Below are 57305 nucleotides of genomic sequence, written 5' to 3'. Positions count from 1 at the left end.
GCCTCATCAAATGAAACTACAAATTCACCAACAATAATCAAGACAGATAGCTTATTAAGGCATGTAGTTCTTTTTAAGTTCAAAGAAGGAACCACCAAATCACAAATAAAAGAAGTTGAAGATGCTTTTAGCGCCTTACCTTCTAAAATTGAACAAATAAAAGGCTATGAATGGGGATTGAACAATAGCCCTGAAGGATTAGAAAAAGGTTTCACTCATGCCTTTTTTCTAACTTTTGAAAGCGAAGAAGACCGTGCTATTTATTTACCTCACCCAGACCACAAAGCCTTTGGTGCAGTATTAACCCCACATTTAGAAGATGTTTTAGTAATTGATTACTGGACCAATCAATAATTAAAACAACCGTCTGATAATAAAATTTAAAGCCTTTGTACATTTTAGTTGTGCAAAGGCTTTAAATTTATATACGAATTCAAGTTTGTAAATTAACAATCACTCGTTAGTGTTGATCTACTTTTAATTATTTGCTTTTTCCAATAGTGCTTTATTAATTTTCTTCACCAATCCTGGTCCTTCATATACAAATCCTGTCCATAATTGAATTAAGTCTGCACCTGCTTCTAATTTCTCCAACGCATCTTCTGCTGAATGAATACCACCTACGCCAATAATAGGAAACGATTTATTACTTTTTTCTGCTAAAAATCGAATTACCTCGGTACTTCTATCTTTTAAAGGCGCACCACTTAGCCCGCCAGCTTCCTCAGTTAAAAGCGCATGAGATTTTAAATTTTCTCTTGAGATAGTTGTGTTTGTTGCTATAACTCCATCTATCTTAGTTGTATCAACAATTTCAATAATGTCAAACAGTTGGCTATCGGTAAGGTCCGGCGCTATCTTTAATAGAATAGGTTTGCGAATTATATTTTTTCGTTCGCTTAATTTCGAATTTTCTAGTTGCAATTCGTTCAATAATGCCATTAACGGCTCTTTATCTTGCAACTCTCGTAAACCAGGAGTATTCGGTGAACTAACATTTACCACGAAATAATCTACATGGTCGAACAAGGCATCAAAACAGATTAAGTAATCTTTAATCGCTTCGTTATTTGGAGTAACCTTATTCTTACCAATATTACCGCCAATTAATACCCTATGTTCTTTTTTTAGTTTTTCGACTGCCTCAAAAACTCCATTATTATTAAAGCCCATGCGGTTAATAATAGCATGGTCAGCTTTTAGGCGAAATAATCTTTTCTTTGGATTACCTTCTTGAGGTTTAGGAGTCAGTGTACCTATCTCTACAAAACCAAATCCGAAATCTGACAATTCGTTATAGATGATCGCATTTTTATCGAACCCAGCTGCCAACCCTACTGGATTTTTAAATTTTAGACCAAAAAGCTCACGCTCCAAACGTTTATCTTCTATCAGGAATATCGATTTAAAAAGACCAGATAATCCAATCTTTGATAAAAATTTAATAGTCGAAAAACTTATATGGTGAACTCTTTCTGGGTCGAAAAGAAACAAAATAGGTCTAATAAGAAGCCTGTACATTTATATATTTTAGATGCCCAAAAATACAAAAGTGTATTTGAAAAAAGTGTGAAATATGTTATCTGTTTTCGTTGTTGATACTATCAGAGTAAACAGTGGGGATTACAATGAATGGAGAGCGAGAAGCTTCTTTACACAGATTACGATATAATTCATATTGCTTTGAATTAAACAAAGTCAACATTCTTTTATCGATCATTGTTTGAACTATAGCCATACTATCCATCACACTTTTATATTTATCCGCTAATTGGCTCAACTCCTTAACATTACTTTGCGGATGTCTACTCTTTACGTTCTGCAATTCATTATTCAATAGATCGTTCCGATATTTCAGTTCTGCACTGAAACTCACTAATTTTTCATGTTGCATCTCATTTAACTGAAATACATCAGAAATTATCGAATCATTAGTTAAACCTACACCAAGTATACAATCTGCTTGTGCGTAGGTCTTGTTAAGAAGTAAAAAGGAACAGAACACTACCAATAATCTAAATATCTTCATCATCTAATTTGTCAAATCTTACATTTACTAAATTACGATATATAACCCTATTTTTGATAAAATCATTTTACTATGCAGCATATCATTGACCGTTTTATAAGTTATGTAACTATTGACACACAAAGCGATTCATCATCAGAGACCACACCGAGTACTAAAAAACAATGGAATTTGGCAAACAAATTGGTAGTAGAACTCCGTTCAATTGGTTTAGAAGATGTCTCTATTGATAAGAATGCATACATCATGGCAACGTTGCCGTCAAACGTAGAACACGAAGTACCCACAATAGGATTTATTTCTCATTTTGATACTTCTCCGGATTTTTCAGGTACCAATGTAAAACCGAAAATTATTGAAATCTATGATGGCAATGATATCGTCTTGAACGAAGAAAAGAATATAATTTTATCTTCCTCATACTTTCACGATGTATTACAATATATAGGACAAACATTGATTACTACGGATGGGACCACTTTGTTAGGTGCAGATGACAAAGCAGGTATAACTGAAATAGTAACTGCTATGGAATATTTGGTAAAACACCCAGAAATAAAACATGGAACTATTCGTATTGGCTTTACACCGGATGAAGAAATAGGCCGAGGAGCTCATAAATTCGATATAGAAAAATTCGGTGCCCAATGGGCCTACACTATGGATGGAAGCCAAATCGGAGAATTGGAATATGAAAATTTCAATGCAGCCAGTGCAAAAATCACTATTAATGGTAAAAGTGTACACCCGGGTTATGCCAAAAACAAAATGGTGAATGCCATTCTTATTGCAAATCATATAATATCGGAGTTACCACGACATGAAATACCAGAGGAAACTGATGGAAGGGATGGCTTTTTTCATGTACATACTATAAATGGTGAAATTGAAAATGCTTCTATAGAATTAATCATTAGAGATCACGACCTAAAACGATTTAATGAGCGAAAAGAATTATTGAAAGCATTGGTCAAAAAATACAATCACAAATATGATGAGTGCATTTCTTTAGAAATAAAGGACCAGTATTTTAACATGAAAGAGAGAATTGAACCCGTATACCACATTGTAGAAATAGCAAAAAAGGCGATGGAAGATATTGGCATTACCCCTATCATAAAACCCATTAGAGGAGGAACCGATGGTTCGCAATTAAGCTATATGGGTCTACCATGCCCTAATATATTTGCCGGTGGCCATAACTTTCATGGTAAATATGAATATGTGCCTGTTGAGAGTATGCAAAAAGCCGTGGAAGTTATTGTTAGAATTTGTGAATTAACCGCAGAGCAATAATCCTATGGAAAAGTTGGAAAAACTAGAGGAATTCTACAACGAAGCACATCATTTTAAAAGTGGTGTCATAGAGCTTAGGAAACTTGCTTTGGACTGTGGATTAAAAGAAACCTATAAATGGAGCTTTCCAACATACACCTTTGAAGGTAAGAATATTATTGCCATTTGTAAGTTAAAAACTTATTTTGGCGTTTGGTTCTTTAACGGTGTATTTTTAAAAGATTCTAAAAAAGTACTAAAAAATGCACAAGAAGGAAAAACTAAAGCCATGAGGCGATGGAAATTTTCATCTCAGGAAGAAATTGATAAAAAGGGAGTAATAGTATACATAAACGAAGCTATTGAAAATCAAAAAAAGGGACTACAGCTAAAAATTTCAAAAAAGCTTAAGGAGAAGATTATTATTCCAACTCATTTGCTGTCTGAATTCAATAAGAACAAAGTACTAAAAGATTTCTTTTACAAGCTCACCTACTCAAAACAAAAAGAATATATCGAGTATATAGATACCGCTAAACAAGAGAAAACAAAACAATCTCGCCTCAATAAAATTCTACCTTTAATTTTAGAGGGCAAAGGTCTTAACGACTTTTATCAAAAATAAATTTATTTAAGTTTAGAGGGCAGGTATATTCCAACCGTTGTTGTAATGGGCTTTTAGAAATTGATTTGCCTCCTCATTTTTGAATTTGCCTGAAATTTCATCCCAATAGATTCTATCACCCGTTTTAAAGGCCACGTTACCCATATGTGATACTAAAGCAGCATCATACCCCACTTTAATAGGTGCGTTCAATGAAGAATTATCTCTACTCTTAACTGCCTCAATAAAATTTTTGGTATGCAGGTCTAATCCACTTAATCCACCGTTATCATATGAAACAGCCTGCATTTTTGGAATACCTTCCTGTCCCCATCCTTGAAATTCCTTTTCTGGTATAACTTCCCATCCGCCTCTATCTAAGACTAGGGTTCCATTGTTTCCGATGAAGGCAATTCCATGATTTCTACCGTAATTACCACCATCTATACCTGTGGCATGTTCCCAAAGAATTGAGAATCCGTCATATTCATATACGGTTTGTAAGGTATCGGGCGTTTCTGCTGCATCATTGGGATATGCAAATTTACCACCTAAGGCCATCACAGATTTCGGGGTTTCCGCTTTCATCCCATAAAGGGCATAATCCATTAAATGAACACCCCAATCTGTCATTAATCCGCCTGCATAATCCCAAAACCATCTAAAATTAAAATGAAATCTATTGGCATTAAAAGGTCTTTCTGGCGCCGGGCCTAACCACATTTTATAATCTACACCCTTTGGTGCAGCAGAATCTGCTAAAATTGGCACCGGTTTCATCCAACCTTGGTACGCCCAAGCTTTTGCCAATCTTATTTCACCTAAAGCACCCGAGTGCACAAATTTAATGGCGTCTACAAAGTGTGGTTGGCTACGCTGCCATTGCCCAATTTGAACCATTCTATCTCTCGATTGCACAAAATCTAACATTATGTTAGCCTCTTGTACAGAGTTAGCAATGGGCTTTTCACAATAAACATCTTTACCAGCCTGCAAAGCATCGGTCAATTGCAAACAATGCCAATGATCCGGTGTACCAATTATTACAACATCAATATCTTTATTTTCAAGTAGCTTTCGATAATCACCATACCATTTTGGTTTTTTAATGCCCGCTTTTTCTAAATCGGCGGTTCTAGCTTGCAAAACATTTTCGTCTACATCGCATAAAGCAATAACATTGATTTCGCTCATCTTAAGAAAAGAAGATAAATCAGAAAAACCCATTCCATTACACCCTATTAAGCCAACATTAATGGTGTCATTTGCTCCCACTCTTTTCCGCATCATAGATAATAGCTCCATTGGAAAAACAAATGAAGCTCCTGTCATTACTAATCCGGCTGTTCCTTTTCTAATAAAACTTCTTCTATTTTGTAACATGGCAATAATTTAGTTTTACTAAATATACTGCTTTTAAGCAAAAAAAAACACCGATGTGTCCATCGGTGTTTTTATATGAAATGTAAAAATTTATTTTTCTGGAGCGTTTAATTTAGCGCTCATTTCCATGGATATGGCAGATCTATCAAATTTTAATTTCCCTGCCATTGTTTCCAATACACAAGAAGAATCTTTTTCATTTAAATCTACTACCTTTCCGTGCAGACCACTTTTGGTAATTACACGATCACCACGTTTTAACTCTGCCGAAAATTTCTTTTCATCCTTCTGTCTTTTCATTTGAGGTCGAATCATAAAAAAATATGCGACTACAAAAATCAAAATCATCGGAAGAAACTGCCCTATATCACCCATTTTTGGTATATCTGTATTTATATTTATTTAACAGGTCCTAGTGGAGCTGCACCTTTTGGATTAACAAAGGCTTTAATTCTCAAAATTTCAGAACCTTTTTCAGTATTCGCTGTAACCGTAATTGTTTTGGTTACTTGATTTTGACCTGAACCATTGAAGTTCACTTTCAATTCACCAGTCTCACCAGGAGCAATAGGATCTTTTGGTGGGTTAGGTACAGTACAACCACAACTACTTTTTGCATCTGTAATAATAAGTGGTGCATTACCTGTATTTGTAAACGTGAAAACTGTTTCTTGTGGTGTTCCTTGCTCAATTGTACCAAAATCGTGTTCTGCCTTTTCAAAAGACATTACAGGCACTGCTTTTGCAGCCTCATCTCTTACTGCAGCTTCTGCTACGTTATCTGTTTTGATTTTACTTGATGCATTATCCTTACAAGAAGTAAAAGCTACCATTGATACTAGACCAACAATTAGAACTATTTTTTTCATACTATTATGATTTATCAATTAATTGTAAAATTATAAAATATTTTTATAACAGACCCCTACCAATTTTGTTAAGCTTTCCTTCTGCTTTATATTCTTTGGTAAGCTTATCTAAAATACCATTTATAAATATGCTGCTTTTTGGGGTTGAGTACTCTTTTGCTATCTCTAAATACTCATTAATAGTTACTCTTTCTGGTATTGATGGGAAATGCAATAACTCACAAATTGCCATTTTCAATAGAATACTATCTATCTCAGCAATACGATCTTTATCCCAATTTGGTGTTTTACCCTCAATTTCCTTTTCTAAAGCTTCATTTTTCAATAAAGTTCTAGAAAGAAGTTGCAATGCATATTGCATGTCATCATCATCTTTCATTAAACTTGGCAGAAAATATGACTCTGGATGCACCTGTTTTGCTTTTTTCAAATGCTTTAACACAAAGGTATTCACAATAGGAATATCGTCTACCCATGTTAATTTATCGTCTTCAAAATAGTCGTAAATTTTTTCATTAGGCGCAAAAATGGTCTTAAACAAGGTCAACACCAATTCCTTATCAGAAGCATAATCACTTTCTGACTTAGACATATATTCTTGATATGCTTCACTCTCTATGATCTCTTTATAGATAAGTTTCACATATTCTTCATTCAAATACCAATTATCAAGCTTTCTATGGTTAATTTCTTCAGCCAACATTGTATTGTCCACTATTTGCAGCAACAACTTATTTTGAATAAACTTGTTAGGGTTAGGAAATTCTTGTTTCTTATCGCTAATGTATTTATTAGCCGAGAGAGAAATTTGGTCTGCAGCCCTTTTCTGTATTTCTACAAAAAGGCTTAACCATAATAAATAAAGCGTATAGGTATTCTCTATGCTTACTTTTAAAAACTTCTCTTGTTTTTGCAAGGAATCATCCTTAGATTGAATTAGGGCATAAATGCTTTGCATAACTTTAACCCTAATGTGCCTTCTTGTAAGCATTATAAAGAACTTTTTTAAATAAATTAATAATAAAAGCCGCAAAGGTAAGTATCTATTTAAAGGGTAACAATAGCAATCGTATTTATCTTAGCTTATTTATAACATATGGTTTTAGGGCAAAAAACTATCTTTGATCAAAGAATAGATATAATCTTCTTTTTTCGAACAACCTATGAAAGAACTTAAGCACCTTAATAAATACTTCAAGAAATATCGGCTTAAACTTTTTTTAGGAATCATAATCACCGTCATAGCAAGGCTATTTCAATTGGTTATGCCTTCTTATGTCAATAAATCCATATCTGTAGTTGAAAAGTATATTTCTACTGAAATAGCTAAATCGACCGCACAAGAACTTCTTTTAGAATACATTCTTATAATAGTTGGAGCTGCCTTGCTGTCTGGTTTTTTTACTTTCTTAATGCGGCAGACCATTATCAATATTTCGAGATATATTGAGTATGATCTTAAAAATGAAATTTTCGACCACTATCAAAAACTAAGCCTCAATTTTTATAAGAAAAATAGAACAGGTGATTTAATGAACAGAATAAGTGAAGATGTGAACGAGGTACGTATGTATGCTGGCCCAGCAATAATGTATGGTATACAAACACTTACTTTATTCGCATGTTTAATTCCTTTAATGTTTATAAAAGCACCCACTTTAGCTGCTTATACCCTATTACCACTACCTATATTATCAGTTTTAATTTATCAAATAAGTAAGGTTATACATAAAAGAAGCACCGTAGTGCAGCAATATTTATCCACCTTATCTACGTTTACACAAGAAGTATTTTCAGGAGTTTCCGTAATTAAAGCTTATGCACTAGAACCGCAGACAAATGACGAATTAGTAGCTCTAGCCATCGATGGAAAAGAAAAAAGTGTAAATCTTGCAAAAGTAAATGCGTGGTTCTTTCCTCTTATGATTTTGTTGATTGGCATTAGCAATATTTTAGTGATTTATATCGGTGGCAAGCAATATTTAGCTGGTGAAATAAGTGTTGGCCTTATTGCAGAATTCATACTCTATGTGAATATGCTAACTTGGCCAGTAGCTATAGTAGGTTGGCTAACTTCTATTGTTCAGAGGGCTGCAGCGAGTCAAGAAAGAATTAATGAATTTTTGAACGTTGCACCAGAATTGAAAAACACCCCTACTTACGATCATAAGGTTAAAGGAAAAATAGAGTTTAAAAATGTTGGCTTTACCTATGAAGATACAGAAATTACTGCGTTAAGCAATTTATCTTTCACTATCGAAGAAGGAGAAACTACAGCTATTCTTGGTAAAACCGGATCTGGAAAATCGACCATTTTAGATTTAGTTGCTCGACTTTATGACACCACTTCAGGAGAAATTTTAATAGACGATGAACCAATAAAGCACTTTGACCTTACTAAGTTAAGAGAATCGATAGGCGCCGTTCCACAAGATGCTTTTCTGTTTTCTGATAGTATCAAGAACAATATAAAATTTGGCAAAGAGGATGCTACCGATGAGGAAATTATCAATATCGCCGAAGATGCCGTAGTTCATGAAAATATCATAGGGTTCTCAAATAAATATGACACCGTATTGGGCGAGCGAGGAATTACCCTTAGCGGTGGTCAAAAACAACGAGTTTCAATTGCTCGTGCATTAATTAAAAAACCTAAAATATATTTGTTCGATGACTGCCTCTCTGCTGTTGATACTGAAACCGAAGAAGAAATATTGAACAATCTAAAAAAAGCATCCAAGAATAGAACTACACTAATTGTAAGCCACCGAGTCTCATCTGCCAAAAATGCTGACAAAATATTAGTTTTAGAAGATGGAAGACTGATTCAAGAAGGCACCCATGAGGAATTAAATAGCAAGGCTGGCTATTACAAAGAGCTTTACCATAAACAACTTTCAGAGAAAGAAAATTAGAAAATTGTTGTCGGATAGGGTTTTTTTTTCCATTTTTGATAGCATAACGACACTAAACATAAGAAATGAGCGAAAGAGATTTATCAGATCAGGAAGAAATTCACTCCAAAGTTTTACGCGCTGGCAGAAGGACTTATTTTTTTGATGTAAGAAGTACCAAAGCTGGTGATTATTACCTTACGATAACTGAAAGCAAAAAATTCACACACGATGATGGATCTTTCCATTATAAAAAACACAAAATTTATCTATATAAAGAAGATTTTGAAGCCTTTAAGGAAAATGTGGAAGAAATGATGGATTTCATCATTAATGAAAAAGGTTCTGAAGTAATATCCGAAAGACATCAAAAAGATTTCAAAAAAGAAGACACAGAGGTTGAACAAGAAATAGAGAACACTTCAACAGGCACCTCTAGTTTTACTGATGTAAGCTTTGAGGATATCTAATTAAAAGTAATTTTTAAAATAACTAAAACGACCCTTATCACTAAGGGTCGTTTTTTTATTTACTAATTTGGAATAATCCTCTTTTAAGGAAATTGAAACCATATTCTTTTAGCGTAATCCGAATTTCACAAGGAATATATTAAGAATTGTGAGCGACCCTATACTCAAAAGAGCTATTTCAATAGTATTTAAAAACGAAATGGATATAAAAAGAACCAGCAAGTAGATTGGAAAAAAGAACAAACTAAACGCAAACCTAAAAGTCCCCATAAACTCAGCTTCGGGCACTTTTGGTTTTAGCCAAAAACGCCATAGCAAGACAATAGGGAAATTCAATATACTAAACAGCAATTTTGACAGATTTATTTTTTGTCTTTCGCTAGGAGCCTCACTCTTGCTATTTGTTACTGATTTTGAATATGATTGAACTGTTTCGTTTACCAACATAGGATCAAGAAAGCTCACATTTTCATTCGTTAACCTACTAACTATAGCTTCATAATGTTCATCGTTTGGAATATGACTTGTTAGTTTTTTTAAACTCGAAGAAACTATATCTTTTATTGATTGACTAGATTTATTGATATCATTTAAATCAAAGAGGCTTTTGGCAGAAATAGATTTACCATAATGAACTGCAACTTCATCAGGAAAATGAGCTGCATTTTTATAATTTAATCCTACCGGTACTAATTGTATATCCAATTGTGGATAAAGTTCGAAACTTTTTAAAATTATTCTTGTAAAACCTTTACTTAAAGGCCTAACCCTTCGTTGAAGGTTATGATTTGCTTCAGGGAAAATAACCAGCGCATTACCCCTATGCAATATTTCAGAACAGGTGTCGAAAATCAAGTTATTATTCGCCAAAGATTCTCTTCCATCTCTCAATCTGTAAATAGGCAACATTCTGAAGTATGAAAAAATACGATTCAACCAAGAACTTGAGAATACGTCTGCACGAGTTAAAAAGAAAGGCTTTCGTTGACAGTCTGTAGCTATCAGTAAAACATCAATTAAAGCACTTTGATGGTTGGGCAGAAATAAAACTGGTTTATCCGTTGGTATATTGTCAAGTCCTGTGATTTCTATTTTCTTATGATAGGCATAAAGTCCTGTCTTCACCACAAACTTAACTATCGAATATATAATACCGCTCACGCTATAGTTTCTTTAGTAATAGGTTTACCATTCCATAAAGCAGCCAATATAAGTCCTGAAACGATATGCCAAATTCCCCAAAAAGCAGCAAGTAAAGCCATACCTCCTAATCCATCAAAAAATGTAAAAACTAATAATAGGCCTAAGCCCGAATTCTGTATTCCTGTTTCAATAGTAATTGACCTGATACTATCTTCTGGTAATCGGAATAACTTTCCAACACTATAACCTGTTGAAAAAGCAATAAGATTATGGGTTAAAACAATCCAAAAAACATAAACAATATAATCCTTGAAAATATCAAGATTATTATATAATGCGATAAAAACCAAACATATAAAAAAGAGTAACGAAACCACTTTTAATTTTTTTGCTAATTTCAGCGCTATATTAGGATGACGGTGGTTTACATACATACCTAAAACTAGAGGTAAACCTAATAATAGCGATACTAGTTTGAACATTTCAACAGGTGAAATAGAAATCTCTTGAATCAAATTCGAACTTGGCGCATAGAGTATTGACCAGAAATGAAAATTTAATGGCGTCATCACTATAGCTAAAAGCGTTGCCATAGAAGTAAGGCTAACAGATAACGCTATATTTGCTTTAGACAGGTATGAGATAAAATTAGAAATATTACCACCAGGGCAAGCAGCTACCATGAACATACCTAAAGCGATACTTGGTAATGGTTCTATAAAAAGAATTAAAAGATAGGTTACCGCCGGAAGTAAAATAAACTGACTAAAAAGACCTAAAATTATTGCTTTTGGCCTTAACAATAATGGCTTAAATTCTTTAATCGATATCTCTAAAGCGACACCGAACATTACCAAACCTAATACTAGGTTCAATACCCATAGGGAACCTGCATCAAAATTAATATGAACGTTATCTAAAAGGTTTTCAGTCAATAAACTAAGAAATTTTTAATCCGTTAGGCACTTTCATTTGTGGCTTAATCAAAACCACTGAATTATTTTCAACAGCACCCAATATAAGGCATTCACTCATAAAATTGGCTATTTGCTTAACTGGAAAATTAACTACTGCAACAACCTGCATTCCTAAAAGTTCGTTTTTTAAGTATTTATCAGTAATCTGAGCAGAAGTTTTCTTTATACCAATTTCATCTCCAAAATCAATATGTAATTTATAGGAAGCATTTCGAGCTTCAGGAAAGTCAAAAACAGACACAACTGTTCCAATTCTCATATCTATTTTAATAAAATCGTCCCAAGAAATGGTATCGCTCATTTAATGATTTTAAGTTTTTCAATTAAATCTCTTGGTACATTACCTGCATACATACCGTATGCGTCAACCAATAATCCTTTCTCACCAGTAGTAGTTTCAATAACATACAATATAGTATTATCGTCTGGGCTACTCATACCTTCAAACCGATAAAATTTAACTACATTTAATTCAGATGCGCTATAAATACACTTCATATGTTTATGTTCAATACCTGTATTGCATAAGTTAAAATCTGCCGTATACCCTTCCTTTTGTAAATCTTGTATTGCAATAGAAAGAGAGGAATATGAATTTTTCATATAATTTATTTTAAGAGTCTATTGAAATTAGTAATTGTAATAACCAATAACAAGGCTTTTTAATTTCTTAACTTAGTAAGATTAAATTTAAAACAATATGTCAAGAACCGAAAGCAATATGTTGGCTTTAGGCACCACAGCACCAGAATTCAGTTTATTAGATACGGTAAGTCAAAAAACGATGAATCTGCACGCTCTAAATGGAGAGAAAGGAACGGTGATTATGTTTATTTGTAACCATTGTCCTTTTGTAATTCATGTTAATCCTGAGATTACAAAATTAGCAAGTGAATATCAGAAAAGAGGAATAAAGTTTATTGCCATTTCAAGTAACGATGTTGAAAATTATCCGGAGGATGCGCCACATTACATGAGAATTAAGGCAAAAGCCGAAAATTATACATTCCCATATTTATATGATGAAAACCAAGAAGTTGCAAAAAAATATGATGCTGCTTGCACACCGGACTTCTATCTTTTCGATGCTGAATTAAAGCTCGTTTACAGAGGTCAATTAGATGATTCAAGACCGGGTAACGGACTCCCTTTAAATGGCAATGACCTTAGAGATGCTTTAGAAAATTTATTATCTGAAAAGAAAATCAACCCGCTTCAAAAGCCCAGTATAGGTTGTAATATTAAATGGAAAACTCAAGTTTGATTTAAACTTATTTTGCTAAAAAACATATTTCGAATAGAAGAATGAAAAGCACCATTACATTTGAACCATTAGATCCATCACACTACGATGACTACATAAACATTGGCACTAAAGCATACAATCAACATTATAGGCATCTCTGGCCAAATGGTGATACATCGACCTATATTCAAAATAGTTTTACAAAAGAGGTATTGCTAAAAGAAGAGCAAGATGATAATACGGAACTTTATCTACTAAAAATGGATGATATTTATGTTGGACTTTTAAAAATCACTTTAGACATGGCCATTTCCAAATTAAATAAATCAGAAGCTCTTTATTTAGATAAAATTTACATTCAAAAAGAATTTACAGGACTGGGTATCGGAAGGGAAACACTTAAATTCATAGAAACCAAGGCAATAGAGCTTTCTAAAAAAGCGATATTTTTAGGCGCTATGCAAAATGGCCTTGCCCTAACATTCTATTTAGCAAATAATTTTTCTATTATAGACACCTCCAAAGTTCCATTTGAAAATGTCATTGAGGAAGAAAAACCAATGTATATTTTACTTAAGGAAATTTAATTCTTTATAATATTACCAACTGTTTCTTACAGCTAAATTATTAATATGTGCAAAATGGTGGTTACTATGCCAAGCGTATTTACCTAAATTTTCAGCTACCGACACCTTAGTACTACCTTCTGGATGAATATAATATTTTTTGAAATCCTCTGATGATATACCCTTTAATAGATAAACCAACTTTGCGTGTAATGCAGTCAAGTAATTTAATGAAAGTTCTATAGGTGCAGTTTTAGCATCGAACAAGTCACTCCAATCCTTTTCAAAGTATGCTTTAATTAAAGGTCTATTTTCTGTTAAGGCCCATTTAAAACGGGTGTAACTGTGATGGTGACTATCAGCTAAGTGATGAATTACTTGTCTTACTGTCCATCCTTCATCCCTATAAGGTGTTTCCAATTGCGTTTCAGAAAATCCGCTAACAAGTTCCGACAACCTAGATGGCAGCGTTTCCAATACATTAATCCACTCTTTTATATCTTCTTCTGAAATCTCGGTCGGACAATTAAAATGGCCAATCGGATATCTTAACTTTTCTAATTCTTCCATGAACTAAAAGTAAAAATTTTAATAGACTTTTAACCAAAAACCTTTACACAAGGACTAATAATCTAGTAGTTTTATAGGATATAAATTTTTAATTAAAAATAAATACAAATGGCAACAATACGATTAGGGGATAAGGCTCCAAATTTTACTGCAGATAGTTCAATGGGGACCATCAATTTATATGATTATTTAGGAGACAGTTGGGGAATTTTATTCTCGCATCCTGCTGATTTCACACCTGTTTGTACAACAGAATTAGGAACAGCCTCTAAATTCAAAGATGAATTCGATAAAAGAAACGTAAAAATGCTAGCCCTTAGTGTTGATGGTACTGCTTCTCATGCAGAGTGGATCAAGGATATCAATGAAGTTCAAAAAACTACTGTTAATTTTCCTATTATAGCAGATGAGGATAAAAAAGTGTCTCATTTGTATGATATGATTCACCCAAATGCAGACAACAATTTAACGGTACGTTCTGTATTTATCATTGCTCCAGATAAAAGCGTAAAACTTACATTGACCTACCCAGCTTCGACAGGCAGAAATTTTTATGAATTATTGAGAGTTATAGATTCTTTGCAACTTACTGCAAACCATAAAGTTGCTACACCCGCAAACTGGGAACATGGCAAAGATGTTGTGGTTAGCCCCGCGATATCAACTGCAGATGCAAAAGAAATGTTTACTAAAGGTGTAACTGAGGTAAAACCTTACTTGAGAATGACTCCAGATCCTACTGCATAGTCCCAAAAAACGAGTTCATCCTCAACATGTTAGAATCTAATTCTTAACATTAATATAACCTGTAAGAATTTAAGATAGTTAATAAAAAAAAACTATCTTCGCACTTTAATTAATATTTAATTTTTCTATTATGAGTAAAGGAACAGTAAAATTCTTCAATGATTCCAAAGGTTACGGTTTTATCACTGAAGATGGTTCAAACGAAGATCATTTTGTACACATTTCTGGCTTAATCGATGAAGTTCGAGAAGGTGATGTTGTGGAATTTGAACTACAACAAGGTAAAAAAGGATTAAACGCCGTTAATGTGAAAGTAATTGACTAGGTAACGATTTAACTTTTTTATAGTATGAAACCCGAACCAATGTTCGGGTTTTTTTGTGCTTTATTTTAAAAATTGAAATATTTGTTCAACGTCTACGCAACCATTTAGGCTATTCGCTATCTAAAGTTTAAACATATTGAAGTTCCCCAACTTTATATATCTAACCTATGAACACATTTTTTACAGTATTTCTAATTTTAATTATCGTGAATATTGCATTACTATTAGCTGGCTTTACAGCTCGTGAAAAGTAATAATGAAGAATATCAATTAGGAAAGCTAAAATATATTCACAAAAAAACACCCCTATCATTACGATAAAGGTGTTACTCTTTTATTAGAATAAATTACTATTTATCCTACATTCATTAGTTCTACATCAAAAATCAATGTAGCATTTGGTGGAATTACTCCACCAGCACCTGCTGAACCATATGCTAAATCTGATGGAATTACAAAACGTGCTTTATCACCAACTTTTAAAAGTGAAATTCCTTCATCCCAACCTGGTATAACTTGACCAATACCTAATTGAAAATCAATTGGTGAATTACGCTTATAAGAAGAGTCAAATACATCACCTGACAAAAGTGAACCTTCATAGTGAACGGATACTTGTTTACCTTTTTCAGCTTTAGCACCATTACCTTTCTGAATCATCTTATAACGAAGACCAGATGCGGTAGATTCAAAACCAGCAGCAACTTTATCTAATTCAGCATCTTGCTTTGCTTTTTCAGCAGCTAAACGGGCTTCACCAGAAGAATTAAAGTTCTCAAACGCTTTTACTGCATCCCAATTTTTAGCTTCCTGACCTACTCTAACTATTTCTAAAGATTCAATCAAATCCTCTTGTTCTATTTCATCAACAACCTCTTGTCCTGCTACTACATGACCAAAAACGGTATGTTTATTATCTAACCAAGGTGTTGGTACATGAGTAATGAAAAATTGACTCCCATTGGTGCCAGGTCCAGAGTTGGCCATAGAAAGTACACCTGGTGTGTCATGCTTTAATTCAGGATGAAATTCATCATCAAATTTATACCCTGCATCTCCAGTTCCCCTTCCTTGCGGACAACCACCTTGAATCATAAAATCTGGAATTACTCTATGAAATTTCAATCCATTATAAAATGGTTCTCCTTTAGTTTTTGCACTATTCTCTTTATTCCCCTCTGCAAGAGCGACAAAATTACCTACCGTACCAGGAGTTTTTTCATGGGTTAATTTTACTAATATTTCGCCTTTGTTTGTATTGAACTTGGCGTAAATTCCTTCTTCCATTTTACTATTTTTAAATATGTAACAAAGGTAAAGAAATTTAACGATTTGAGCGTTTCACCAATTTTAATATGCTCATAATTACCTACTAAAAAGAGATGAGCCAATTTATAAACATTTCTATCGATTAGAATAATTTATTCTTAGGAATATATCGTTTTTTGTTTACTGACATTAAAGGTTTCAATTTCACATACCCGTTAAACAACAAGTTTACCAAATAGATCTGTTACGATTTGTTGCCGCTGTCGGTATTATTCTAGTTCACTATCTGTATAGAGGATTTAAAGCTGACAACTTAACAAAATTGAGTTTCTTAGAACTTGCAGGTGAATAGGTAAAATATTGTGCTGTTTTTATTGATTTATTTTTCATAATTAGTGGCTTTGTAATTGCACTTTCAGTTTCAAATGAATCCGGTACGTATTTTTTTAAATCTAGAGTAATACGATTATTTTCTGTGTATTGGCTTTGTGCATTCATCACCTATTTGGTTACAGTTTACTAAGGACCCCCTAGATTTCATGTCACTTTGGGTCAGTTTTTATTCAATTTGACCTTGCTACAAGTTTTTTTCGATGTAGAACGTTTGGATGGAGCCTACTGGACCATGTCGGTAGAATTACGATTTTATACACTTCCACTTGGCTATCTTATATTATACCGGTACAAGAAGTTAAAAATAGCTACGATTTCATATATGGCTTGCGTTATCGGTAATTCATCCTTTTCTTCCAGGCAATATCATGGTGAAAGTAATCGACTTGTTCCTTATGTTCGAATGTTCACCTGAATTTATTGCCGGTATGTTAATGGCAGATATTTATAAGAGTAAAACAATTAGCATAAAAAATGGAACCGCCATATTTATCTGTTTTATTCTTTCTACATTTCATCGAATGATCTATGCCAAAATGGGAATGAATATTTATCAAGAAACCTTCTCAAAACCAATAATCGCAGCGGTAATGTTATATATGCGATAATGCTATTAGTTATTTTAGACCGTCTAAAATGGCTGAACAAACCCTATTTTCTTTACTTGGGTATTATGACGTATCCACTGTATTTATTGCATCAAAGAATAGGCTATATAATTTTCGATAATTTAATGGGGCATTATAATAAATACTTGATTTTGGTAGGAACTATTTCGTTAATGATTACAGCATCTTTCATTATTGTAAAATATATTTCTGCACGTTTATCCAATTACTTCGAAAAGTATCCGGGTTTGCTCATTGACTTCTTTTTGGATATACGAACTAAACCAGGATCAATTGAAACTGATAAGGTTAATAATATTCAAAATAGCATGTCCGATAATTAGAACAAGTAACTTGGACTTCTTATGATAACATTTATAACTGTTTATTAAAATCCGTAAGTATCAACCAAATAAATTAAACTTGCCATAGAGGCTGATCCTAACTCAAGCTCACGTTTGTTGACATGGTCGAAAGTATCGTTTTCAGCATGATGATAGTCAAAGTACCTTTGAGAATCTGGTCGCAGACCCGCTAATATTAAACCTTCTTTTTTCAGAGGACCGATATCAGCACCACTTTCACCTTTCTCAAAATAATGAACAAGGTAAGGTTCAAATAACGGTTTCCAACTTTTAATTTTATCAAAGTCTTTATCAGAGCTGTCAAAAGTAAAACCTCTTGGGGTAAAGCCTCCTGAATCACTTTCCAATGCGAATATGTGCCTCTCATTAGTAGCTTTGGTAACTTCTGCATACTTTGTGCCGCCTCTTAAACCATTTTCCTCATTCATAAATAGAACTACCCTAACGGTTCTCTTAGGTTTATACCCAGTCTTCTTAAATAGATTAAGAACTTCCATGCTTTGCACACAACCAGCACCATCATCATGAGAACCATCGCCTAAATCCCAAGAATCTAAATGTCCGCCAACCACTATAATTTCTTCTGGTTTAGAACTACCTCTAATCTCTCCGATTACATTATATGATTCTACATCTTCAAATTGTTTGCAGTTTTGTTTAAAATAAAAATTGATTTCAGGGTTTAACATTAAAGAAGTACTCAACAAATCTGCAGCGTTTGTACTTATTGCCGCGGCAGGTATTCTATTATCAATTGGTTGTTCACCATACCCCATGGAACCCGTATGTGGAAAATCATCTAGTCGTAAATTCAAAGATCTTACAATTACACCTAACGCTCCATATTTAGAAGCTTCTAACGCACCTGAATAACGCTGATCAACACAATTGGAATAAGCATTAAATGTATTAATCTGAGTAGGGTCCATCGGCTTATTGAAGAAAACAATTTTACCTTGAATTTTATCCTTACCCAAAGTAGCCAATTCTTCAATACCGTTTACTTCTATAATATTTGCCTTAATACCATTAGATGGCGTCGCAACCGAGCCACCTAATGCACAAATAGCCACATTAGTAGTTACACCAGGTGTAGTCTCAAAATAAGCAAACTCTGGAGTGCCTCTTACCCATTTTGGCACCATTACGGGCTGCAACCAAACTTTATCAAGACCTAATGAATCTAATTGAGATTTCGTGTAATTTACTGCCTGCTGAGCTTGTACTGACCCTGAAAGCCGACCACCAATTTGGTTTGACAAATAATTTAACCAATCATACCCTTTGCCTTGAGTTAAGGCAGCATCATATAACTTTTTAATTTGTTCTTGATCATTATTTTGAGAAAACCCAAAATAGGTAAAGAAAATAACGACTAATAGTGCTAGTTTATTTTTCACGTTGTAACTGTTCTTCATAGGTGCCTAAATTAGCTAATATTTTATCGCTTAACATAGGCTCTTTAATATCTTTGAATTTTTTTAACGATTGAAGTAATATAGAAGCGATAATTATTCGAGTTGCCTTTTTATTATCTGCAGGTACAACGAACCACGGCGCATGCTCATTTGTAGTTTTTGAAATTGCCTCTTCGTAACAATTCTGATAGGTCTGCCATAATTTACGCTCCTTTAAATCGCCTGGAGAAAATTTCCAATGTTTATCCTTAATAGCTAACCGTCTTAAAAGTCGTTGACGTTGTTCCTCTTTAGATAGATTTAGGAAAAATTTGAATATTAACGTTCCATTTTCAGCAAGATGACGCTCAAAATCATTGATTTGTTCAAACCTTTTATCCCAAAATTCTTGGTCTATATCGTCTACAGTGTGAATACCAGGAATATGTTCATTAAGTATATATTCAGGATGAACCCTGGTAACTAAAACATTCTCGTAATGAGTTCTATTAAAAACGCCAAATTTCCCCTTTGCAGGTAATACTAAATAATGACGCCATAAATAATTATGGCTTAATTCTAATTCAGTAGGAACTTTAAAACTATGCACCTCTACTCCACTTACATTAAAGTCTTTAAATACCTCACGAATTAAACTATCCTTTCCTGAAGTGTCCATTCCTTGCAAACAAACCAAAATACTATACTTACCATGTGCATAAATAGTATCTTGAAACTCCCCAAGTTCTCTTCTTATTACCGATAACTCCTTTTTTAAAATTTTTTCTGATTTACCGAAATCTTCATATGTTTTCGTTTCAGATATCTTAAAGTCATCATATGCCCTATATTGCTGTATTTCTATCTTATTCATATTGAAATATAAATATTAATTCTGATTTTAATAGAATGAGTTACTTATTCTATAAAATTCCGTTTATCGAAATTCAAATGTATTGTATCGAAAATAATATTTTCCACTGAACAAAGCATTTAGATTTATAATTGTAAGATCCCAAATTTTACAATTTAAATAACCTACAAATGAAGAAAGCGACCTACATTTTCTGCACTCTTGCTATATTAGTACTATCATCTTTTCGAACGAATTTAGAATGTGAATACGCGAATTCAAATATGGGATTTGCAAAATCCCAAATAAGCGCTGCACTTCTTACCGATGACATAAACCAAGCTAGGTTCTATGCATACAAGGCTGTAAATGCTTTGGAAAAATCTAAAAACCAATTAGAAGTTTGTGGTTGTACTTTTGCAAAAGCAAGTATGAACGAGAATTTAAATGCACTTGTTCTCGCCACCAAATCCACAACATTAGAAGGCACCAAGACCTTTTTAGACAAATCTATTGAGCTTATCAACAACACCATTTTTGTTCTTAATTCTCATGAGAGCCATAAGAGTGCATACGCTAATGACGTATTATCAATGAACACGAACACTCCTACAAAAACCATAATTAATACCAAGGACAGCAAAAACCTAAGTTTAAATGAAAAAATCGATCTTTCATTAGCAAAGTATACAATTTCACTTGAAAAAGTTGTTGCTACTGTAAATTGTAAAGAAGCAAAAGCATTCGCACAGCGAATATTTGATGAATGTGAAAATCAATTACTGAAACCAAATTTATCTGAAGGCAATAAATATTATAATTTACGAACAAAGGAAATCACCCAAAATGCTTTAAACAAAATAGGAAGCTGCGCAACCAAATAACAAACGCTTTTTTTTAATTACTTGCTGGCAAATAATTTCACATCATCCTCAGAAACATTTTGACCACCAAGTATAATTAAACGCTCAACTACGTTTCTAAGTTCTCTAATATTTCCTGTCCAATCATATGCTTTTAAAAGCTTAATCGCCGAATCTGAAAAAGTCTTAGCCGCCATACCCTGTTCTTCGGTTATTTTATTAGAAAAATGTTCGATCAACAGTGGAATATCATCCCTTCTATCGTTTAAACTAGGTACTTGAATAAGAATTACAGCTAATCGATGATATAAATCTTCTCTAAAGTTACCTTCTTCTATTTCTTTCTTTAAATCTTTGTTAGTCGCTGCAACAACACGAACATCAACTTTTATGTCTTTGTCAGAACCTACTCTTGATATTTTACTTTCTTGTAGTGCACGTAAAACTTTAGCTTGAGCAGAAAGGCTCATATCACCAATTTCATCTAAAAATATTGTACCCTTGTTAGCAGCTTCAAACTTACCTGCCCTATCTTTTACAGCGGATGTAAAAGCACCTTTTACATGCCCGAATAATTCACTTTCAATTAATTCAGACGGTATTGCGGCACAATTTACTTCAATAAACGGTTCTCCACTTCTTGCACTTTTCTCATGAAGCCAATGAGCTACTAATTCTTTCCCTGTACCATTAGAACCCGTTATTAATACTCGAGCATCGGTTGGCGCAACTTTTTCTATCATATCTTTGATAAGGCTTATTTCATTGCTTTCCCCTATCATCTCATAGTTCTTGCTTACCTTCTTTTTAAGGTTCTTATTCTCTACAACCAAAACCTTTCTATCTAAAGCATTTCTTACGGTTGTTAATAATCTATTTAAATCTGGTGGTTTAGAAATGTAGTCAAAGGCACCTAAGCGCATCGTGTTTACGGCAGTATCTAAATCACCATGACCAGAAATCATTATAAATGGTATTTCTGGTTTTATTTTTCGTGCAGCCTCCAGTACTTCTACTCCATCCATTTTAGGCATTTTTATGTCACAGAGAACCAAATCGTAATCATTGTTTTTAATTGTTTCGATTCCTTTTAATCCGTCTTCGGCTTCTTCAACAGAGTATGCATCATTCTCTTCAGATAAGATTTTGACCAATACCCTTCTTATTGCCGCTTCATCTTCTATTACTAATATTTTTGACATAATAACTTTTTAAATTCCTATTCTAAATCCTGTTCTAAAATAAAGTCCCGCTTCATCATTTAGGGTGAAAATATCATTTCGCTCCTCGTCCCTTAATACCCCATTCTGAAATAAGGAGTGACCTCCTATTAAGTAAACGGACATATCCTTTGTTATTTTATATTGATAACCTAAAGTCAATAATAATGCCGTAGAAGACACATCGGTAGATAAATTATTACCAGGGAGTAAGATATTGTTTTGAATATTTACATAATAACCATCCAAAAATAATTCTGTTTGAAAGAAATGTCCTTTTTTAGTAAAATATTTCATTCCAGATTTCGGCGCCCCTAAAACGTAAGACCAATTGGGATGAAATCGCTTTTCATAGTACACAAAAGGCAAAGGAACATCGATAGGAGAGGTGCCATTATATGAAATTCCTAAAACTAAAATAAAAGGTTTCTCTACATCTTTAATATTCTTATAGGCACCCATAGTATAATTCATGTTAAAATCATCTTGCTGTAATTCTTCCACAAAATTGGAAGACCACCTTGGGGTGACCACCCCTATCAAGCGCCATTTCTCACTTAATTTATACATATAAGCCATGTTGACATCTACCACATGAAACTTACTCAAATCATTAGAATTGGGAAAAAGGTCATCAGGCACTTCAAAATTATACCGGTTATATTCCCCCCCTAGAATTAGGTAATCTTTTTTTTCTCGTAACGCAATCGGTACATTTAACACCAGCTTTATACGCGAAGTTTCTACATCGCCACTATTATCTGGCATCAGCATATACTCTACCCTAAATACATCTGGTGTTTGAGCTAAAATTGGATTGATCGCTACGGTGAGTAATAATACCCATAAAAAGAGTCTGTTAGCCTTTTTCATTATTCCCTGCATTTGAAACATCGCTATGTTGAAAAGGTGCCTGTTGAAATAAATGTACATCTCTTTGAGGGAAAGGTATAGTAACATTATTATTCCTAAACTCTGCATCAATTTTGTATCGTAATTCACTTTTTATTCTAGGATCCGAAAAACTATCAGTGATATAAAAATTCAAAGAAAACACTAATGCCGAGTCTCCAAAATCTTCAAAAAGCACAAAAGGCTTAGGGCTTTTTAATACATTTCTATGTGTCTTAATTACGTCCAATAATAGTTTAGTCACAAGCTGTACGTCACTGCCATAAGCGACTCCCAATTTTATAGATTCTCTTGTAGTTTTATGGTTTTGCGTGTAATTATAAACGATATCACTTATAAACTTATGATTAGGGATAATTATAACCTTGTCGTCTCTGGTAATTGCCCTCGTTGTACGAAGTTTTATTTCGAAAACCTTACCGACTCTACCATCGATTTCTACAATATCACCAACTCGTAAAGACTTATCCACTATAATAAAAATACCCCCAATTATATCTTGAAAAATCTCTTGCAAAGCAAGACCAAGACCAACAAACAAAGCGGCAGAAGCTGTTATTAGTATGGTAATATTAATACCCGCAGCACTCATAGTAAATAGAATAACTACAACATAAACTAGATACTTTATAAACTTGAAAATGCTAATAAACTTAAGTTTATCATCTACCTCCATTTTCCTGGTGAAAAATTTTCTTATACCTTGTAAAATTGTACTTGTAAGTAAAAAAGCCAATGTTAGAAGCAGAAGCAAACCTACGGTAATGTGAATAGATTTTTCACCTTCACCAAACTGAAAACCTAGGTCTAAAAATTTCTTAATAGTTCCCCAGACATCATCTTCAATTATTTCTTTAATCTTTTCTGTACTCTCTTGGATCATGATGAATATTTTAGCCACTTGTACAATTCTTTATAACTAGGTTTTTTACCGTACATAAGAATACCGACACGATAAATTTTAGCTGCCACCCAAACAATACCAATAAAAGTAGCTATTAATATCAAAATAGAACTTATCAATTGCCATACCGGCACACCACCTTCGCCAATACCCCAAGGCAAACGCATTAACATTACAATAGGCGATGTTAATGGAAATAGAGAAAAGGCAACAGCAATAGGACCATTAGGATTACTGAATACAGAAAAGAAACCAACATAAATAGCTAACATTAAAGGCAAAATCACCGGAAAAATAAACTGTTGAGTATCAGTTTCATTATCAACAGCGGCCCCAATTGCCGCATAGATTGAACTATATATCAAATATCCCAAAACAAAATAAATGATGAAAAAAATCAGCATTGCAAAAATGGGTATTTCAAAAATTTCTTGAGCATATATTTGAATATTCTGAGTGACCGCATCTACATCTACACTTGCATTACCGGCCATTCCTGGTGCCATACCTCCTTTAGTTAAACTCGCCGGATCAATATCGAAAATAGCTAAACCAATAAATAGCAATATTGCACCAGACACTATCCAAATTGCGAATTGTGTGATACCTGCTAACGAAGTACCTATAATCTTACCCATCATTAAGTGAAAGGGTTTTACAGATGAGATAATAACCTCTATTATTCGACTTGTTTTTTCTTCGATCACACTTCGCATTACGAAACCTCCGTATATAATAATAAACATCATTATGAGATAACCAAAAGCTCCACCAATAATAGCTTTTATCTCATTTATACCCTTTATATTTTGAAGTCCGTCGAAAGTTTCAATATTCATATCATAACTACGATCCATTTCGGCATATTCTTTCGGTGATAGACCAAGCTCCCGCAATCTCTCTTGTCGCAATCTTGTAGTTATTGTATTTTCAAGTTTATCTAATACTGTTGCACTAGGCGCTTCTTTACTATAAAAAAAAGCTCGTTGTGCCACCTGTTCCAGATTGGGTTCGCTAGGTAAATAAACAAGACCATAATAACCCAAGCTTAATGTAGAATCTTTAGCTTCTGCCAAGGTTAAATCTTTAAAATTGACATATGATGTTGCCTCAGAAGCTGAAAACTCATTAGAAAAGTAACCGCTTTCGTTCAATACGGCAATAACTCTTTTTTCATTATCATTAAGCTGCGTTAAATAAGCAATTAAAAGAATCATGCCTACCATTAGAATTGGGCTCAAAAAAGTCATAATGACGAACGACTTGTTTCGCACCTTTGCCAAGTATTCTCTCTTGATTATTAACGGTAACTTATTCATGAGCTATATTTTTATTTTGAATGGTCTTAATAAAAATATCATTTGCAGAGGGTATGGTTTCAACAAAGCCATTTACATTGGCTCTAGTACTTAAAAAGTCTAATACTCCTTTAGATTCTTTTGAAGGAAGTTGTAAAGTTAAATTCAACTGTTTTTCTGTGAAATCATAATCATGTGACAAAAGTTGAAATTTATCTTGAACCTCACTTATCAAAACATCTTGATTTACCGTTTCTAAACCTACTTTAAAGATATTATTCTTGTAGGCCTTTTTAATATCAGATAATTTACCATCTAGTATTTTTTCAGATTTATGTATTAAAGCAATATACTCACAAAGTTCCTCTACAGATTCCATTCTATGAGTAGAAAATATTATGGATGTACCATTATCCTTTAAACTCAATATTTGTTCTTTTATTAGATTTGCGTTTATAGGGTCGAAGCCACTGAAAGGCTCATCAAAAATTAAAAGTTTTGGCTCATGCAGAACGGTAACCACAAATTGTATTTTTTGCGCCATACCTTTAGAAAGCTCTTGTATTTTCTTATTCCACCAATCACCAATTTCCAATTTTTCGAACCAATATTTTAATCTTTTTTTAGCCTCAGCCTTTGAAAGTCCTTTCAACTGTGCCAGATATAAAGCTTGTTCGCCAACCTTCATACTTTTATAAAGTCCGCGTTCTTCTGGCAAATAACCAATTTGTGAAATATGTTCAGGTTTTAGAAGTTTACCATCAAAATAGACAGAACCTTTATCTGGAAAGGTAATTTGATTTATAATACGAATTAATGTTGTTTTACCAGCTCCATTAGGACCTAGTAAACCATATATACTGTTTTTTGGAATTTCGAGGGAAACGTTCTTTAAAGCCGTATGGTTCCCAAAGTGTTTGGTGACCTCATTAGCTACCAAAATATGATTCATGTACGCAATTTATTCAAAGATATTGAATTGTTTTGACTAGCTACATTCTTTATGATTCCTTTATGCAATACGCTATTTAATCAACAAACTTAACGTTCGGCTTTTGCCTAAAAAGCAAAACCCACCCTTAATAAATTAAGGATGGGAAAAAAATTGCTATGAAAAAGAAAATTAATATTGGTTGCCCAATATTATCTCAAATATACGTTTTTTATTTAAAAACGAAAGATTTTGATATTAAGAGAACATATCTTTTACTTTTTCGAAAAATGACTTATCTGATTTCTCAGGTTTGGGTTCAAAATTGTCATTGCCTTGCATTTTTTCAAAAAATTCCCTTTGCTCTTTGTTCAACTCTTTTGGTGTCCAAACATTAACATGTACCAATATATCACCAGCACCATAACCATTTAAACTTGTAATTCCTTTTCCACGTAGTCTTAATATTTTACCTGATTGAATACCAGGCTCTAATTTTATACGCACTTTACCACCTACCGAATCAATTTCTTTTGATGTACCCAATACAGCTTCAGAAATACTTACATAAAGATCATAGTGTAAATTATCACCTTCTCTTTTTAAAGTACTATGTTCTTGCGTTTCAATAGCAACTAACAAATCACCAGGAATTCCGTTTCCAGGAGCTTCGTTACCTTTATTTGGCACTTTTAATTGCATACCTTCTTCAACACCTGCAGGTATATTTATCGATACAGTTTCTTCCACAACTTTAAGTCCTTGTGCATCTGCATCACCAGGCTTACTGTCTAAAATTTGACCGCTACCTCCACAAGAAGTACAAACTGCAGCAGTTTGCATTCTGCCTAAAATGGTATTTTGAATTTTTGTCACTTGTCCCCTTCCACCACAAGTGCTACAAGTTTTATAAGTAACACCTTCAGCTTGAACCTTTCTTCTTACTTTAACTTTCTTCTCAACACCATTAGCTATTTCCTCTAGGGTCAGAGTAACCCTAATTCTTAGGTTACTACCTTTGACTCTTCTTTGACCGCCACCGCCGCCAAAACCGCCAAAACCTCCACCACCGAATGCGCCTCCAAAAATATCACCAAATTGGCTGAAGATATCATCCATATTCATACCGCCACCAAAGCCGCCTGAGCCACCTTCGAATGCAGCATGACCGAATTGATCATATCGCGCTTTCTTATCTGCGTCACTTAACACTTCATATGCTTCCGCAGATTTTTTGAACAACTCCTCAGCAGAACTATCCCCCGGATTTTTATCAGGGTGATATTTTAATGCCTTTTTTCGGTATGCTTTTTTTATTTCTGCAGCAGATGCACTTTTGCTAATGCCTAAAACCTCGTAATAATCTTCCTTCATTCCAACTTTTTAATTTCCTACTACAACTTTTGGATGCCTAATAATACGATCACCTAGTTTAAATCCCTTTTCGATGACGTCTATAACCTTACCTTTCATCTTTTTATCTGGAGCAGGTATTTGAGTAATTGCTTCGTGAATATCTGCATTAAAAACATCACCTGCCCTAACTTCTAGAATCTCCAGCCCTTTTGACTTCAAAGTTTCATTCAACTTCACATTTATTAATTCAATACCCTTGAAAACCTCCATATCATCTGTCTTAGCCAATTCTTTAATCGCTCTATCAAAATCATCTAAAACTGGCAATAATGAAACGATTACCTCTTGACCAGCAGTCTTAAACAACTCCATACGTTCTTTAGAAGTACGTCTTTTGTAGTTTTCAAATTCTGCAAATAATCTTAAAAATTTATCTTTTTCTTTCACTAATTCTTCTCTTAGCTTCTCCTCTTCAGATAGCTCTTCACCTTCAATCTCATTTTCTTGCTTTTGTTCTTGAGTTTCGTCTTCTAAAAGCTCATTTTCCAAAAATTCATCATCGAATGTGTTTTCTTTATCACTCATAACTTATTGTAATTTAATCGCCGATTAAAAGCAGGCAAAAGTACTGCCAATTCTTTAAAAATGTCAAAATGTCACAAAAGATTAAAAAAAAATCCGCCAAATAGCGGATTTATAATTTTCGTTTTAAAAAGTTGGCTATTTAAGACACGAACTCTTTTGATATTTTAGTTTTTGAATCTTCACATTCAACTTCATTCTCATAAATAGCCCCGAGCGCTTGACAAATATTAGCATAATGAAAAATAAAACCCTCTTCTTCAATCTTCTTGCTACTGACTCTTTGGCTTGCGAATAAAATATATGCCATTTCACCAAGAATAGTATGCATTACGAATTTCGGAATATTTGGCAAGAACAATGGTTTTTTCAAAATCTTGGCAATCTCCTTTACCAATTTTAAATTGGTAACAGGATTTGGAGCTACTCCATTATAAATACCTTCTAGTTTATGCGAAGCAATATGCAAAAATATACCCGCCAAATCTGAAATATGAATCCACGATTGCCATTGTTCACCAGTTCCAAAAGCTGCACCTACATAATAGTTAACAGGTTTGGCTATTTCTGGCAAAGCACCACCATTATTAGACATCACCAAACCAATACGAACCTTCGCAACCTTTAAACCCAATGCTTCGAACTCATCAATTTTATTTTCCCAAACATCTACTACTTCACCCAAGAAGCTATTATCTACATCTTCTTCGTCTTCCGTGTAGTAATTACTTAAAGAATCTGGATAAATACCAATTGCTGATGCAGAAATGATTGATTTAACTGAATGGTTTTCAGTTTTAATAAGTGTATTTTTAAGTAATTCTAACGAATTTACCCTACTGTCAATTATTTCTTGCCTATACTCGTTCGTCCATCGTTTAGATATACTAGAACCTGCCAAGTTTATAATGACAGAAACCCCATTAAGGCAATTTTGGTCAATCTCTTCAATAGTTGGGTTCCAGAAATAACCATGATAATTTAGGTCAGAAACAATCTTTTCCTTACTGGTTGTTAGGTAGTTAACGTCATATCCTTTTTCATGGCATTGAGATACCAACTCGCTACCTACTAACCCTGTCGCACCTGTTATCAATACTTTCATAGTTTAAAGGTATTGCTTTTGGTGATTCTTGATATACTATTTAATTTCAATTTAACATTGTAACCAAACGTATTGATTTTTAATACTTTGAACTTTCTTGAAATTAAAAAAAATATTTAAGCTATTTTTTTCTTGCCCTCAACATTTCCCGTTTACCCGGTGGGCCTGGCAATCGCTCAACCAGAAACCCAACCTCTAGCATGGCACGTCTTACACTACCTTTAGCTGCATAGGTAACCAGATAACCACCTGATTTCATAGCCCTATGCATAATTTCAAATATCTCAACGGTCCATAATTCTGGTTGAACACGGGCACCAAATGCATCGAAGTAAATAAGGTCGACCGTTTCTATCATATCGATATCCTTAAAATCTTTCCGTTCTTTTCTAAGAATGAATTCAGAACTGATTTCAATATCTTCTTGCCATAGAGAAGAATGCATTAAATTAAAGTCATTTTTTCGTAAAACAGAATTTAATTCCTCAAGATAATTCAGTTGATCAAGCTCTTCCCCAGAAACGGGAAATGCCTCCACGCCAATATAATTAATTTTCAAATTTCGTTTCTCAGACTCAATCAATGTGATGAAAGCGTTAAGCCCTGTACCAAAACCGATTTCAAGAATATGTAAATTTTGATTGTTAAACAAATCTAATCCTGAATGAATAAATACATGATAAGCCTCTTGAATAGCCCCATGTTTAGAATGGTATTGCTCTTGCCAATCCATTATCTGAATGGTCTTAGAACCATCACCAGTAGTAATTATTTCTCTTTTCAAATTAATTTGGAACTAACACTCCTGAAGCTTCAAAACTGAATGTTCTTTTTGGAGTTACGATTTTAGCAATTTCATCGGCAGACTTACCTGCATCTATTGCATAATGTTTTTGGTCTTCAACACTCATTTCTTCCACAAATGCCATACCATTTAATACGACTTCTCTCTCAGGAATATCAAAAGGCATAAAAAAACCGTAATCTTTAAAACGAACCATAGCTTGCTCGCCTTCAGGCAGTTCTACAACCATCCAACATCCTTTTACTTTACAAACTTCCTTAACCTTTGTTTTAAATTGCACATTTAAAGAATCTGAAATTGACATAGAGGTATATTTCTGCCAAACTTCTTTCTGTTGATCAACAGCATCCAAGGCAAACTCTTCTCCATAATAAACACCGTAATCTGTTTCTTTTGAAAGTATCGTGTTAGAATCTTTCTGAGCAAAGCATGAAATAAATCCAAATAAAAACACAAGTAAAATGTTAAATCCTTTCATAAATCTTAAAAATGATGAATTACCTACAAAACTGGTCAATTTTAATCTAAAAAAGAAGTGCTGGTATGGATATTTGTTTAATTTTAATCAATTAAAGTTACGTATTTCATGAGTATTGAAACTAAAAATATCACTGTAGAAAAAGTAAAAACTTCTAAAATTGACCAAGTAGATTTTGACAATCTAGCTTTTGGCTCAGTATTCACAGACCATATGTTAGTCTGTACGTACAAGAATGGTGCATGGGAAATTCCTAAAATTGTACCCTACCAGCCAATAGTGCTAGACCCATCTTCAAAGATTTTTCATTATGGGCAATCAATATTTGAAGGCATGAAGGCTTATAAAGATAAAAATGATGATGTATTTTTATTTAGACCTTTAGAAAATTTTAAGCGTTTTAATATTTCTGCGGATAGAATGTGTATACCACAACTTCCACAAGAATATTTTATGGATGGGCTTACCACACTTCTTAATCTTGATAAGGCTTTTATACCAACTAAAGATGGTAGTTCTTTATACATAAGACCATTTATATTTGCATCCGGTAACGGTTTTCATGCATCACCAGCCGATGAATATAAATTCATAATAGCGTGCGCACCATCTGGAGCGTATTTTTCGGGTAAGGTAAAAGTACTTATCGAAGAACGGTATTCTAGATCAGCAAACGGCGGTGTTGGATATGCTAAAACTGGCGGCAATTATGCAGGTCAATTTTACCCTACTCAATTGGCTGTTAAAAAAGGATATAACCAAGTTATTTGGACAGATGACACCAATCATGAATTTATAGAAGAGGCCGGTGCCATGAATATATTCATAAGAATTAATGACACCTTATTAACTGGCCCGACAAGTGACCGTATACTTGATGGTATTACAAGAAAAAGTATACTAGACATTGCAAAAGACCAAGGTATAAAAACTGAAGTTCGAAAAATAACTGTTAAAGAAGTGGTAGAAGCAGCTAAGGACGGTTCATTAAAAGAAATGTTCGGTGCAGGTACTGCGGCAGTTATTTCACCAATTTCTGGATTTGGTTACAGAGATACAGATTACGAATTGCCAGAATTAAAAAACAGTTTTGCACAATCTTTAAAAAAGACCATTACAGATATTCAATACAATAAGTCAGAAGACAAATTTGGCTGGCGATTTAAAGTTGAAAAATAGTAAAAGGGGCCGATCGGCCCCTTTTTATTTATCAAGAATTATCTCAATATTTGGTTTAAAATAATTTGGACCTTTAAGCACTTTACCATCTTCCCTATATATAGGTTTACCATCTTCCCCTAATTTGCTCATATTACTTCTCTGTATCTCATTAAACACTTCCTCTATTTTATATTGCATACCGTGTTCTAAAATAGTGCCACATAAAATATACAACATATCACCAAGGGCATCCGCTACTTCAACAAGGTCATTATTCTGAGCCGCTTCTAAATATTCCTTATTTTCTTCATCCATAAGGTTAAAACGCAACGTATTCTTTGCTTCCCCCAAGTCTGCTATCATATCCTCCGAAACACCTAGACCAAAAGAATTATGGAATTCTTTGACCGCTTTGATTTTGTTTTTCATCTTTATTTTACCGTTTTCCGTTAGCTTTGCGTAAAAATAGGAAATATGTTTAGCACAGGACAAATCATTTTTGCCATTGGATTCGCAGTGGTTTTCGTCATTATTATTATCATTTCCTATAAAAAAGACTTTAAACTACATCAAAAGAACTACAAAGGTGTTAAATGGATTGGCTTATTCTTTGTATTATTCTTAGTCTCACTGCTTTGCATCAAGTTTTTACTAAAAAATTAGTTAATATTTCACCTACACCACAAAAATTAACATTTTTACAACAAAATAGCCTTTTTGCCCGTATAATATACCAAATAACGTAATTTTGCGTTATTCATCTATACATGGCAATTAATTATGATGACATTTCTTACAATTTTTTTAGTTTTAGTAGGTATTAATATCGCGATGGTGGTAGTTAGCTTGTTAAGTGTTTCTCAAAAATCGAAACAATCTTCTCAAGAATTATCCAATCAACATACTTCTGTAATCTATCCTTTAGATTTACTTACATCTAGCTACAAGAAAGCAGTTTAGTTTTTACCTTTATAAGGTATGAAACATTTTTTGCTCGTTTTCTTAGGAGGAGGTTTAGGTAGTATCTTAAGATACTGGATTTCAAAAAACCTCAATTCCTACTATTCAAATTTCTATCTAGGTACTTTTTTAGTAAATATTATAGGTTGCCTTTTAATAGGCATACTTATAGGTTTTTCTTTAAAGCACAACTATATAAATCAAAATCAAACCCTTTTATTAGCTACCGGTTTCTGCGGGGGCTTTACAACTTTCTCTACATTCGCATTAGAAAGCAATCTTCTTTTAAAGGAATCTTCTATTCTTTACACTTCCCTTTACTTAGGTTTAAGTGTTGCGTTAGGCATTCTAGCCATCTCATTTGGCCTTTGGCTTTGCAAAATGTTATAAAACCAACAATCAATACCAAATTTTTTATTATTTGATTATTTTTTAACTATTTCCTGTTTTATTAAACAATCGGTAGATAAATACTGAATTTTCTGACGATTCAATCAAAATTCATGATTATCCTCATTACCCCATTCCACTTATTTGTAAAATAATCAACATATACTATCAATACCCTAAAATTTATAGGGTGTAAATTATGATACTCATAAAAATATACATTCACCCCCTAATTATTTTAGGGGGTGAATGTATTTAACATATATTTGGCATTATCAAAAACTTAGTCAAATGAAAAAAATTGAGGCAATTATCAGAAAATCAAAGTTTGACGATGTCAAAGAGGCATTACATCAAATAGAGGTTAACTTCTTTAGTTACTGGGACGTAACTGGGGTTGGAAATGAAAAACAAGGTCATGTTTATCGTGGTATTTCATATAGTACAACGGATATACAACGTAGACACCTATCTATAGTAGTATCTGATGACTTTCTAGAAAAAACAGTGAATTCAATACTTGAAGCTGCATACTCAGGTAATGTAGGTGATGGAAAAATATTTGTATCCGAAGTATTGGAAGCTTACCGAATTAGAACCAAAGAAAATGGTTTGGCAGGCATCAACTAAAAATTTAAAAAACTAACTAAAACGAAAAGAAATGGACGCAGGATTATTTACAGCAAATAACGTATGGATGATGTTGGCTACCGCATTGGTATTCTTCATGCATACTGGTTTTGCTTTTCTAGAAATAGGATTGACCAGACAAAAAAATACAATTAACATATTATTTAAAAACATATTTATTATCACAGGTGGTTTACTTCTTTATTATGCATGGGGTTTCAATTTAATGTACCCTGGTTTCGAAGATGGTGACTTGGGACTAATAAAATTTAGCATGGATAGCTTTGGTATTGCTGCCCCTGAAGGAGGCATGACAGCTGAATATGCAGATGGTGGCTATACTTGGTGGACAGATTTTCTATTTCAAGGTATGTTCGCGGCAACTGCAGCTACCATTGTATCTGGAGCCGTTGCTGAGCGTATTAAAATAGGTTCTTTCATGATTTTCACCGTAATCTATGTAGGCCTAGTCTACCCTATAGTAGGAGCTTGGAAATGGGGTGGAGGATTCTTGGATTCATGGGGATTCTATGATTTCGCAGGTTCGACATTAGTACACTCTGTTGGTGGATGGGCTGCTTTGGTTGCCATAACCTTATTAGGTGCAAGAATTGGAAAATTCGGTAAGGACGGTAAACCAAATGCAATACCAGGTCACAGTATACCAATGGCAACAGCAGGTGTTTTGATACTATGGTTAGGTTGGTTCGGTTTCAACGGCGGATCAGTATTATCTGCAGACCCAGAATTAACTTCACTAGTATTGGTTACTACAAGTTTAGCCGCAGCAGCAGGTGGATTCGGAGCAATGATAACCTCTACTATACTTTATAAAAATTTAGATTTGACCATGTTTCTTAACGGTATTCTTGGTGGTCTGGTTGGTATTACTGCAGGTGCAGACTTAATGTCACCAAATGAAGCAGTTGTAATCGGTTTTCTAGCTGGTATAATAATAGTAGGTGGCGTTGCCTTAGTTGATAAATTAAAATTAGATGATCCTGTAGGTGCAGTAGCGGTTCACTTAATCTGTGGTATCTGGGGGACTTTAGCTGTTGGTATTTTCGGAAACTTGGCAAGTGGTGCTCAATTTATGACACAACTTTATGGAGTACTAATAGTAGGTGGCTTCTGTGTTGTAACATCTATAATAATATTAGGCGTACTTAAAGTTACATTAGGACTTAGAGTATCTAAAGAAGAAGAAGTAGAAGGCTTAGATATTCATGAACACGGTATGGATGCTTATGCAGATTTTAGAATGAACGATCACTAAATTAAAAAATACGGAGCGCTTTGCAGAGCGCTCCGTTACATAACCTTTCAACAAATTTATTTTCTCAAACTAATTAATCCCTTGTGGGAATTAAAAACAAAATTTATGAAAACAGTTATCAATACAAAATACGTAAAAAATATCTTAGCATCAGGTCTTATTTTACTTGCTGCGTCAAGTGTTCTTGCACAAGAAGATGAAGAATCAACGCCAAGCTTTACTTTGAGCGGTTCAATTGATGCTTATTACAGAGCAAATTTAAATGGTGATAATTCTGCACCTGGTGGAGTACCAAACGCAGCACCAGGTTCTTCTTTCGCTAACCTTCCTGGTTTCGCATTAGGTATGGCTAATGTAATTGCTGGCTACGAAGGTGAAAAAGTAGGTTTCGTTGCTGATTTGGTTTTCGGTCCAAGAGGAACAGATGCTATTTTCGCTTCACCTATCTATTCTGCAACAGGAAATATTGTAAATCAATTATATGCTTATTGGAATGTTAGTGATGATGTAAAATTAACTTTTGGTAATTTCAATACCTTTTTAGGGTACGAAGTAATTTCTCCAACTGCTAATTTCAACTATAGCACATCTTATTTATTCTCATACGGTCCGTTTTCACATACAGGTCTAAAAGCTGACTTTGCTTTATCTGATGACTTTAGTTTAATGCTTGCAGTAATGAACCGTACCGATGTAACTGAGCTAAACCTTGACGGTAAATATGCCTATGGTGCTCAATTAGGCTATAGTGGTCAATACCTTAATTTATTGATGGACAATGGCGCATATGAAATAGATTATACAGGTGGTTTTGATTTAGCTGACGATTTTTTCTTAGGATTGAACGCAGCTTATTTTGATGGTGGAGACAACGCAGCAGGATTTGCAGGTGTTGCACTTTACCCTCAATTAACTACTTCCGAAGATTTCACAATTGGTCTTAGAGGTGAATATTTCGCAGAATTAGATGGTGATTTTGGCGCTATAGGAACAGGAGTTGACGAGTCTAGCGTATTTGCGGTAACTTTAACTGGAAGCTATTCAGTCGACAATTTAACCATCAAACCAGAATTACGTTTAGATTCTGCCTCTGATGAATCTGGATATTTCGTAGACAGCGATTTAGTTGCACAAAAAAGTCTTTCTTCTTTTGTAATTGCTGCTATATACTCGTTCTAATTAAATGAATTTTATAATTGATGATTATATTAGTTTAAGTTTAAAAACTCGGCATTTAGCCGAGTTTTTTATTTCTGCAACCTAATGTTCAAATGCCTTCACCCCTACTCTTATTTCCGAGTCAATATTGTTAACCGCTGGCACCAAAGGACAAGAATATTTTTTATTGTAAGCACAATATGGATTATAAGCTTTATTAAAATCTAATACAATTTGATTTCCATCAGGAATTCTTAAATCAAGATATCGTCCACCACCATACGTTTCTTCACCATTAGTAGCATCTGTAAAAGGCAGAAATAAGTAATTTTTATATTTTTCTTGAGAAATCAATTCTGGAGTTTGATAAATTTCTAACTGTTGAATTTTCCCGTTTAAGGTGAATTTTGCAATACCATATACCACTTCAGTTGATTCACGCTCGGTTGTAGTCGGCATAGAAAACGGCAAAGCTTCTGGTGTTCTAATAAATTCCGCAACTATCACATAATTAGTATCGGGCTGAAAAAAGTCTAGTGTTTCGAAATCTATTCGAAACCTATCTGCCAACGGAGACGTTTCGGGATTTTTAAATTCGGCATTTAACTTTTCTTGAAACTTTAAAATATCAGCAAGTTTATCCGATGTAACCAACGACTTTTTATCATGATCTACGTCATGGTACTTCTTTTCTTGCTTGCAAGAAAATAACATAAACATAACCGCAATAATTACAAATACCTTCATTCTTTCTTCGTTTACCTTTCAAAAATACAATTTATTCATTGTACCATTTTTGTATATAATCGTACTTTACACATTAATACTATTCTTATGAACTTCAGATACTTTTTTATACTTGCGCTTCTTACTACATTTAGTTGTGAGCGACAAAAGCCAACAAAAGAACCTTTACACGAAGAAATAAGAGTTTTGCCAAAGCTTAACCCTGAGTATTATAACGTGGCATTTTTAATTATGGACGGCACTTTTAATACTGAATTCACCGCGCCTTACGATATTTTTCAACATACCAAATTTAGAGAAGGTATTAAGGCAATGAATACATTTACAGTAGCAAATACACTGAAACCGATTACTACTTTCGAAGGTGTTCGCATTCTTCCAGACTTTGATTATACGAAAGATGATTTACCAAGAATAGATATTCTCGTAGTACCAAGCGCTGAACATTCAATGGATAAAGACTTAAAAGACACCACCATGTTAAGCTTAATTAAAAAGATCGATAAAACTGCACTTTACATAACCAGTCATTGCGATGGTGCATTTCTTTTAGCTGAATCTGGGATACTAGACTCTGTAGCATCGACTACTTTCCCCAGTGATGTTGAAAATTATAAAAAAATGTTTCCAAACCTTGATGTAAAGGACAATGTGCTTTTTGTTCACGATGGCAAATACATTACCTCTGCAGGTGGCGCAAAAAGTTTTAAAGCTGCGCTATATTTATGTGAAGTTCTATATGGAAAAAAAATTACCGAATCACTAGCAAAAGGATTGGTTATCGATTGGGATTTAGAACAAGTTCCTCATCTTACTGTTCAATAATCTCGTAACGAGCATCCCTTAAGTATTTCTCAACAAGCATGTTGAACTCTGGCGTAATACGAAATAAAGCGGTATTCTCTAGTTCATACAGTTCACTTTTGTCGGTATAACCATTTTTCAAAAGCTCTTCTAAATAAAACAATGCAGTGCCATAATCTTCCATTTTAGAACTAGTAGAAATAACCTTTAAATAAGGAGCATAATCTGACGGATCTGTAATGGTTTTTATCATATATAATAAATTCAGCGCTTCTAAATCAACTTCTTTATCTGCAGAAATAAAATCAATATTATCAGAAATTAATGCATTTATATAACCTCTTAATCTGCTAGACATTTGACGTTCGTAAAGCACAGCGCTTTTGTCGAGTTTCGCTAAATCTTCCATCTGATAATTCCACCATCCTAAGTTTGCATAATTATATGAAATAATATCTTCCTCTAAATAATAGCTATAATCTTCCTTTAAAAAGGATTCTTTCAAAAAATAGCTATTCTGATTTCTATTTGCCTTTTTATAAGAATTACTGCGACGCAAAGACTTTTGAGAAATTTTAAGAGAATCCAATTCAACCAATGGGTTGAATACTTTCTCTATATCTGACAATAGATAGTTTGCTAAAATCGGTTTTTCGCTTGAAGCAAAAATATTTGCTTTTGTCATAAACTGCTGATAAGAATCAGCAATTAAACTATCATTTCGCTGAACATCACCTTTTGCCATACTCGTTAAGGTAAGTATCCTAAAAGCGCTAGCAATCGTCTTGATATCAGGTAAAATTCGATCATCATCAAAAACCAATAATTCATTTGGGAATTTCATCTTATTAAGAATTTGCTGAGTATCGAGCATATTTCTAAAACTATAATCAGACCTATTTACAATACCTATAAATTGAAATGTTTGTTTTGAATTCAAGATTTCAATATTACCAACAGAAGCACCTATAGAAACAACACCCTTTATTTCCTTTATGAACGTTGGTAAAATTGAGGCAAACATTGCACCACTTCCAAAACCTGCCGTATATGTGCGATCCTTGGCTACAGGAACTATATTTATTGAAGCGTTGAACATTCTATTAGCAATCAGAACATTTTCAGAAATAGATAAAGAATCATTTACATTATCTGAACTTGCTAAAATATAACCTTCTTTTTCAGCAGCATTTACCATCATTGAAACAGAAGCCTTGCCCCTGCCTTTTAAATCAAATACAAAAATTATAGGCCAAGGTTTCCGAACATCAAAAGTAGAGGGCAAATAGAGTGAAAAAGTTTCTTTTAAAGAATCGTTCACTACTACATTTTCTGTAATTGCACCTCTTAATAATCTCAGTTCTTGAGAATAATTTGTGGTTGATATCAAAACCAAAGCAAAGAATAGTATTTTTTTCATCATTTAATTTGCATCAAAAATCTAGCCAAAAAATTAATTTCTTAAGAATCACTTGCCTTTAATAAAGCTTCAATATCCGATTTAAATTTAATTATACTTTTTAAAAAAGAATTAATATTAATACCATCGAATCTATTTTATTTTATGCATCGGTGCATTTGAAATTACTTGCGATAGTACGATATGAGTTCTGGTTTCACCATATTGAATAAGTTGATCTATAAACTTTTCAAGGTGAAATTGATCCTTCAATACGACTTCCATCACAATATTTTCATTTCCTGTAATTCTATAACAATTTATAACTTCATGTAAGGTAGGCACCACAGCCAAAAAAGGTTTTAACTTACCCATAAAAGCCCTAAGCGTTATAATAGCCTTAAGTTGATGACCTGTTAGTGCGTGTGAGACCGAAGCTTTATAACCTAAAATAATACCAAGGTCCTCCATTTTTTTCACCCGTTCAGCGACAGCAGGTGCAGTTAGCCCTACTATACGCCCAATATTGGCGAACGATTCTCTTGCATTATTTTGTAACTGCCTTAGTATTTTCCAGTTAAGCTCGTCTATCTTTGGATTCAAAAGTATATTCAATTAAAATTAATGTAACTAAAGTAAAATTACGAAATACATTTACAATCGATAGAAAATTATGGAATAACTAACGTAATTTTATATAGTCCCATTATTACCCCACAACATGGCATATCGAAGTTTAAAAAATTTACCTATTTATAGAAAAGCGTTGGAACTTTGTACCATGAGTAGAGAGATTGCTTCATATGTTTCTTTAAATAAGGACCTTATGCGACTTTATGAATCTAAGAGCCTTAGAGATATTATGGCTAATTCTATTTTAACTGATGCGATACTTATACCTCAAAAAATAGCTCAAGTAGAATATTCTAATTGCAATTCTGAACGTTTAGAAAATATATCCTACATTAATATAATTATAAGGAATATAAATTCTTATTGCTTAGGCTTAGAAAAAGATGGTGTAAAAGAAACGGAATACATTAACTTACTTCGTGCAGAGATCAAGAGTTTCAGAAAATTCTATAAAAAATGGAAATCTGAGCATTTATAGATGCTGTTCTTACTACCAATATTAAATTGATTACTTAGTATTTTAAGAATTATGCCCTATTTTTGGCAGCTTAATTACTACTCAATTGAAAACCACTATTTTAGTTCATTGCCCAGATCAATCTGGTATCATAAGTACCGTTACCGGTTTTATACACAGAAATCACGGTAACATCGTTTATCTCGATCAGCATGTAGACAAACCTGCAAACGTTTTTTTCATGCGTACTGTTGTCGAATTCGACAGTGCTTTTTCAAATCTTGATTATTTTAAGTCTTTATTTCAAGATGAACTGGCTTCGCCTTATTCTATGGAATGGAGCTTACATACCGATGATAAGTTACCCAAAATGGCAATTTTCGTCTCTAAATACAACCATTGTTTATACGACTTATTAAGTAGATATCGTTCAGGTGAATTAGCGGTTGAAATACCTTTTGTGCTAAGTAATCATACTGATTTAAAGCATATTGCAGATCAATTTGAAATTCCCTTTTTTCACATTCCATTTAATAAGCAAAATAGAGTTGAAGCAGAAAAAGAACAATTGGCATTGCTTGAAAAATATGAAATTGATTTCATTGTTCTCGCACGGTATATGCAAATTGTAAGTGGCAATCTTATAAGTAAATTCCCTAATAGAATAATAAATATACATCACTCATTTTTACCTGCGTTTGCTGGCGCGAAACCTTATCACGCAGCATTTAAAAGAGGTGTAAAAATTATTGGCGCTACTAGCCATTATGTAACAGAAGAGTTAGATGAAGGTCCAATTATTGAACAGGATGTTACTACGGTAACCCACTCTCACTCAATCGAAGATTTTATAACTAAAGGTAGAGACTTAGAGAAAATTGTACTTTCTAGAGGAGTAAAACTTCATATAGCACGAAAAACAATGGTATACAACAATAAAACCGTTATTTTCTCGTAACCTATGTTAGACCTTAATAATATAATTATGATAAAAAAAATAAGCTTATTTTTTAGTGTGTTCCTCGTATTTTCTTGTACCGAACTTCAACAAATAGTGAACCAATTACCGGGATCTACCAGTACCGGTTTAAGCAATGAAGCTATAGCAAACGGATTAAAAGAAGCACTTGATCAGGGAATCGAAAAACAAGTAAGTAAACTAACCAAGACCGACGGATTTTATAAAAATGATTTGGTCAAAATTCTGATGCCTGAAGAATTACAAAAAGTAGATAAAACTTTACGAGACATAGGCTTAGGGAACTTAGCAGATGAGGGATTAAAAGTTTTAAATCGTGCTGCAGAAGATGCGGTTTCTGAAGCAACACCAATTTTCGTTAATGCGGTAAAGGAAATGTCTTTCGTAGATGCCAAGAATATTCTTTTAGGAGACAATAATGCAGCAACTACATATTTAGAAACTAAGACCAATACTGCTTTATATGATAAATTCAACCCTATCATTAATGCATCATTTAAAAAGGTAGGCGCTGATGAAATTTGGAGTACAATTATATCACGTTATAATGCAATACCCTTAACAACGAATGTAAACCCCGATTTAACTGACTACGTAACCAAAGAAGCCCTTTCTGGGGTTTACACAATGATCGCAGTAGAGGAAGAAGAAATTAGGACAAAACTATCATCACGCACTACAGATGTACTTAAAAAAGTATTTGCCCTTCAGGATAAAAAATAGTTTTTAACACTTACGACAATAACTTAAAAAATATTGCGTTAAAATTGATAGAGAACAATATGCCAACGTATTCATTTTCAATTTTTTGAGATAGTTATTTTTTGAGTTAGTTAGTTAAAAACCGGTGGGAGCACCGGTTTTTTGTTTTTACCTAATTACGAGTAATCACAAAAAATCAAAATGTTTTTAAAATAATTTAATCACTAATTTTAACCGGGAAGGATAAATATTTTATTACTTCATCATTAAAAAACTTCGGCTGTTCTACATTAACTACATGACCACAGTCTTCAACTACTAAAAGCTTCGAGTTTTGATGAAACCCAACAATCTTTCGAATACTAGGAAGAAATAGATAATCTTCTTCACCCATTACATACAGTGTAGGAATTTTAATATCGGCAGCTCTAAAGAATCGTAGTAAAGGGTTTATCTCTGAAGTAAGTTTAAACCAGCGTATAAATTCTTTTTGGTATAGCTTTTTAGCCTCTCTTACAAAAAGAGAACGAGATTCCTTATGATTTTTATTTGGCATTATTATAAATGCAAAAAACTTATACAACCATAGATAAGGAATAATAGTTTTAAAAATTATACCAAGTTTCATGAGTATTTGAGAACGCAGGTTTAATTTCATTATCGCACCACCCATAACCATACTTTCTACGCGCTCTGGATGCATTTCAGCTAAATTACGTATCAAGATAGTACCAAGAGATATTCCTACAAAGTGTGATTTTTCAATATTTTCAAAATTAATTACCTCAACTATATCATTAGTAATGACATCAAATGTATATTTCTCGTCAAATACATTTTTAAGGTTTGGCTTAGAATTTCCATGCCCCCTTAAATCTAAGAGCAACACATTAAAATGCTTTTTAAACTCACGAATCTGTTTGAACCATATAGAAGAACTGCCACCTGCACCATGTACAAAAGTGACCCAGACCGTAGAAGCCTTATGTTTATAAGTTATATAATGAAGCAAATCTGAATCCCTTTCGAATAAGTTAATTTACAATGTATCGATTCTTTTCCACATTCTAATTAGCATAAATGAATATTGCCAAAAATGAGCGTGATTTTAAAGTTTTCATTACATAAGTGTTAAAAAAAAGACAAATTACCTAATAATTAGTTGTATTGCCCAACATGCTGACGTCCAAAAATTGAAACTGCCCGTATATTTGTAAGAACTTAATTTTAGTAGTATGGAAAAGCAATATTGTAAAGTAGGATCGGTAAAACCGATAGCAGCAAATCCTGACATTATCACTTTATTAGAATATCAATATCAAAATTTTATTGACAAAGCTTCGAACTTGCAATCCAATAACCATTTAGGAGAGTTTTTCGAACAAAAGGCACACAAAATTAAAAGAACTTTAGAGAATCTTGTTTAATCTAGACATTTCTATTTCCATTGCTATTTGCAATTCTTTGGCTTTAAGTTTAGCAGCTTCAGCATAATCACGCTGATTAGATGCATAGATAATTCCGCGAGAAGAATTGATCAATAGACCAATGTCTTTGGTCATACCATAAGCACATACATCTTCTAAGCTTCCACCTTGCGCGCCTACACCTGGTACAAGTAAAAAACTATTAGGTACAATTTCACGTATTTCTTTAAGGTATTCAGCCTTTGTAGCGCCTACCACATACATTAAATTCTCAGAATCTTTGTAAGTTGTAGAAACTGACAATACTTCTTTATAAAGCTCTTGACCATCAACTTTTTTTGTTTGGAAATCAAAAGCCCCATCGTTTGAAGTTAACGCCAATAGAATGGTATGTTTATCCTTAAATGCTAAAAATGGCTCTACAGAATCTCTTCCCATGTACGGAGCAATAGTGATGGAATCAAAATTAAGATCTTCAAAAAATGCTTTAGCATATCTTGTAGAAGTATTACCAATATCACCTCTTTTAGCATCGGCAATCGTAAAAATATCTGGATAGTTAGTATTCAAATATTCTATCGTCTTTCTGAGTGAAGACCAACCCTGCACTCCATAAGCCTCATAAAATGCAATATTAGGCTTATAAGCTACACACAAATCATGGGTCGCGTCAATAATAGCTTTATTAAAAGAATATATTGGGTCCTCCTCTTCTAATAAAAACGTTGGTATCTTTTCTAAATCTGTATCTAAGCCGATACATAAAAAGGATTTCTTTTTATGTATTTGGTCTACTAACTCTTGGGTGGTCATATTTTAAAAAATCTCAGAGGCTTCCCTCAATTTCTCCGTATTTTCAACAAAACTCAATTCATCTATTATTCTTTGAATATCACCATCAATAATGTTAGATAGATCATATAAAGTTAGACCAATACGGTGATCAGTCACTCTACCTTGTGGATAGTTATAGGTTCTAATTTTCGCAGAACGGTCACCACTACTTACTTGAGAATTTCGTTTTGCTGCATCGGCCTCTTGCTTCTTAGCCAATTCCATGTCATACAATCGAGATCGCAATACTCTAAAAGCCTTATCCTTATTCTTATGTTGTGATTTCTGATCTTGACATTGTGCTACCAAACCTGTTGGAATATGCGTTAGACGAACTGCAGAATATGTGGTGTTCACCGACTGACCACCTGGCCCTGACGAGCAGAAAAAGTCTATACGAACATCTTTAGGGTCTATTTGTACATCAAAATCTTCAGCCTCTGGCAAAACCATTACCGTAGCTGCACTGGTGTGCACTCTACCCTGTGTTTCGGTTTGAGGAACACGTTGTACACGATGAACACCAGCTTCAAACTTCAAGGTTCCGTAAACATCGGTTCCTGTAACTTCAAACTGAATTTCCTTATACCCACCACTTGTACCTTCGCTAAGGTCAATAACATTAGTTTTCCATCCTTTAGATTCACAATATTTTGTGTACATTCTAAAGAGATCACCAGCGAAAATACTCGCTTCATCACCACCGGTTCCGGCACGTATCTCAACTACTACATCTTTGGCATCTTCAGGATCTTTCGGAATCAGCATGAGTTTAATATCCTCCTCTAATTTAGGCAATCCTCCTTTAGCCTCTTCCATTTGCATTTTAGCCATTTCTAGCATTTCTGCATCACTACCATCAGCAATTATTTCCTCTGCTTCGGCGATATTATTGGTAAGCTCTAAATATTCAGCACGCTTATCCATTAAATTTTTCAGGTCCTTATACTCCTTTGTGAGTTTAACATAACGATCCTGATCAGTAATTATATCTGGCTGAATTATAAGGTCTGAAACCTCATCAAAACGTTGTTTTACGATGTTTAACTTGTCTATCATATGCTTACTTCACTTGTACCGCGAATTTACGATAAATTTACAGACGCCCTAAAGGGATTATTAGTGTAACGTGGAAAAATTATTGAAGGCAACAAGAAATCAAAGGTTCTTTCTAGTTAAGAATGATGCCGTTACTTTTGTGCATTTTATTCTTATTATCAACAATAATAACTTCAGTATCTCCCAATTGATTTATCAATGCCAGACCAGCATCTAAACCCATAACAAAGATTGATGTAGCCAATGCATCAGAAAGTTCTGCACTCTTAGCAAAAACCGATACACTATTAATACCTGTGGATGGAAAACCCGTTTTAGGATTTAATACATGCATAAACTTTTCATCGTTCACCAACATAAAATTAGCATCGCCGCCAGAAGTCGCCACCGATGACTCTAATATTGGAAGCCAAGAAAACAGACCACCTTGACGTTCAGGGTTCACTATACCGATTAACCATTTATCACCAGTGGCCTTAGTACCCCAAGTGGTAATATCTCCATCTAAATTTATGATACCCGCCTTCACATCTTTTGATACTAGCAAAGCCTTTGCCTTATCTGCAGCAAACCCCTTGCCTATACCTCCAAAAGATATTCGCATACCCTTTTTATTAAGATAAACCGTTTGATCCTTACTATTCAATATTATATTCTTATACCCTGTTCTAGAAACAGCTTCTTTAACCTCAAGTTTACTGGGCAACGTACTCATAGAACCATCGAACTTCCAAATATCTTCAAGTACTGTGTAAGTAATATCAAAAGCACCGTTGGTAATTTCAGAAATTTGGGTAGATCTTTCTATAAGCTTATATAGCTCCCAACTGACAGGGACAGGTTTAATACCTGCGTTTTTATTGATGAGACTAGTTTCAGAATCTTCGTCCCAAGAGGAAATTAATTTTTCAATTCTTTGAACCTCCGCCAAGGCTTCTTGTATATAAATATATCCTAACTCTTCATCGACAGAAATGACGGTTATATCAAAACCACCACCCATGACCTCAAATGTTTTCTTGACCGTAACGTACTTTTTTCCTTGACCCACTACGATGTAGGTCATAAGGCAGAAAAATAAAGCACAAATCTTTTTCACTTACTTTCTCTATTTAGAGATAAACATAGGTATAAAGAATAATAAGTTAGGTTGGTGTAATTGAGGTAGAAAATTTATTCGAAAACTCTTAATATTGAACCCTCAAGAGAGGTATTGTATATTTTTAAAGCTTTTGACGTACTATTCGGAATCTCATTTAAAGGTGTACCAGTTTGTGAAAATCTAGAACCATGTACATCACAGTAAAAGATACCACCATCTTGATTTACAAAACGAACCTGATCATATTGCTCATGGCTACAAATTTGAGTAGCAGCAACAAACCCACCTTCTAAATTTTTAACGACTACAACAAGATTCTTTAAAATAAATCCGCCATTATTGGCCAATTTTGCTGCTTCAGGAGAAGTAAGGTCAATGGTAAAATCTATATTGGTCGGTGGTGTTACAATTTCACCTTCTACTTCACTGTCTTTTGAACAACTTCCTAAACAAGGAAATGTTATTGCAAAAGCAGCGCCAGCACCGAGTGTTCTTAAAAATTTCTTTCTTTCCATAGCAAAAGTAGGTATATAATCAAGAACGATATATTTACACTATTCGTATGTACTAATACACAAAGGTACCATGGCTACTAGAAATTGTCAATTTTTTTGAATCTGAAGCTTCTACCCTACCAACAATTTGGGCATCTACACCGAAGCTTTTGGCTATCTCAATAATATCTTCCGCAATTTCTTCAGATAGATAAAATTCTAATCGATGACCACAATTAAAGACTTTATACATCTCTTTCCAATCGGTACCTGATTGCTCTTGAATCAATTTAAAAAGTGGCGGCACCTCGAACAAATTATCTTTTACGATGTGCAGTTCATCAATGAAATGCAAAATTTTTGTTTGGGCTCCCCCACTGCAATGAATCATGCCGTGAATATCATCAGAATTATACTTTGACAGTATTTTTTTAACGATTGGTGCATAGGTTCTTGTTGGAGAAAGCACCAATTTACCTGCATTTATAGGAGAATTTTCAACCTTATCGGTCAACTTGATATTACCTGAATACACCAAATCTTTCGGAACCTCTGCATCAAAACTCTCAGGGAATTTTTCGGCTAAATAATTGGAAAACACATCATGGCGAGCAGATGTTAGTCCGTTACTGCCCATTCCCCCATTATACTCTTTCTCGTAATTCGCCTGACCAAAAGAAGCCAAACCAACGATAACATCACCAGCTTTTATATTCGCATTATCAATAATATCAGACCTTTTCAATCTTGCTGTAACCGTAGAATCAACAATTATAGTTCTTACCAGGTCACCCACATCTGCCGTTTCTCCACCAGTTGAATGAATGATGATTCCGAATTCAACTAAATCCTTTATTAATTCTTCAGTACCGTTGATAATTGCCGATAATACTTCTCCTGGAATTTTATTCTTATTTCTCCCTATGGTAGACGAAAGCATAATATTATCGGTTGCCCCTACACAGATAAGGTCATCTATATTCATTATCAATGCATCTTGAGCAATTCCTTTCCAAACCGAAATATCTCCGGTTTCTTTCCAATACATATAGGCTAAAGAAGATTTTGTGCCTGCACCATCAGCATGCATTACCAAACAATAATCTTCATTTCCCGTAAGATAATCAGGAACGATTTTACAAAAAGCCTTAGGAAAAAGACCTTTATCTATATTCTTAATTGCATTGTGAACATCTTCTTTTGAGGCAGAAACCCCTCTTTGCTGATATCTTTCACTGCTCGATATGGACATAACTTAAATTTGTGGCAAAAATAAGAGAATCATTAAAACTGCAACCCCTCATCCGATTAATATTCGCTCTATTCACTGTAATTATAAATAAGTACTTACTTAATGAATAATAATTCTCGGTATTTGGTCAATGGCCATAACTGATTATCCATCAATTTTTCAAGCTTATCGCTATGTAATCTTATTCCAGAAAAATATGGTTTCACATTATTACAATAGGCTTCCGCTTTATTTTTAGTGTCCTTCAGTGCATTTGCCTTTTTACGTGCATCTGCCATAGCATCAACCATTTTCTTTATACTAACGATATGTTCGGCAATCTCTTCGATCATGGTCAATTGACCTTCAGAGAATTTTTTATGAGCGGCACCGTAAATTTCCTTTAATCCTGATACATTTTTAACCAATGTATTTTGATAAGCTATTGCAGCAGGTATAATATACCCATAGACCAATTCATTATAAACTCTACCCTCTATTTGGGTATGCAAAATATAATTTTCTAAATCTACTTCTTGTCGTGCACGAACCTCAATCTCGCTCATTACTTTCATAGATTGAAAAAGTGCTAAGCTTTCTTTAGAGGTCAATACATTAAGAGCTTCAGGTGTATTTCTATTATTACTCAACTTTCGTCGCTTAGCCTCGCTCTCCCATTCTGCACTATACCCATCACCATCGAAACGTATACGCTTCGATGTTTTAATATATTCTCGAAGCACATTAAAAATCGCTTCATCTTTTTTCAACGCTTTTTTATCAATTAATACATCAACCTCCTTTTTAAAATCCTTCAGTTGCTTTGCAACTATCGTATTCAAAATGGTCATGGGCTTAGCACAATTAGTTTTAGCCCCTACACCACGCATTTCAAATTTATTACCCGTAAAAGCAAAAGGCGATGTTCTATTACGATCCGTATTATCCATCAAGATCTCAGGGATTTTACCTACCACATTTAACTTCAATTCGGTTTTCTCTTCTGGTGATAATTTTCCTTTCGATACTCCTTCTAACTCATCTAGCACACTACTTAATTGCGTACCGACAAAAATTGAAAAAATGGCCGGTGGCGCTTCATTTGCACCCAAACGATAATCATTACCTGCCGATGCTATTGAAGAACGTAAAAGTTCTTCATAGGTATCAACTGCCTTAATCGTATTTATAAAGAAGGTAAGAAACTGTAAATTTTTCATCGGCGTAGAACCAGGGCTTAGCAAGTTTACACCGGTATCAGTTGCCAAAGACCAGTTATTATGTTTACCCGAACCATTGATACCTGCAAAAGGTTTTTCATGAAACAGTACGGTAAAATGATGTTTATCGGCAATTTTGTCCATAACATCCATTAGAAGAAGATTATGGTCAATCGCAAGATTAGCTTCTTCAAAAACAGGCGCTAATTCAAATTGATTTGGCGCAACCTCATTATGTCTTGTTTTTACCGGTATGCCCAACTTGGTACACTCTTTTTCCAAATCGCTCATAAAGCTCAACACACGACTTGGTATTACTCCGAAATAATGATCATCTAACTGCTGACCCTTTGCAGGAGTTTCACCTACTAAAGTGCGACCTGTCATCATAATATCTGGTCTAGAATGCGCGAGTGCCTTATCAATTAAGAAATATTCTTGCTCCCAACCTAAGGTGGCGCTTACTTTGGAAACATTTTTATCAAAATATTTCGCAACGGCAGTAGCAGCATCGTCAACAGCGCTCAATGCTCTTAACAAAGGAGCTTTATTATCTAAAGCTTCTCCCGTATAGGAAACAAAAATGGTTGGTATACATAATGTGGTACCATAAATAAAAGCAGGTGACGAGGGATCCCAAGCGGTATAACCTCGGGCTTCAAAGGTATTTCGAATTCCACCACTAGGAAAACTAGAGGCGTCGGGTTCTTGCTGAACCAACTGGCCACCTCCAAATTTTTCCAATGCGGTACCATCTGGTAATAAATCAAAAAAGGCATCATGTTTCTCAGCGGTAGAACCGGTTAGTGGTTGAAACCAATGGGTGTAGTGTGTTGCACCCATGCCAATGGCCCAACCTTTTATGGCTTCTGCAACCTGATCTGCTATTTTTCGGTCGATCTTAGAACCAGAAACCATAGCTCCTTTTAAACTCTCTAATGCATCTTTGGTAAGATATTGTAACATCTTACTTTCATTAAAAACATTAATTCCGAATAAATCAGATCGCCTTCCTTTTTCTTCAATGGCGATACTATTTCTTGTCTGACTTTGGGCAATTGCCTCGAATCTTGATGATATCATATGCGAATACATTATTAATTCGACAAAATTACGTTCAATAAATATAAATATGACAAAATACCCAACAAAAAATAGGGGTAGAAAACAATTAATTTAATTTTTAAAGATTTACCCCCTTAAAAATTCATATGAAATGATAAAAAACATATTTTTGCTTGTCTTTTATTCAAAAAAATATAACTATTATATTATGAGCAAAACAAAATTAGAATACATCTGGTTAGATGGATATTTTCCAACCCAAAACATGAGAAGCAAAACCAAAGTGGTTAATGACTTTGGTGGTAAATTAGAAGATTGCGAAATGTGGTCTTTTGATGGAAGTTCAACACGACAAGCTGAAGGTGGTTCTTCTGACTGTTTGCTTAAGCCAGTTGCTATTTTTCCAGATCCTGCAAGAAAGGACGGATTTTTAGTAATGACCGAAGTTTTAAATGCAGACGGAACTCCACACGCATCAAACGGAAGAGCTACTATAGAAGATGAAGACAATGATTTCTGGTTCGGTTTCGAGCAAGAATACTTTATCATGGATACCAAAACACAATTACCTTTAGGTTTCCCTATTGGTGGTTATCCTGCTCCACAAGGAATGTACTACTGTTCTGTTGGTGGATTACATACCCACGGAAGAGATTTAGTTGAAGAGCATGCTGATCTTTGTATCGCTGCCGGACTTAACTTTGAAGGTATTAACCAAGAGGTAGCTTCTGGACAATGGGAATTTCAATTGTTCGCTAAAGGCGCTAAATTGGCCGGTGACGAAATGTGGGTCGCACGTTATTTACTAGATCGTCTAACAGAACAATATGGTTATTATATAGAATATCACCCAAAACCATTAGGTAAAGAATTGGACTGGAACGGTTCAGGTATGCACGCAAATTTCTCTAACACTACGTTAAGAACTTGTGGTTCTAAAGAAATTTATGAAAAAATTTGTGAGGCATTCAGACCTGTGGTAAAAGAACATATTGCTGTTTACGGTGAATTTAACGACCAACGTTTGACCGGCCTTCACGAAACTGCTGCAATTACGGATTTCAGTTATGGTGTTTCTGATAGAGGTGCTTCAATTAGAATTCCTATCATTACCGTTCAAAAAGGATGGAAAGGTTGGTTAGAAGACAGAAGACCTGCTTCTAATGGTGATCCTTATAAAATTGCTGGTAGAATTATAAAAACGGTTAAGTCGGCTAAGATCTAATACCAAATTAATTGTTGATTATACTAAAAGCGCCTTGGATTTCTCCAGGGCGTTTTTTTTAGTTATTAATAGTTTTCAATGGTGTGTTCATCCAATACTCATCGAAATTCTCTAGTTTAATGATTGGTTGAATTGTATCAAAAATGGGAATATCTTTTTTCATAAATAAGGTATCTTTCAACACACTACCATTGGCCTTTATTTCTTGTACAAAAAATTCACGAAATTGCCTGTACGATTCATATTTCATTTCATTTACCTTAACAAGACCTTTATTTCTAACATCCGTAACTTTTGCAGATAAAAGTTTCATTAAATCAAATCTCCGTGATTGAGCTGCATCCATTTTGAAAATTAAGTTTCTAAAGTCCTTATCACTCAATTTTGGATATACCTCTACCTCCGTTTCCAACACTTTAATTCTGTCAATTTCTATTTTCTTATCTTCAACGCGTATATCATAATTACCTTTTTTAGCCGCAGATACTTCCTGCAAGAGGTCATTGAATTTAACTATGAAACAACCTTTGGGGCCATCTAATAATACTTCTTCAACTATAAATTCTGGTGGTTGCCCAACCTCAAAAGTATTGAAGAAAGAAATATAGTTTGGATACATTTTACCATACTTTCTTTTATACTCTGTAATTACCTCAAAAATGGCGACATTATCATTACCCTGCTTGTTTACCTGTCCTTTTTCAACCTTTCTTAACCTATCGTAAAGCGTATATTCCATTTTATGAATGGCAAAATCTTTTTTAGAGATAAATAGTTTGCCATAGGCTAAATATTTAACAATAGACTGTTTAAAGCTTATTACATAGAGTACTTCATTATCATCTTGAATATCGTTCTCTTTCTCAAAAAAATGATTCTCTATAAAATCGCTCTCTAAAACATTTACTAAATCATAAGAATTTACCTTATGATTTCTGATAGCATCATGAATACGTAATATGGTTAACTCATTCCCCCCATAACTATCGAGATAAGCCTTATCAATAAACTTTTTGTAATTTTTGTAGTCATATTTCTTTTCACCCTCGGGATCATGTATAAAATTAATATTGTTACTATAATCATAAATACGGACATTAGAACTTACATGATCATTAGTATTGAAGCCTTTATCGATAACTTCTAAAATTGCCTCGTTCAAGTTTACATAATTATCATCTTTTATTTGGTAGTCCCTATAATAACCGATCGCAGCAAATTCCATAGCAGGATAATTGTTGGAAATACTCGCAATTGCTTTTCTTACAATGGCTCTAGCACTAAGACCATTTCTTTTTCTTTTAGCACTCACAACTGCCTCACTTAAAGAAATTGTAGCTGGAGATAAACGAATGATGTTAATATCATTGGGAGAAAGTTTTTGTAGTTCAAATTCCTTTTTTTTATAACCCATGTAAGAAATTTCAATAGACTCACCTGATTCCCTTAAGTATATGGGTAGTCGAAAACTACCATCCATATTGGTAATAACACCATTCTCTTTACCCTTAATACTTACCGTTGCAAATAGTACAGGTTCACCGGTTTGTTGATCTAATACCTTAGCTCTAAGAAATTCAGAAGTTTGCGCAGATAGCGATACGCAAGTACTTGCTAAAAGGAAGAAAAAAAGAAATTTAGTGGTAAAATGCACATAGTTTGGTTTTGGTCAACCTATGGTAACGTACACAAAGGCCAAGTAGATTCCCACAAGAATCATACCATCTCTCCAGCCCAAACGCAACCCTTTAGGTATAAACACCAAAGGCAGAATCAGAAAGGAAATACCCAACATCCAAAAAATATCATTGGTCAATAAGCCCTGATCGATTACGCGAATAGGGGTTATAATTGAAGTTATACCTAAAACAGCTAGCAGATTAAAGATATTAGACCCTATTAAATTTCCTAATGAAATAGCTTTTTCCTTTTTTATTACTGCTATTACCGATGCCGCTAATTCTGGAATACTAGTACCTAAAGAAACAATTGTAATAGCTATTACACGCTCACTAACACCAAACGCAGTAGCCATACCGACTGCACCATTAATCAATAATTCTGAACCACCCCAAAGAGCACAACCACCTAAACCTAAAAAAAGTGCGGTTTTATATGTTGGCATCATTACGTCATCTTCATCATCTTCATCGATTACTGCCGGTTTTTGAAACCGTAATAAATACACCAAGAATAAGAAAAGAAAAATTACCATGGTAATACCTTCGTACTTCTCTAAAACTCCATCAAAATATATAAAGAAGAAAAAGAGTAATGAGGCCAACATCATAACCGGCCAATCCGTGTTATAAAAACTTTTACTTACATCAATAGGGCTTAACAAAATTGTTATCGCTAGTACCAATCCTAAATTGGCAATATTAGACCCTACAACATTACCTAAAGCTAAATCTGGGAAACCATCCAATGCAGCATTTATACTAACAATTAATTCTGGTGCCGAGGTAGCGAAAGAAACGACCGTCATACCTATAACAATTTTCGGAATCTTTAATTTCAGCGATAAATCGACAGCAGCTTTTAAAAGCCAATTACCACCGACTATCAACAAAAACAGTCCGCCAAGAATAAAAAGAAAGTTCTGCATGAAAAGAATTTACACAAATATAAATAGAAGAAACCTGTTGGTAAGCAACTATTGATAGTATATAAAAAACTAAAAATATAGTTAAATAACTATTTTTATAGTTTTAAAACTATAAAAATAGTTTACATTCGTAAAACGAAAATAGACCATGGAAAAATTAACAAATAAGGAAGAAGAAATCATGAAAATTCTTTGGCGCTTAAAAAAAGCGTTTGTCAAAGAAATAATGGATGAGATTACCAAAAACAAACCGCATTACAATACATTATCTACTATTGTACGGAATTTAGAGGAAAAGAACTTTGTAGGTTTTACGGCCTATGGAAAAACACATCAATATCATCCGATTGTAACAAAAGAGAGTTATTATAAGGCTTATGTAAATGAAGATATGGTAGGGTATTTTGACAATTCTTACAAGAATATAGTATCATTTTTCGCTAAGGAGGAAAAAATTTCGGTCGAAGAATTAAAGGAAATCATTTCACTAATTGAAAACAGTAAATAGATGGAAGCACTATTCTACTATATAGTAAAAATAAGTTCTGTACTACTCCTATTTTTTAGTTGTTATCAACTATTTTTAAGGAAAGAAACCTTGTTTCAGTTCAATAGATTCTTTCTTCTTAGTGGACTTATACTCTCTGCACTATTCCCATTATTATATATAACGATTACTATTAACGCCCCTATATTTGATTTAACAAATACCAATGTAGCTATACCCTCATTATCTGAAACCTCAACCGTTAATGATTTTACTCACTATTCATTCTTAATAACACTATATCTGATTGGGGCCTTCATATTATTCATTAAATTGTTTCGACAAGGCCTAGATTTAAATAGAGTCCTTAATACGGGTGAGCGGGTTAAATTACCGGCAACAGTTCACATTAAAACTAAGGCCACTATACAGCCTTTCTCGTTTTTCAAAAGTATTGTTTACAATCCTTCACTACATTCAGAAAAAGAATTAGAAGCCATAGTTGCACACGAAGAAGTTCATGCCGCACAATTACATTCTTTAGATATTATATTGATGGAAGTTTTTATAATACTACAATGGTTTAATCCCATTGTTTGGTTATATCGAATAGCCGTTAAACAAAATTTAGAATTTCTTGCCGATACAGAAAATCATCAAATCAAAACCAACAAAAAAGCATATCAATACATCTTACTGCAAAGGGCAGTTGGAAATCATCATTTATCAATCGTCAATCCATTTTTTAATTCATTAATCAAAAAACGAATCATCATGATCAATCAACAAAAATCACACAAATTAAAAGCATTTAAGAGTTTATTAATTCTGCCATTTCTAGCCTTCTTTTTAGTAAGCTTCAATGTAAGGGAAGTTTATTCCTATAAGAATATTTCGCAATCTGATTCTATACAAAACACCATAGAACTACTTATAGATAAAAATACTTCAGATTCAAAATTATTAAAAATTAAAGCAGATTTAGCCAAGGATAAATTTGATTTCTCCTATACTACGGTCAGAAATAAAAATGGGGAAATAAAAAACATATCTATAGAAATTTCTGGTGGAAATAAGAAAAATGGAGAGGTTAGTAGCCGATTCAACTCTGTATCTGACAATGACACCATCGACCCAACCTATATATTAATAGAAACCGACAATAATAGTATTCTATTTAGAACCGGAGACGTAACTAATAAAGCAACCAAAATAAAAAAGTCTACAACTGGCAACAATAAAAAAATATCCATCAGTACTACTACTACCGAAGATTACGACTTTAAAATAGTAGAAAAGGAAGACAACGGATTTATGTTTGTAACTACAGATGGCAAAGAAGGACCACTGTTTTATATTGACGGAAAAAAAAGCGACGCCAAGACCCTTAATAATTTAGATGAGAGTACTATTAAATCTATGAATGTCATTAAAGGTGGCGAAGCTATTGAAAAATATGGGAAAGAAGCTAAACATGGAGTCATTGAGATAATTACAGAAGAATAATCATCTAATAAATTTATTGGGGATTGACCTTAATATAAATCCGGTGTTTCCATAACATCGGATTTTTTGATTTTAATGATGAAATAGCCTTTTTAGTCAATTTGAACAATGAAAAGCCCCTTACAATTTAAAAGTTACTCAAATACACCTCTACATTTATTTCATAATTAAACTAAAAAATAATATTTTATATCATATTAAAACTAATATGTAGATGAATACTTATATATTATAACTTTTATAATTTATTAACTTACAGTTATGCAATTGATTACACTAATTTAACAAGTTTTATTTGCACATCGGATTAAGCCCATATATCTTTCATGAACAATCATTCATAAAACGTTCAACCAATAAAATCTTTAGTCATGATAGCTATAATAAAACTTTTAATTGTATTGATATTGAGTATAGTAATAGCTCTTGGGTTTTGGTAATTCGATTTGTTATTAAGTAAAAAATTCGAGATAAAGCGACTTGGCCATTCGTTTTTTATTTTATGTATTTTTGTGAAAATATTTATCTTGAAAAAAGAACTCTATAAATTACTGGCGAAACTTAATAAAGTTTTACTACCATCTTATTCAAAACAACGACTAGACCTTTCAAAAGCAAGTAAAATGCAAATGGCATTAATTGGATGGCGTTATTTTGTGACTACCAATGCACTTGATTAATATTTTAAAAGAGATTGTACCGAGTACTCATTGATTTTTGACGAACCTGCTAGAAAAGTAAGTTCTATTAAAAAATTACATTGAACTATTTCACCCCCTAAGCGTTCTATCAACTTACATGCTGCATTTGCTGTACCACCAGTCGCAAGTACATCATCATGCACGAGTACCTTTTCGCCCTTTACTATAGCGTCTTTATGAATTTCAAGTGTATCAGTGCCATATTCAAGATTATAAGTCTCACTCAGTGTTGTAGATGGTAATTTTCCTGGTTTGCGTATAGGCACAAAACCAGCATTAAGCCTATTTGCAAGCATAGGCCCAAATATGAACCCCCTACTCTCCATACCAACAACCTTATCAACTTTTTGCCCGTTCAATAATTTAATCAGTGCATTGGTAGTTTCTTCTAATGCAGAAGGGTTTTGTAATAACAAAGTTATGTCCTTAAAAATCACACCTTCCTTAGGAAAATCAGGTACATCTCTAATTAAGCTTTTTAAATCCATTTAATATAGTGCTCTTAATTTTGTGGTAAATGTAAAAAGAAATATATTTGCAGCCCGTTAAGGGAAATTTTAAAAGGCCTCGTGGCGCAACTGAATAGCGCACTTGATTACGGCTCAAGAGGTTA

The 57305-nt window shown here is 33.7% G+C and carries 65 protein-coding genes (1 of these 65 running past the window's edge); 27 read left to right on the top strand and 38 right to left on the bottom strand.

Going from position 1 to position 57305, the window contains the following annotated elements:
• A protein-coding gene (locus AACZ41_RS08825) for a Dabb family protein (protein ID WP_339628200.1) crosses the window boundary here: on the top strand, nucleotides 1-354 show its 3' portion. Its footprint begins 15 nt before the window's first position; 354 of the gene's 369 nt are visible here — the last part of the coding sequence; the start codon falls outside the window, past its left edge; its stop codon occupies nucleotides 352-354.
• A 123-nt stretch (nucleotides 355-477) separates the two neighbouring features.
• Here AACZ41_RS08825 and AACZ41_RS08820 read toward each other — a convergent pair whose 3' ends face one another.
• Together AACZ41_RS08820 and AACZ41_RS08815 are read right to left on the bottom strand one after the other, a co-directional pair.
• Nucleotides 478-1521 (bottom strand): quinone-dependent dihydroorotate dehydrogenase, encoded by a 1044-nt coding sequence (locus tag AACZ41_RS08820; protein ID WP_339628046.1) that lies wholly within the window; start codon nucleotides 1519-1521, stop codon nucleotides 478-480.
• 58 nt (nucleotides 1522-1579) lie between these two features.
• The gene (locus AACZ41_RS08815; protein WP_339628045.1) at nucleotides 1580-2032 is read right to left on the bottom strand and encodes a hypothetical protein; all 453 of its coding nucleotides are present in this window, start codon (nucleotides 2030-2032) and stop codon (nucleotides 1580-1582) included.
• Nucleotides 2033-2101: 69 nt separating this feature from the next.
• Here AACZ41_RS08815 and pepT point away from each other — a divergent pair, with 69 nt between their 5' ends.
• Both pepT and AACZ41_RS08805 read left to right on the top strand, forming a co-directional pair.
• Nucleotides 2102-3325 carry a peptidase T gene (gene pepT, locus AACZ41_RS08810; protein ID WP_339628044.1) on the top strand — a complete coding sequence of 408 codons (1224 nt, stop codon included), beginning with the start codon at nucleotides 2102-2104 and terminating at the stop codon, nucleotides 3323-3325.
• A 4-nt stretch (nucleotides 3326-3329) separates the two neighbouring features.
• Complete coding sequence (locus AACZ41_RS08805; RefSeq protein WP_339628043.1) at nucleotides 3330-3929, top strand: YdeI/OmpD-associated family protein; 600 nt, start codon at nucleotides 3330-3332, stop codon at nucleotides 3927-3929.
• Between the two features lie 12 nt (nucleotides 3930-3941).
• Here the strand turns inward: AACZ41_RS08805 and AACZ41_RS08800 are convergent, their stop codons facing one another.
• The 4 genes from AACZ41_RS08800 to nusB form a co-directional block, all read right to left on the bottom strand.
• Nucleotides 3942-5291 (bottom strand): Gfo/Idh/MocA family oxidoreductase, encoded by a 1350-nt coding sequence (locus AACZ41_RS08800; protein ID WP_339628041.1) that lies wholly within the window; start codon nucleotides 5289-5291, stop codon nucleotides 3942-3944.
• 90 nt (nucleotides 5292-5381) lie between these two features.
• Nucleotides 5382-5666, bottom strand: coding sequence for a preprotein translocase subunit YajC (gene yajC / locus AACZ41_RS08795; RefSeq protein WP_091622797.1), 285 nt, complete (start codon nucleotides 5664-5666; stop codon nucleotides 5382-5384).
• Nucleotides 5667-5689: 23 nt separating this feature from the next.
• On the bottom strand, nucleotides 5690-6160 hold the full coding sequence (locus AACZ41_RS08790; protein ID WP_339628040.1) for a DUF1573 domain-containing protein: 471 nt from the start codon (nucleotides 6158-6160) through the stop codon (nucleotides 5690-5692).
• A gap of 43 nt (nucleotides 6161-6203) precedes the next feature.
• Nucleotides 6204-7151: a transcription antitermination factor NusB gene (nusB, locus tag AACZ41_RS08785; protein ID WP_339628039.1), complete on the bottom strand. Its 948-nt coding sequence runs from the start codon at nucleotides 7149-7151 to the stop codon at nucleotides 6204-6206.
• Between the two features lie 172 nt (nucleotides 7152-7323).
• On the opposite strand from nusB, the gene AACZ41_RS08780 reads away from it, so the two are divergent.
• Together AACZ41_RS08780 and AACZ41_RS08775 are read left to right on the top strand one after the other, a co-directional pair.
• Entirely contained in the window at nucleotides 7324-9075 is a 1752-nt protein-coding gene (locus AACZ41_RS08780; RefSeq protein ID WP_339628038.1) for an ABC transporter ATP-binding protein, read from the top strand.
• A 65-nt stretch (nucleotides 9076-9140) separates the two neighbouring features.
• Nucleotides 9141-9524, top strand: coding sequence for a PUR family DNA/RNA-binding protein (locus AACZ41_RS08775; RefSeq protein WP_339628037.1), 384 nt, complete (start codon nucleotides 9141-9143; stop codon nucleotides 9522-9524).
• A 108-nt stretch (nucleotides 9525-9632) separates the two neighbouring features.
• Here the strand turns inward: AACZ41_RS08775 and AACZ41_RS08770 are convergent, their stop codons facing one another.
• From AACZ41_RS08770 to AACZ41_RS08755, 4 genes are read right to left on the bottom strand one after another with little or no spacing between them, the layout of a single operon-like run.
• Nucleotides 9633-10685 (bottom strand): 1-acyl-sn-glycerol-3-phosphate acyltransferase, encoded by a 1053-nt coding sequence (locus tag AACZ41_RS08770; protein WP_339628036.1) that lies wholly within the window; start codon nucleotides 10683-10685, stop codon nucleotides 9633-9635.
• Nucleotides 10682-11602 (bottom strand): bile acid:sodium symporter family protein, encoded by a 921-nt coding sequence (locus AACZ41_RS08765; RefSeq protein WP_339628035.1) that lies wholly within the window; start codon nucleotides 11600-11602, stop codon nucleotides 10682-10684. Before AACZ41_RS08765 ends, AACZ41_RS08770 begins: the two co-directional genes overlap by 4 nt.
• Nucleotides 11603-11606: 4 nt before the next feature.
• Nucleotides 11607-11945 carry a tRNA-binding protein gene (locus AACZ41_RS08760; protein WP_339628034.1) on the bottom strand — a complete coding sequence of 113 codons (339 nt, stop codon included), beginning with the start codon at nucleotides 11943-11945 and terminating at the stop codon, nucleotides 11607-11609.
• Nucleotides 11942-12247, bottom strand: a complete 306-nt coding sequence (locus AACZ41_RS08755) for a phosphoribosylpyrophosphate synthetase (RefSeq protein ID WP_339628033.1) — start codon at nucleotides 12245-12247, stop codon at nucleotides 11942-11944. The genes AACZ41_RS08760 and AACZ41_RS08755 overlap by 4 nt, the downstream gene beginning before the upstream one ends.
• Nucleotides 12248-12344: 97 nt before the next feature.
• On the opposite strand from AACZ41_RS08755, the gene AACZ41_RS08750 reads away from it, so the two are divergent.
• Entirely contained in the window at nucleotides 12345-12908 is a 564-nt protein-coding gene (locus AACZ41_RS08750) for a thioredoxin family protein (protein ID WP_339628032.1), read from the top strand.
• Nucleotides 12909-12949: 41 nt separating this feature from the next.
• The gene (locus AACZ41_RS08745) at nucleotides 12950-13477 is read left to right on the top strand and encodes a GNAT family N-acetyltransferase (protein WP_339628031.1); all 528 of its coding nucleotides are present in this window, start codon (nucleotides 12950-12952) and stop codon (nucleotides 13475-13477) included.
• Nucleotides 13478-13489: 12 nt separating this feature from the next.
• Here the strand turns inward: AACZ41_RS08745 and AACZ41_RS08740 are convergent, their stop codons facing one another.
• Nucleotides 13490-14026, bottom strand: a complete 537-nt coding sequence (locus AACZ41_RS08740) for a YfiT family bacillithiol transferase (protein ID WP_339628030.1) — start codon at nucleotides 14024-14026, stop codon at nucleotides 13490-13492.
• A gap of 108 nt (nucleotides 14027-14134) precedes the next feature.
• On the opposite strand from AACZ41_RS08740, the gene AACZ41_RS08735 reads away from it, so the two are divergent.
• Entirely contained in the window at nucleotides 14135-14773 is a 639-nt protein-coding gene (locus AACZ41_RS08735) for a peroxiredoxin (RefSeq protein WP_339628029.1), read from the top strand.
• 130 nt (nucleotides 14774-14903) lie between these two features.
• Nucleotides 14904-15098 (top strand): cold-shock protein, encoded by a 195-nt coding sequence (locus AACZ41_RS08730; RefSeq protein WP_027064347.1) that lies wholly within the window; start codon nucleotides 14904-14906, stop codon nucleotides 15096-15098.
• 354 nt (nucleotides 15099-15452) lie between these two features.
• Here the strand turns inward: AACZ41_RS08730 and AACZ41_RS08725 are convergent, their stop codons facing one another.
• A complete protein-coding gene (locus tag AACZ41_RS08725) occupies nucleotides 15453-16385 on the bottom strand; it encodes a peptidylprolyl isomerase (RefSeq protein ID WP_339628028.1) in 933 nt (310 codons plus the stop codon).
• A 743-nt stretch (nucleotides 16386-17128) separates the two neighbouring features.
• Here AACZ41_RS08725 and AACZ41_RS08720 point away from each other — a divergent pair.
• Together AACZ41_RS08720 and AACZ41_RS08715 are read left to right on the top strand one after the other, a co-directional pair.
• Nucleotides 17129-17368, top strand: a complete 240-nt coding sequence (locus AACZ41_RS08720; protein ID WP_339628026.1) for a hypothetical protein — start codon at nucleotides 17129-17131, stop codon at nucleotides 17366-17368.
• On the top strand, nucleotides 17368-17712 hold the full coding sequence (locus tag AACZ41_RS08715; protein ID WP_339628024.1) for a hypothetical protein: 345 nt from the start codon (nucleotides 17368-17370) through the stop codon (nucleotides 17710-17712). The genes AACZ41_RS08720 and AACZ41_RS08715 overlap by 1 nt, the downstream gene beginning before the upstream one ends.
• A 44-nt stretch (nucleotides 17713-17756) precedes the next feature.
• Here AACZ41_RS08715 and AACZ41_RS08710 read toward each other — a convergent pair whose 3' ends face one another.
• A complete protein-coding gene (locus AACZ41_RS08710; RefSeq protein WP_339628023.1) occupies nucleotides 17757-19151 on the bottom strand; it encodes a M28 family peptidase in 1395 nt (464 codons plus the stop codon).
• Nucleotides 19123-20004, bottom strand: a complete 882-nt coding sequence (locus AACZ41_RS08705) for a PPK2 family polyphosphate kinase (RefSeq protein ID WP_339628022.1) — start codon at nucleotides 20002-20004, stop codon at nucleotides 19123-19125. The genes AACZ41_RS08710 and AACZ41_RS08705 overlap by 29 nt, the downstream gene beginning before the upstream one ends.
• Nucleotides 20005-20174: 170 nt before the next feature.
• On the opposite strand from AACZ41_RS08705, the gene AACZ41_RS08700 reads away from it, so the two are divergent.
• Complete coding sequence (locus AACZ41_RS08700; protein ID WP_339628021.1) at nucleotides 20175-20867, top strand: hypothetical protein; 693 nt, start codon at nucleotides 20175-20177, stop codon at nucleotides 20865-20867.
• 17 nt (nucleotides 20868-20884) lie between these two features.
• On the opposite strand, the gene AACZ41_RS08695 is transcribed toward AACZ41_RS08700, so the two are convergent.
• From AACZ41_RS08695 to AACZ41_RS08650, 10 genes are all read right to left on the bottom strand, one after another.
• Nucleotides 20885-22048 (bottom strand): sigma-54 dependent transcriptional regulator, encoded by a 1164-nt coding sequence (locus AACZ41_RS08695; RefSeq protein ID WP_339628019.1) that lies wholly within the window; start codon nucleotides 22046-22048, stop codon nucleotides 20885-20887.
• Between the two features lie 9 nt (nucleotides 22049-22057).
• Nucleotides 22058-22939, bottom strand: coding sequence for a DUF6268 family outer membrane beta-barrel protein (locus tag AACZ41_RS08690; RefSeq protein WP_339628018.1), 882 nt, complete (start codon nucleotides 22937-22939; stop codon nucleotides 22058-22060).
• Entirely contained in the window at nucleotides 22926-23861 is a 936-nt protein-coding gene (locus tag AACZ41_RS08685) for a mechanosensitive ion channel domain-containing protein (RefSeq protein WP_339628017.1), read from the bottom strand. The genes AACZ41_RS08690 and AACZ41_RS08685 overlap by 14 nt, the downstream gene beginning before the upstream one ends.
• Nucleotides 23858-25201, bottom strand: a complete 1344-nt coding sequence (locus AACZ41_RS08680; protein ID WP_339628015.1) for an ABC transporter permease — start codon at nucleotides 25199-25201, stop codon at nucleotides 23858-23860. Before AACZ41_RS08680 ends, AACZ41_RS08685 begins: the two co-directional genes overlap by 4 nt.
• Nucleotides 25194-26132, bottom strand: a complete 939-nt coding sequence (locus tag AACZ41_RS08675; RefSeq protein WP_339628014.1) for an ATP-binding cassette domain-containing protein — start codon at nucleotides 26130-26132, stop codon at nucleotides 25194-25196. The genes AACZ41_RS08680 and AACZ41_RS08675 overlap by 8 nt, the downstream gene beginning before the upstream one ends.
• Nucleotides 26133-26369: 237 nt before the next feature.
• Entirely contained in the window at nucleotides 26370-27485 is a 1116-nt protein-coding gene (gene dnaJ, locus AACZ41_RS08670; RefSeq protein WP_339628013.1) for a molecular chaperone DnaJ, read from the bottom strand.
• Nucleotides 27486-27494: 9 nt separating this feature from the next.
• The gene (locus AACZ41_RS08665) at nucleotides 27495-28052 is read right to left on the bottom strand and encodes a nucleotide exchange factor GrpE (protein ID WP_339628012.1); all 558 of its coding nucleotides are present in this window, start codon (nucleotides 28050-28052) and stop codon (nucleotides 27495-27497) included.
• Nucleotides 28053-28191: 139 nt separating this feature from the next.
• Nucleotides 28192-29154 (bottom strand): TIGR01777 family oxidoreductase, encoded by a 963-nt coding sequence (locus tag AACZ41_RS08660; protein ID WP_339628011.1) that lies wholly within the window; start codon nucleotides 29152-29154, stop codon nucleotides 28192-28194.
• Between the two features lie 121 nt (nucleotides 29155-29275).
• Nucleotides 29276-29938, bottom strand: coding sequence for a tRNA (5-methylaminomethyl-2-thiouridine)(34)-methyltransferase MnmD (gene mnmD / locus AACZ41_RS08655; RefSeq protein WP_339628010.1), 663 nt, complete (start codon nucleotides 29936-29938; stop codon nucleotides 29276-29278).
• A 1-nt stretch (nucleotide 29939) separates the two neighbouring features.
• A complete protein-coding gene (locus AACZ41_RS08650; RefSeq protein WP_339628009.1) occupies nucleotides 29940-30437 on the bottom strand; it encodes a DUF4920 domain-containing protein in 498 nt (165 codons plus the stop codon).
• A gap of 108 nt (nucleotides 30438-30545) precedes the next feature.
• On the opposite strand from AACZ41_RS08650, the gene AACZ41_RS08645 reads away from it, so the two are divergent.
• Nucleotides 30546-31616 (top strand): branched-chain amino acid aminotransferase, encoded by a 1071-nt coding sequence (locus AACZ41_RS08645; RefSeq protein WP_339628008.1) that lies wholly within the window; start codon nucleotides 30546-30548, stop codon nucleotides 31614-31616.
• 24 nt (nucleotides 31617-31640) lie between these two features.
• Here AACZ41_RS08645 and AACZ41_RS08640 read toward each other — a convergent pair whose 3' ends face one another.
• Nucleotides 31641-32027, bottom strand: coding sequence for a nucleoside triphosphate pyrophosphohydrolase family protein (locus tag AACZ41_RS08640; RefSeq protein ID WP_339628007.1), 387 nt, complete (start codon nucleotides 32025-32027; stop codon nucleotides 31641-31643).
• 351 nt (nucleotides 32028-32378) lie between these two features.
• Here AACZ41_RS08640 and AACZ41_RS08635 point away from each other — a divergent pair, with 351 nt between their 5' ends.
• From AACZ41_RS08635 to AACZ41_RS08615, 5 genes are all read left to right on the top strand, one after another.
• Nucleotides 32379-32558: a hypothetical protein gene (locus AACZ41_RS08635; RefSeq protein ID WP_143057800.1), complete on the top strand. Its 180-nt coding sequence runs from the start codon at nucleotides 32379-32381 to the stop codon at nucleotides 32556-32558.
• Between the two features lie 18 nt (nucleotides 32559-32576).
• On the top strand, nucleotides 32577-32948 hold the full coding sequence (gene crcB / locus AACZ41_RS08630) for a fluoride efflux transporter CrcB (RefSeq protein WP_339628006.1): 372 nt from the start codon (nucleotides 32577-32579) through the stop codon (nucleotides 32946-32948).
• A 291-nt stretch (nucleotides 32949-33239) separates the two neighbouring features.
• Nucleotides 33240-33578, top strand: a complete 339-nt coding sequence (locus AACZ41_RS08625; RefSeq protein WP_079510788.1) for a P-II family nitrogen regulator — start codon at nucleotides 33240-33242, stop codon at nucleotides 33576-33578.
• Between the two features lie 31 nt (nucleotides 33579-33609).
• Nucleotides 33610-34854, top strand: coding sequence for an ammonium transporter (amt, locus tag AACZ41_RS08620; protein ID WP_339628005.1), 1245 nt, complete (start codon nucleotides 33610-33612; stop codon nucleotides 34852-34854).
• Between the two features lie 105 nt (nucleotides 34855-34959).
• Entirely contained in the window at nucleotides 34960-36033 is a 1074-nt protein-coding gene (locus AACZ41_RS08615; protein ID WP_339628004.1) for an outer membrane beta-barrel protein, read from the top strand.
• An 81-nt stretch (nucleotides 36034-36114) separates the two neighbouring features.
• On the opposite strand, the gene AACZ41_RS08610 is transcribed toward AACZ41_RS08615, so the two are convergent.
• Nucleotides 36115-36759 (bottom strand): DUF1684 domain-containing protein, encoded by a 645-nt coding sequence (locus AACZ41_RS08610; RefSeq protein ID WP_339628003.1) that lies wholly within the window; start codon nucleotides 36757-36759, stop codon nucleotides 36115-36117.
• An 87-nt stretch (nucleotides 36760-36846) separates the two neighbouring features.
• Here AACZ41_RS08610 and AACZ41_RS08605 point away from each other — a divergent pair, with 87 nt between their 5' ends.
• Entirely contained in the window at nucleotides 36847-37584 is a 738-nt protein-coding gene (locus tag AACZ41_RS08605) for a DJ-1/PfpI family protein (protein ID WP_339628002.1), read from the top strand.
• On the opposite strand, the gene AACZ41_RS08600 is transcribed toward AACZ41_RS08605, so the two are convergent.
• Nucleotides 37571-38986 (bottom strand): alpha/beta hydrolase, encoded by a 1416-nt coding sequence (locus AACZ41_RS08600; protein WP_339628001.1) that lies wholly within the window; start codon nucleotides 38984-38986, stop codon nucleotides 37571-37573. The two genes, AACZ41_RS08605 and AACZ41_RS08600, sit on opposite strands and share 14 nt — an antisense overlap.
• A gap of 129 nt (nucleotides 38987-39115) precedes the next feature.
• Entirely contained in the window at nucleotides 39116-39565 is a 450-nt protein-coding gene (locus AACZ41_RS08595; RefSeq protein ID WP_339628000.1) for an Lrp/AsnC family transcriptional regulator, read from the bottom strand.
• Nucleotides 39566-39683: 118 nt separating this feature from the next.
• Between AACZ41_RS08595 and AACZ41_RS08590 the strand changes: the two genes are divergently transcribed.
• The 3 genes from AACZ41_RS08590 (at nucleotide 39684) to AACZ41_RS08580 (ending at nucleotide 41754) form a co-directional block, all read left to right on the top strand.
• Nucleotides 39684-40073, top strand: coding sequence for a hypothetical protein (locus tag AACZ41_RS08590; protein WP_339627999.1), 390 nt, complete (start codon nucleotides 39684-39686; stop codon nucleotides 40071-40073).
• Between the two features lie 85 nt (nucleotides 40074-40158).
• Nucleotides 40159-41010 (top strand): formyltetrahydrofolate deformylase, encoded by an 852-nt coding sequence (gene purU / locus AACZ41_RS08585; protein WP_339627998.1) that lies wholly within the window; start codon nucleotides 40159-40161, stop codon nucleotides 41008-41010.
• A gap of 27 nt (nucleotides 41011-41037) precedes the next feature.
• Nucleotides 41038-41754, top strand: coding sequence for a DUF4197 domain-containing protein (locus tag AACZ41_RS08580; RefSeq protein WP_339627997.1), 717 nt, complete (start codon nucleotides 41038-41040; stop codon nucleotides 41752-41754).
• 196 nt (nucleotides 41755-41950) lie between these two features.
• Here the strand turns inward: AACZ41_RS08580 and AACZ41_RS08575 are convergent, their stop codons facing one another.
• Nucleotides 41951-42745 carry an alpha/beta hydrolase gene (locus AACZ41_RS08575; protein ID WP_339627995.1) on the bottom strand — a complete coding sequence of 265 codons (795 nt, stop codon included), beginning with the start codon at nucleotides 42743-42745 and terminating at the stop codon, nucleotides 41951-41953.
• Between the two features lie 223 nt (nucleotides 42746-42968).
• Between AACZ41_RS08575 and AACZ41_RS08570 the strand changes: the two genes are divergently transcribed.
• Nucleotides 42969-43160, top strand: coding sequence for a hypothetical protein (locus AACZ41_RS08570; RefSeq protein ID WP_339627993.1), 192 nt, complete (start codon nucleotides 42969-42971; stop codon nucleotides 43158-43160).
• On the opposite strand, the gene pyrF is transcribed toward AACZ41_RS08570, so the two are convergent.
• The 6 genes from pyrF to AACZ41_RS08540 form a co-directional block, all read right to left on the bottom strand.
• Complete coding sequence (pyrF, locus tag AACZ41_RS08565) at nucleotides 43143-43973, bottom strand: orotidine-5'-phosphate decarboxylase (RefSeq protein WP_339627992.1); 831 nt, start codon at nucleotides 43971-43973, stop codon at nucleotides 43143-43145. The genes AACZ41_RS08570 and pyrF overlap by 18 nt on opposite strands.
• 3 nt (nucleotides 43974-43976) lie before the next feature.
• Nucleotides 43977-45053, bottom strand: coding sequence for a peptide chain release factor 1 (prfA, locus tag AACZ41_RS08560; protein WP_339627991.1), 1077 nt, complete (start codon nucleotides 45051-45053; stop codon nucleotides 43977-43979).
• A 112-nt stretch (nucleotides 45054-45165) separates the two neighbouring features.
• Entirely contained in the window at nucleotides 45166-46119 is a 954-nt protein-coding gene (locus AACZ41_RS08555; protein ID WP_339627990.1) for an FAD:protein FMN transferase, read from the bottom strand.
• Nucleotides 46120-46226: 107 nt separating this feature from the next.
• Complete coding sequence (locus AACZ41_RS08550; protein WP_339627988.1) at nucleotides 46227-46670, bottom strand: Rieske 2Fe-2S domain-containing protein; 444 nt, start codon at nucleotides 46668-46670, stop codon at nucleotides 46227-46229.
• Nucleotides 46671-46722: 52 nt separating this feature from the next.
• A complete protein-coding gene (locus AACZ41_RS08545; RefSeq protein ID WP_339627986.1) occupies nucleotides 46723-47901 on the bottom strand; it encodes an AIR synthase related protein in 1179 nt (392 codons plus the stop codon).
• Between the two features lie 95 nt (nucleotides 47902-47996).
• A complete protein-coding gene (locus tag AACZ41_RS08540) occupies nucleotides 47997-50183 on the bottom strand; it encodes a glutamine synthetase III (protein WP_339627985.1) in 2187 nt (728 codons plus the stop codon).
• A gap of 190 nt (nucleotides 50184-50373) precedes the next feature.
• Here AACZ41_RS08540 and AACZ41_RS08535 point away from each other — a divergent pair, with 190 nt between their 5' ends.
• Complete coding sequence (locus tag AACZ41_RS08535) at nucleotides 50374-51390, top strand: glutamine synthetase beta-grasp domain-containing protein (RefSeq protein ID WP_339627984.1); 1017 nt, start codon at nucleotides 50374-50376, stop codon at nucleotides 51388-51390.
• A gap of 58 nt (nucleotides 51391-51448) precedes the next feature.
• Here the strand turns inward: AACZ41_RS08535 and AACZ41_RS08530 are convergent, their stop codons facing one another.
• Both AACZ41_RS08530 and AACZ41_RS08525 read right to left on the bottom strand, forming a co-directional pair.
• Complete coding sequence (locus AACZ41_RS08530) at nucleotides 51449-53044, bottom strand: carboxypeptidase-like regulatory domain-containing protein (protein WP_339627983.1); 1596 nt, start codon at nucleotides 53042-53044, stop codon at nucleotides 51449-51451.
• A 15-nt stretch (nucleotides 53045-53059) separates the two neighbouring features.
• Nucleotides 53060-53998 (bottom strand): calcium/sodium antiporter, encoded by a 939-nt coding sequence (locus AACZ41_RS08525; RefSeq protein WP_339627982.1) that lies wholly within the window; start codon nucleotides 53996-53998, stop codon nucleotides 53060-53062.
• 148 nt (nucleotides 53999-54146) lie between these two features.
• Between AACZ41_RS08525 and AACZ41_RS08520 the strand changes: the two genes are divergently transcribed.
• From AACZ41_RS08520 to AACZ41_RS08510, 3 genes are all read left to right on the top strand, one after another.
• Nucleotides 54147-54506 carry a BlaI/MecI/CopY family transcriptional regulator gene (locus AACZ41_RS08520; protein WP_339627981.1) on the top strand — a complete coding sequence of 120 codons (360 nt, stop codon included), beginning with the start codon at nucleotides 54147-54149 and terminating at the stop codon, nucleotides 54504-54506.
• A complete protein-coding gene (locus AACZ41_RS08515; RefSeq protein ID WP_339627980.1) occupies nucleotides 54507-55991 on the top strand; it encodes a M56 family metallopeptidase in 1485 nt (494 codons plus the stop codon).
• A 527-nt stretch (nucleotides 55992-56518) separates the two neighbouring features.
• Nucleotides 56519-56671 carry an SsrA-binding protein gene (locus tag AACZ41_RS08510; RefSeq protein WP_339627979.1) on the top strand — a complete coding sequence of 51 codons (153 nt, stop codon included), beginning with the start codon at nucleotides 56519-56521 and terminating at the stop codon, nucleotides 56669-56671.
• Here AACZ41_RS08510 and AACZ41_RS08505 read toward each other — a convergent pair.
• Nucleotides 56668-57180 carry an adenine phosphoribosyltransferase gene (locus AACZ41_RS08505; RefSeq protein WP_339627978.1) on the bottom strand — a complete coding sequence of 171 codons (513 nt, stop codon included), beginning with the start codon at nucleotides 57178-57180 and terminating at the stop codon, nucleotides 56668-56670. The genes AACZ41_RS08510 and AACZ41_RS08505 overlap by 4 nt on opposite strands.
• Nucleotides 57181-57305: the final 125 nt, after the last annotated feature.

Source organism: uncultured Maribacter sp., assembly GCF_963974015.1.
Lineage (GTDB): Bacteria > Bacteroidota > Bacteroidia > Flavobacteriales > Flavobacteriaceae > Maribacter.
This window is presented reverse-complemented; position numbering and strand designations above follow the sequence as displayed.

Coding starts and splice junctions, on each gene's coding strand:
- yajC (WP_091622797.1), bottom strand. CDS start 5,666: ATGGGTGATATAGGGCAGTTTCTTCCGATGATTTTGATTTTTGTAGTC.
- AACZ41_RS08755 (WP_339628033.1), bottom strand. CDS start 12,247: ATGAAAAATTCATATTCCTCTCTTTCTATTGCAATACAAGATTTACAA.
- AACZ41_RS08685 (WP_339628017.1), bottom strand. CDS start 23,861: ATGATCCAAGAGAGTACAGAAAAGATTAAAGAAATAATTGAAGATGAT.
- AACZ41_RS08605 (WP_339628002.1), top strand. CDS start 36,847: ATGAACTTCAGATACTTTTTTATACTTGCGCTTCTTACTACATTTAGT.
- AACZ41_RS08590 (WP_339627999.1), top strand. CDS start 39,684: ATGGCATATCGAAGTTTAAAAAATTTACCTATTTATAGAAAAGCGTTG.
- prfA (WP_339627991.1), bottom strand. CDS start 45,053: ATGATAGACAAGTTAAACATCGTAAAACAACGTTTTGATGAGGTTTCA.
- nusB (WP_339628039.1), bottom strand. CDS start 7,151: ATGCTTACAAGAAGGCACATTAGGGTTAAAGTTATGCAAAGCATTTAT.
- AACZ41_RS08820 (WP_339628046.1), bottom strand. CDS start 1,521: ATGTACAGGCTTCTTATTAGACCTATTTTGTTTCTTTTCGACCCAGAA.
- AACZ41_RS08660 (WP_339628011.1), bottom strand. CDS start 29,154: ATGAAAGTATTGATAACAGGTGCGACAGGGTTAGTAGGTAGCGAGTTG.
- AACZ41_RS08675 (WP_339628014.1), bottom strand. CDS start 26,132: ATGAATCATATTTTGGTAGCTAATGAGGTCACCAAACACTTTGGGAAC.
- AACZ41_RS08645 (WP_339628008.1), top strand. CDS start 30,546: ATGAGTATTGAAACTAAAAATATCACTGTAGAAAAAGTAAAAACTTCT.
- AACZ41_RS08535 (WP_339627984.1), top strand. CDS start 50,374: ATGAGCAAAACAAAATTAGAATACATCTGGTTAGATGGATATTTTCCA.
- AACZ41_RS08625 (WP_079510788.1), top strand. CDS start 33,240: ATGAAAAAAATTGAGGCAATTATCAGAAAATCAAAGTTTGACGATGTC.
- AACZ41_RS08540 (WP_339627985.1), bottom strand. CDS start 50,183: ATGATATCATCAAGATTCGAGGCAATTGCCCAAAGTCAGACAAGAAAT.
- AACZ41_RS08815 (WP_339628045.1), bottom strand. CDS start 2,032: ATGATGAAGATATTTAGATTATTGGTAGTGTTCTGTTCCTTTTTACTT.
- AACZ41_RS08725 (WP_339628028.1), bottom strand. CDS start 16,385: ATGGAAGAAGGAATTTACGCCAAGTTCAATACAAACAAAGGCGAAATA.
- AACZ41_RS08805 (WP_339628043.1), top strand. CDS start 3,330: ATGGAAAAGTTGGAAAAACTAGAGGAATTCTACAACGAAGCACATCAT.
- AACZ41_RS08665 (WP_339628012.1), bottom strand. CDS start 28,052: ATGAGTGATAAAGAAAACACATTCGATGATGAATTTTTGGAAAATGAG.
- AACZ41_RS08760 (WP_339628034.1), bottom strand. CDS start 11,945: ATGAGCGATACCATTTCTTGGGACGATTTTATTAAAATAGATATGAGA.
- AACZ41_RS08730 (WP_027064347.1), top strand. CDS start 14,904: ATGAGTAAAGGAACAGTAAAATTCTTCAATGATTCCAAAGGTTACGGT.
- AACZ41_RS08750 (WP_339628032.1), top strand. CDS start 12,345: ATGTCAAGAACCGAAAGCAATATGTTGGCTTTAGGCACCACAGCACCA.
- pyrF (WP_339627992.1), bottom strand. CDS start 43,973: ATGACCACCCAAGAGTTAGTAGACCAAATACATAAAAAGAAATCCTTT.
- AACZ41_RS08700 (WP_339628021.1), top strand. CDS start 20,175: ATGAAGAAAGCGACCTACATTTTCTGCACTCTTGCTATATTAGTACTA.
- AACZ41_RS08735 (WP_339628029.1), top strand. CDS start 14,135: ATGGCAACAATACGATTAGGGGATAAGGCTCCAAATTTTACTGCAGAT.
- dnaJ (WP_339628013.1), bottom strand. CDS start 27,485: ATGAAGGAAGATTATTACGAGGTTTTAGGCATTAGCAAAAGTGCATCT.
- AACZ41_RS08545 (WP_339627986.1), bottom strand. CDS start 47,901: ATGTCCATATCGAGCAGTGAAAGATATCAGCAAAGAGGGGTTTCTGCC.
- AACZ41_RS08610 (WP_339628003.1), bottom strand. CDS start 36,759: ATGAAGGTATTTGTAATTATTGCGGTTATGTTTATGTTATTTTCTTGC.
- AACZ41_RS08580 (WP_339627997.1), top strand. CDS start 41,038: ATGATAAAAAAAATAAGCTTATTTTTTAGTGTGTTCCTCGTATTTTCT.
- AACZ41_RS08650 (WP_339628009.1), bottom strand. CDS start 30,437: ATGAAAGGATTTAACATTTTACTTGTGTTTTTATTTGGATTTATTTCA.
- AACZ41_RS08720 (WP_339628026.1), top strand. CDS start 17,129: ATGGTGAAAGTAATCGACTTGTTCCTTATGTTCGAATGTTCACCTGAA.
- AACZ41_RS08515 (WP_339627980.1), top strand. CDS start 54,507: ATGGAAGCACTATTCTACTATATAGTAAAAATAAGTTCTGTACTACTC.
- AACZ41_RS08550 (WP_339627988.1), bottom strand. CDS start 46,670: ATGGAAAGAAAGAAATTTTTAAGAACACTCGGTGCTGGCGCTGCTTTT.
- AACZ41_RS08640 (WP_339628007.1), bottom strand. CDS start 32,027: ATGAAAAACAAAATCAAAGCGGTCAAAGAATTCCATAATTCTTTTGGT.
- AACZ41_RS08710 (WP_339628023.1), bottom strand. CDS start 19,151: ATGAAGAACAGTTACAACGTGAAAAATAAACTAGCACTATTAGTCGTT.
- AACZ41_RS08680 (WP_339628015.1), bottom strand. CDS start 25,201: ATGAATAAGTTACCGTTAATAATCAAGAGAGAATACTTGGCAAAGGTG.
- AACZ41_RS08740 (WP_339628030.1), bottom strand. CDS start 14,026: ATGGAAGAATTAGAAAAGTTAAGATATCCGATTGGCCATTTTAATTGT.
- AACZ41_RS08780 (WP_339628038.1), top strand. CDS start 7,324: ATGAAAGAACTTAAGCACCTTAATAAATACTTCAAGAAATATCGGCTT.
- crcB (WP_339628006.1), top strand. CDS start 32,577: ATGAAACATTTTTTGCTCGTTTTCTTAGGAGGAGGTTTAGGTAGTATC.
- AACZ41_RS08715 (WP_339628024.1), top strand. CDS start 17,368: ATGCTATTAGTTATTTTAGACCGTCTAAAATGGCTGAACAAACCCTAT.
- AACZ41_RS08615 (WP_339628004.1), top strand. CDS start 34,960: ATGAAAACAGTTATCAATACAAAATACGTAAAAAATATCTTAGCATCA.
- amt (WP_339628005.1), top strand. CDS start 33,610: ATGGACGCAGGATTATTTACAGCAAATAACGTATGGATGATGTTGGCT.
- AACZ41_RS08690 (WP_339628018.1), bottom strand. CDS start 22,939: ATGAAAAAGGCTAACAGACTCTTTTTATGGGTATTATTACTCACCGTA.
- AACZ41_RS08600 (WP_339628001.1), bottom strand. CDS start 38,986: ATGATGAAAAAAATACTATTCTTTGCTTTGGTTTTGATATCAACCACA.
- AACZ41_RS08695 (WP_339628019.1), bottom strand. CDS start 22,048: ATGTCAAAAATATTAGTAATAGAAGATGAAGCGGCAATAAGAAGGGTA.
- AACZ41_RS08520 (WP_339627981.1), top strand. CDS start 54,147: ATGGAAAAATTAACAAATAAGGAAGAAGAAATCATGAAAATTCTTTGG.
- pepT (WP_339628044.1), top strand. CDS start 2,102: ATGCAGCATATCATTGACCGTTTTATAAGTTATGTAACTATTGACACA.
- AACZ41_RS08525 (WP_339627982.1), bottom strand. CDS start 53,998: ATGCAGAACTTTCTTTTTATTCTTGGCGGACTGTTTTTGTTGATAGTC.
- AACZ41_RS08745 (WP_339628031.1), top strand. CDS start 12,950: ATGAAAAGCACCATTACATTTGAACCATTAGATCCATCACACTACGAT.
- AACZ41_RS08800 (WP_339628041.1), bottom strand. CDS start 5,291: ATGTTACAAAATAGAAGAAGTTTTATTAGAAAAGGAACAGCCGGATTA.
- AACZ41_RS08775 (WP_339628037.1), top strand. CDS start 9,141: ATGAGCGAAAGAGATTTATCAGATCAGGAAGAAATTCACTCCAAAGTT.
- AACZ41_RS08570 (WP_339627993.1), top strand. CDS start 42,969: ATGGAAAAGCAATATTGTAAAGTAGGATCGGTAAAACCGATAGCAGCA.
- AACZ41_RS08790 (WP_339628040.1), bottom strand. CDS start 6,160: ATGAAAAAAATAGTTCTAATTGTTGGTCTAGTATCAATGGTAGCTTTT.
- AACZ41_RS08635 (WP_143057800.1), top strand. CDS start 32,379: ATGATGACATTTCTTACAATTTTTTTAGTTTTAGTAGGTATTAATATC.
- AACZ41_RS08505 (WP_339627978.1), bottom strand. CDS start 57,180: ATGGATTTAAAAAGCTTAATTAGAGATGTACCTGATTTTCCTAAGGAA.
- AACZ41_RS08555 (WP_339627990.1), bottom strand. CDS start 46,119: ATGACCTACATCGTAGTGGGTCAAGGAAAAAAGTACGTTACGGTCAAG.
- AACZ41_RS08705 (WP_339628022.1), bottom strand. CDS start 20,004: ATGAATAAGATAGAAATACAGCAATATAGGGCATATGATGACTTTAAG.